Annotated in this window: 54 protein-coding genes and 7 tRNA genes (1 of these 61 running past the window's edge); 15 read left to right on the forward strand and 46 right to left on the reverse strand. The window is 73.7% G+C overall.

What is annotated here, in order from left to right:
* Positions 1-19: 19 nt before the first annotated feature.
* A complete protein-coding gene (locus A949_RS0131320; protein WP_026005224.1) occupies positions 20-1,657 on the forward strand; it encodes a hypothetical protein in 1,638 nt (545 codons plus the stop codon).
* 110 nt (positions 1,658-1,767) lie between these two features.
* On the opposite strand, the gene A949_RS0131325 is transcribed toward A949_RS0131320, so the two are convergent.
* From A949_RS0131325 to A949_RS0131355, 7 genes are all read right to left on the reverse strand, one after another.
* Entirely contained in the window at positions 1,768-2,307 is a 540-nt protein-coding gene (locus A949_RS0131325) for an HIT family protein (protein WP_026005225.1), read from the reverse strand.
* A 98-nt stretch (positions 2,308-2,405) separates the two neighbouring features.
* Entirely contained in the window at positions 2,406-4,388 is a 1,983-nt protein-coding gene (gene thrS, locus A949_RS0131330) for a threonine--tRNA ligase (RefSeq protein WP_026005226.1), read from the reverse strand.
* A gap of 226 nt (positions 4,389-4,614) precedes the next feature.
* On the reverse strand, positions 4,615-5,559 hold the full coding sequence (locus A949_RS35215; RefSeq protein ID WP_019360021.1) for a hypothetical protein: 945 nt from the start codon (positions 5,557-5,559) through the stop codon (positions 4,615-4,617).
* Between the two features lie 157 nt (positions 5,560-5,716).
* A tRNA-Val gene (locus A949_RS0131340) sits at positions 5,717-5,788 on the reverse strand.
* A 51-nt stretch (positions 5,789-5,839) separates the two neighbouring features.
* Positions 5,840-6,298: an SRPBCC family protein gene (locus tag A949_RS0131345; protein WP_019360022.1), complete on the reverse strand. Its 459-nt coding sequence runs from the start codon at positions 6,296-6,298 to the stop codon at positions 5,840-5,842.
* Positions 6,299-6,375: 77 nt separating this feature from the next.
* Positions 6,376-6,447 (reverse strand) — tRNA-Val (locus A949_RS0131350).
* A 46-nt stretch (positions 6,448-6,493) separates the two neighbouring features.
* Positions 6,494-6,850 (reverse strand): TIGR02611 family protein, encoded by a 357-nt coding sequence (locus A949_RS0131355; RefSeq protein WP_078534389.1) that lies wholly within the window; start codon positions 6,848-6,850, stop codon positions 6,494-6,496.
* Positions 6,851-7,050: 200 nt separating this feature from the next.
* Here A949_RS0131355 and A949_RS0131360 point away from each other — a divergent pair, with 200 nt between their 5' ends.
* Together A949_RS0131360 and A949_RS0131365 are read left to right on the forward strand one after the other, a co-directional pair.
* A complete protein-coding gene (locus A949_RS0131360; protein WP_026005227.1) occupies positions 7,051-7,464 on the forward strand; it encodes an SsgA family sporulation/cell division regulator in 414 nt (137 codons plus the stop codon).
* 245 nt (positions 7,465-7,709) lie between these two features.
* Positions 7,710-8,282 carry a CGNR zinc finger domain-containing protein gene (locus A949_RS0131365; protein ID WP_019360025.1) on the forward strand — a complete coding sequence of 191 codons (573 nt, stop codon included), beginning with the start codon at positions 7,710-7,712 and terminating at the stop codon, positions 8,280-8,282.
* Positions 8,283-8,333: 51 nt separating this feature from the next.
* Here A949_RS0131365 and A949_RS38655 read toward each other — a convergent pair whose 3' ends face one another.
* Both A949_RS38655 and A949_RS0131375 read right to left on the reverse strand, forming a co-directional pair.
* A complete protein-coding gene (locus A949_RS38655) occupies positions 8,334-8,495 on the reverse strand; it encodes a hypothetical protein (RefSeq protein WP_019360026.1) in 162 nt (53 codons plus the stop codon).
* A gap of 161 nt (positions 8,496-8,656) precedes the next feature.
* Positions 8,657-9,139 carry a hypothetical protein gene (locus A949_RS0131375; RefSeq protein WP_019360027.1) on the reverse strand — a complete coding sequence of 161 codons (483 nt, stop codon included), beginning with the start codon at positions 9,137-9,139 and terminating at the stop codon, positions 8,657-8,659.
* A gap of 103 nt (positions 9,140-9,242) precedes the next feature.
* Between A949_RS0131375 and A949_RS0131380 the strand changes: the two genes are divergently transcribed.
* Positions 9,243-9,770 carry a DsbA family protein gene (locus A949_RS0131380; RefSeq protein ID WP_019360028.1) on the forward strand — a complete coding sequence of 176 codons (528 nt, stop codon included), beginning with the start codon at positions 9,243-9,245 and terminating at the stop codon, positions 9,768-9,770.
* A gap of 30 nt (positions 9,771-9,800) precedes the next feature.
* On the opposite strand, the gene A949_RS0131385 is transcribed toward A949_RS0131380, so the two are convergent.
* The 3 genes from A949_RS0131385 to A949_RS0131395 all read right to left on the reverse strand — a co-directional run bounded on the left by A949_RS0131385 (position 9,801) and on the right by A949_RS0131395 (position 12,799).
* Positions 9,801-10,688, reverse strand: a complete 888-nt coding sequence (locus A949_RS0131385; RefSeq protein ID WP_019360029.1) for a GNAT family N-acetyltransferase — start codon at positions 10,686-10,688, stop codon at positions 9,801-9,803.
* Positions 10,689-10,784: 96 nt separating this feature from the next.
* On the reverse strand, positions 10,785-11,606 hold the full coding sequence (locus A949_RS0131390) for an aminotransferase class IV (RefSeq protein WP_019360030.1): 822 nt from the start codon (positions 11,604-11,606) through the stop codon (positions 10,785-10,787).
* Positions 11,603-12,799 carry a chorismate-binding protein gene (locus A949_RS0131395; protein WP_019360031.1) on the reverse strand — a complete coding sequence of 399 codons (1,197 nt, stop codon included), beginning with the start codon at positions 12,797-12,799 and terminating at the stop codon, positions 11,603-11,605. The genes A949_RS0131390 and A949_RS0131395 overlap by 4 nt, the downstream gene beginning before the upstream one ends.
* Before the next feature lie 145 nt (positions 12,800-12,944).
* Between A949_RS0131395 and A949_RS0131400 the strand changes: the two genes are divergently transcribed.
* The 5 genes from A949_RS0131400 (at position 12,945) to A949_RS0131420 (ending at position 13,367) form a co-directional block, all read left to right on the forward strand.
* A tRNA-Gly gene (locus A949_RS0131400) sits at positions 12,945-13,017 on the forward strand.
* Between the two features lie 31 nt (positions 13,018-13,048).
* Positions 13,049-13,122, forward strand: a tRNA-Cys gene (locus tag A949_RS0131405).
* A 1-nt stretch (position 13,123) separates the two neighbouring features.
* Positions 13,124-13,195, forward strand: a tRNA-Val gene (locus tag A949_RS0131410).
* Between the two features lie 27 nt (positions 13,196-13,222).
* A tRNA-Val gene (locus A949_RS0131415) sits at positions 13,223-13,294 on the forward strand.
* Position 13,295: 1 nt separating this feature from the next.
* Positions 13,296-13,367: transfer RNA gene (locus A949_RS0131420), tRNA-Val, on the forward strand.
* Between the two features lie 110 nt (positions 13,368-13,477).
* Here A949_RS0131420 and A949_RS0131425 read toward each other — a convergent pair.
* The 3 genes from A949_RS0131425 to A949_RS0131435 all read right to left on the reverse strand — a co-directional run bounded on the left by A949_RS0131425 (position 13,478) and on the right by A949_RS0131435 (position 15,310).
* Positions 13,478-13,786 (reverse strand): TFIIB-type zinc ribbon-containing protein, encoded by a 309-nt coding sequence (locus tag A949_RS0131425; RefSeq protein WP_026005229.1) that lies wholly within the window; start codon positions 13,784-13,786, stop codon positions 13,478-13,480.
* A 43-nt stretch (positions 13,787-13,829) separates the two neighbouring features.
* Entirely contained in the window at positions 13,830-14,891 is a 1,062-nt protein-coding gene (locus A949_RS0131430; protein ID WP_019360033.1) for an aminoglycoside phosphotransferase family protein, read from the reverse strand.
* A 209-nt stretch (positions 14,892-15,100) separates the two neighbouring features.
* A complete protein-coding gene (locus A949_RS0131435) occupies positions 15,101-15,310 on the reverse strand; it encodes a hypothetical protein (RefSeq protein WP_019360034.1) in 210 nt (69 codons plus the stop codon).
* Positions 15,311-15,947: 637 nt separating this feature from the next.
* Here A949_RS0131435 and A949_RS0131440 point away from each other — a divergent pair.
* Positions 15,948-17,330 carry a serine/threonine-protein kinase gene (locus tag A949_RS0131440; RefSeq protein WP_019360035.1) on the forward strand — a complete coding sequence of 461 codons (1,383 nt, stop codon included), beginning with the start codon at positions 15,948-15,950 and terminating at the stop codon, positions 17,328-17,330.
* Positions 17,331-17,485: 155 nt separating this feature from the next.
* Here A949_RS0131440 and A949_RS0131445 read toward each other — a convergent pair whose 3' ends face one another.
* From A949_RS0131445 to A949_RS0131485, 8 genes are all read right to left on the reverse strand, one after another.
* Complete coding sequence (locus A949_RS0131445; RefSeq protein ID WP_019360036.1) at positions 17,486-18,340, reverse strand: TrmH family RNA methyltransferase; 855 nt, start codon at positions 18,338-18,340, stop codon at positions 17,486-17,488.
* Between the two features lie 83 nt (positions 18,341-18,423).
* Positions 18,424-19,671: a uroporphyrinogen-III C-methyltransferase gene (gene cobA / locus A949_RS0131450; protein WP_019360037.1), complete on the reverse strand. Its 1,248-nt coding sequence runs from the start codon at positions 19,669-19,671 to the stop codon at positions 18,424-18,426.
* A 247-nt stretch (positions 19,672-19,918) separates the two neighbouring features.
* Complete coding sequence (cobT, locus tag A949_RS0131460) at positions 19,919-24,385, reverse strand: nicotinate-nucleotide--dimethylbenzimidazole phosphoribosyltransferase (RefSeq protein WP_019360039.1); 4,467 nt, start codon at positions 24,383-24,385, stop codon at positions 19,919-19,921.
* A gap of 255 nt (positions 24,386-24,640) precedes the next feature.
* The gene (gene cbiE, locus A949_RS0131465) at positions 24,641-25,882 is read right to left on the reverse strand and encodes a precorrin-6y C5,15-methyltransferase (decarboxylating) subunit CbiE (RefSeq protein ID WP_019360040.1); all 1,242 of its coding nucleotides are present in this window, start codon (positions 25,880-25,882) and stop codon (positions 24,641-24,643) included.
* A 133-nt stretch (positions 25,883-26,015) separates the two neighbouring features.
* Positions 26,016-26,690 (reverse strand): GNAT family N-acetyltransferase, encoded by a 675-nt coding sequence (locus tag A949_RS0131470; RefSeq protein WP_019360041.1) that lies wholly within the window; start codon positions 26,688-26,690, stop codon positions 26,016-26,018.
* A gap of 140 nt (positions 26,691-26,830) precedes the next feature.
* The gene (locus tag A949_RS39825) at positions 26,831-28,360 is read right to left on the reverse strand and encodes a MetQ/NlpA family ABC transporter substrate-binding protein (protein ID WP_019360042.1); all 1,530 of its coding nucleotides are present in this window, start codon (positions 28,358-28,360) and stop codon (positions 26,831-26,833) included.
* Positions 28,357-29,478: a methionine ABC transporter ATP-binding protein gene (locus A949_RS0131480; protein WP_019360043.1), complete on the reverse strand. Its 1,122-nt coding sequence runs from the start codon at positions 29,476-29,478 to the stop codon at positions 28,357-28,359. Before A949_RS0131480 ends, A949_RS39825 begins: the two co-directional genes overlap by 4 nt.
* A gap of 458 nt (positions 29,479-29,936) precedes the next feature.
* Positions 29,937-30,590 (reverse strand): HAD-IA family hydrolase, encoded by a 654-nt coding sequence (locus A949_RS0131485; protein WP_019360044.1) that lies wholly within the window; start codon positions 30,588-30,590, stop codon positions 29,937-29,939.
* A gap of 70 nt (positions 30,591-30,660) precedes the next feature.
* Here A949_RS0131485 and A949_RS0131490 point away from each other — a divergent pair, with 70 nt between their 5' ends.
* Together A949_RS0131490 and A949_RS0131495 are read left to right on the forward strand one after the other, a co-directional pair.
* The gene (locus A949_RS0131490) at positions 30,661-31,032 is read left to right on the forward strand and encodes a hypothetical protein (RefSeq protein ID WP_019360045.1); all 372 of its coding nucleotides are present in this window, start codon (positions 30,661-30,663) and stop codon (positions 31,030-31,032) included.
* A complete protein-coding gene (locus tag A949_RS0131495) occupies positions 31,025-31,501 on the forward strand; it encodes a hypothetical protein (RefSeq protein ID WP_019360046.1) in 477 nt (158 codons plus the stop codon). The genes A949_RS0131490 and A949_RS0131495 overlap by 8 nt, the downstream gene beginning before the upstream one ends.
* On the opposite strand, the gene A949_RS0131500 is transcribed toward A949_RS0131495, so the two are convergent.
* The 3 genes from A949_RS0131500 to A949_RS0131510 all read right to left on the reverse strand — a co-directional run bounded on the left by A949_RS0131500 (position 31,498) and on the right by A949_RS0131510 (position 33,971).
* Positions 31,498-31,992, reverse strand: coding sequence for a GNAT family N-acetyltransferase (locus A949_RS0131500; protein ID WP_019360047.1), 495 nt, complete (start codon positions 31,990-31,992; stop codon positions 31,498-31,500). The two genes, A949_RS0131495 and A949_RS0131500, sit on opposite strands and share 4 nt — an antisense overlap.
* Positions 31,983-32,663, reverse strand: coding sequence for an RNA polymerase sigma factor (locus A949_RS35220; RefSeq protein ID WP_019360048.1), 681 nt, complete (start codon positions 32,661-32,663; stop codon positions 31,983-31,985). Before A949_RS35220 ends, A949_RS0131500 begins: the two co-directional genes overlap by 10 nt.
* 138 nt (positions 32,664-32,801) lie before the next feature.
* The gene (locus A949_RS0131510) at positions 32,802-33,971 is read right to left on the reverse strand and encodes a glycerophosphodiester phosphodiesterase (RefSeq protein ID WP_019360049.1); all 1,170 of its coding nucleotides are present in this window, start codon (positions 33,969-33,971) and stop codon (positions 32,802-32,804) included.
* A 286-nt stretch (positions 33,972-34,257) separates the two neighbouring features.
* Between A949_RS0131510 and A949_RS0131515 the strand changes: the two genes are divergently transcribed.
* Positions 34,258-34,935: a lysophospholipid acyltransferase family protein gene (locus A949_RS0131515; protein ID WP_026005231.1), complete on the forward strand. Its 678-nt coding sequence runs from the start codon at positions 34,258-34,260 to the stop codon at positions 34,933-34,935.
* A 115-nt stretch (positions 34,936-35,050) separates the two neighbouring features.
* Here A949_RS0131515 and A949_RS0131520 read toward each other — a convergent pair whose 3' ends face one another.
* The 13 genes from A949_RS0131520 to A949_RS0131580 form a co-directional block, all read right to left on the reverse strand.
* On the reverse strand, positions 35,051-36,595 hold the full coding sequence (locus tag A949_RS0131520) for an MFS transporter (protein WP_019360051.1): 1,545 nt from the start codon (positions 36,593-36,595) through the stop codon (positions 35,051-35,053).
* A complete protein-coding gene (locus A949_RS0131525) occupies positions 36,592-37,143 on the reverse strand; it encodes a TetR/AcrR family transcriptional regulator (protein WP_019360052.1) in 552 nt (183 codons plus the stop codon). Before A949_RS0131525 ends, A949_RS0131520 begins: the two co-directional genes overlap by 4 nt.
* 138 nt (positions 37,144-37,281) lie before the next feature.
* A complete protein-coding gene (locus A949_RS0131530) occupies positions 37,282-38,367 on the reverse strand; it encodes an alpha/beta fold hydrolase (RefSeq protein WP_019360053.1) in 1,086 nt (361 codons plus the stop codon).
* Between the two features lie 112 nt (positions 38,368-38,479).
* Positions 38,480-39,448: an aldo/keto reductase gene (locus A949_RS0131535; protein ID WP_019360054.1), complete on the reverse strand. Its 969-nt coding sequence runs from the start codon at positions 39,446-39,448 to the stop codon at positions 38,480-38,482.
* 197 nt (positions 39,449-39,645) lie between these two features.
* Entirely contained in the window at positions 39,646-41,091 is a 1,446-nt protein-coding gene (gene argH, locus A949_RS0131540; RefSeq protein ID WP_019360055.1) for an argininosuccinate lyase, read from the reverse strand.
* A gap of 86 nt (positions 41,092-41,177) precedes the next feature.
* The gene (locus A949_RS0131545; RefSeq protein ID WP_019360056.1) at positions 41,178-42,374 is read right to left on the reverse strand and encodes an argininosuccinate synthase; all 1,197 of its coding nucleotides are present in this window, start codon (positions 42,372-42,374) and stop codon (positions 41,178-41,180) included.
* Positions 42,375-42,580: 206 nt separating this feature from the next.
* On the reverse strand, positions 42,581-42,775 hold the full coding sequence (locus A949_RS0131550) for a hypothetical protein (protein WP_019360057.1): 195 nt from the start codon (positions 42,773-42,775) through the stop codon (positions 42,581-42,583).
* Positions 42,772-43,167, reverse strand: a complete 396-nt coding sequence (locus A949_RS0131555; protein WP_019360058.1) for a hypothetical protein — start codon at positions 43,165-43,167, stop codon at positions 42,772-42,774. Before A949_RS0131555 ends, A949_RS0131550 begins: the two co-directional genes overlap by 4 nt.
* Complete coding sequence (locus tag A949_RS38375) at positions 43,160-43,327, reverse strand: hypothetical protein (protein ID WP_019360059.1); 168 nt, start codon at positions 43,325-43,327, stop codon at positions 43,160-43,162. The genes A949_RS0131555 and A949_RS38375 overlap by 8 nt, the downstream gene beginning before the upstream one ends.
* Positions 43,328-43,468: 141 nt before the next feature.
* Positions 43,469-43,747 carry a hypothetical protein gene (locus A949_RS0131565; protein WP_237735961.1) on the reverse strand — a complete coding sequence of 93 codons (279 nt, stop codon included), beginning with the start codon at positions 43,745-43,747 and terminating at the stop codon, positions 43,469-43,471.
* Between the two features lie 263 nt (positions 43,748-44,010).
* Positions 44,011-45,192, reverse strand: coding sequence for a helix-turn-helix transcriptional regulator (locus A949_RS0131570; RefSeq protein WP_019360061.1), 1,182 nt, complete (start codon positions 45,190-45,192; stop codon positions 44,011-44,013).
* Positions 45,193-45,244: 52 nt separating this feature from the next.
* A complete protein-coding gene (locus A949_RS0131575) occupies positions 45,245-45,913 on the reverse strand; it encodes an HAD family hydrolase (protein WP_037708409.1) in 669 nt (222 codons plus the stop codon).
* A gap of 145 nt (positions 45,914-46,058) precedes the next feature.
* On the reverse strand, positions 46,059-46,439 hold the full coding sequence (locus tag A949_RS0131580) for a DUF488 domain-containing protein (RefSeq protein ID WP_019360063.1): 381 nt from the start codon (positions 46,437-46,439) through the stop codon (positions 46,059-46,061).
* A 376-nt stretch (positions 46,440-46,815) separates the two neighbouring features.
* Here A949_RS0131580 and A949_RS35225 point away from each other — a divergent pair, with 376 nt between their 5' ends.
* A complete protein-coding gene (locus tag A949_RS35225) occupies positions 46,816-47,958 on the forward strand; it encodes a bile acid:sodium symporter (RefSeq protein ID WP_037708412.1) in 1,143 nt (380 codons plus the stop codon).
* Positions 47,959-47,991: 33 nt separating this feature from the next.
* Here the strand turns inward: A949_RS35225 and A949_RS0131595 are convergent, their stop codons facing one another.
* The 7 genes from A949_RS0131595 to A949_RS0131630 form a co-directional block, all read right to left on the reverse strand.
* A complete protein-coding gene (locus A949_RS0131595; protein WP_019360065.1) occupies positions 47,992-48,519 on the reverse strand; it encodes an arginine repressor in 528 nt (175 codons plus the stop codon).
* Between the two features lie 35 nt (positions 48,520-48,554).
* A complete protein-coding gene (locus tag A949_RS0131600) occupies positions 48,555-49,763 on the reverse strand; it encodes an acetylornithine transaminase (protein WP_019360066.1) in 1,209 nt (402 codons plus the stop codon).
* Complete coding sequence (gene argB / locus A949_RS0131605; protein ID WP_019360067.1) at positions 49,760-50,731, reverse strand: acetylglutamate kinase; 972 nt, start codon at positions 50,729-50,731, stop codon at positions 49,760-49,762. Before argB ends, A949_RS0131600 begins: the two co-directional genes overlap by 4 nt.
* Positions 50,728-51,900, reverse strand: coding sequence for a bifunctional glutamate N-acetyltransferase/amino-acid acetyltransferase ArgJ (gene argJ, locus A949_RS0131610; protein WP_019360068.1), 1,173 nt, complete (start codon positions 51,898-51,900; stop codon positions 50,728-50,730). The genes argB and argJ overlap by 4 nt, the downstream gene beginning before the upstream one ends.
* Entirely contained in the window at positions 51,897-52,925 is a 1,029-nt protein-coding gene (gene argC, locus A949_RS0131615; RefSeq protein WP_019360069.1) for an N-acetyl-gamma-glutamyl-phosphate reductase, read from the reverse strand. The genes argJ and argC overlap by 4 nt, the downstream gene beginning before the upstream one ends.
* Positions 52,926-53,608: 683 nt before the next feature.
* The gene (locus A949_RS0131625) at positions 53,609-54,343 is read right to left on the reverse strand and encodes a hypothetical protein (protein WP_019360071.1); all 735 of its coding nucleotides are present in this window, start codon (positions 54,341-54,343) and stop codon (positions 53,609-53,611) included.
* Positions 54,344-54,524: 181 nt separating this feature from the next.
* Positions 54,525-55,217: a TetR/AcrR family transcriptional regulator gene (locus A949_RS0131630; protein WP_037708392.1), complete on the reverse strand. Its 693-nt coding sequence runs from the start codon at positions 55,215-55,217 to the stop codon at positions 54,525-54,527.
* A 53-nt stretch (positions 55,218-55,270) separates the two neighbouring features.
* Between A949_RS0131630 and A949_RS0131635 the strand changes: the two genes are divergently transcribed.
* A protein-coding gene (locus tag A949_RS0131635) for an FAD-dependent oxidoreductase (protein ID WP_037708395.1) crosses the window boundary here: on the forward strand, positions 55,271-55,466 show its 5' end (the start). 923 nt of this gene lie beyond the right edge of the window; the window shows 196 of its 1,119 coding nt (coding positions 1-196); the start codon lies at positions 55,271-55,273; its stop codon lies beyond the right edge, outside the window.

Below are 55,466 nucleotides of genomic sequence, written 5' to 3' on the forward strand. Positions count from 1 at the left end.
TCTCAGCAGCCAGCCCGACGTGGCAGCGGAGTTCACCCCGGGTGCCCAGGTGCCCATCTCCGGGTCGGGCGGGCAGACGGCGGCGTCCCAGGCGCTGGCGTCGGCCGCCTACCGCGACGACGAGGTCGAGAAGCTGGTCGCGGCCAACCCCGACGCCGGTTTCAAGAAGCCGCGGCTCTCCCTGTTCGAGCCCAACCTCGGTGAGGCGTACTCCCGGGCGGTGCAGACCCGGCTGCTCGGCGGCGCCCGCGCCCCGCTCATCCAGTCCTTCGGCATCGAACCGCAGACCATCGTGGAGCACTGCCTGGCCGCCACCCGGGTGCGCAAGCAGCGCGACGCGCGGCTGACCGGCGTGATGGTGCTCTTCGGGCTGCTGTTCCTGCCCGGGGTGCTGCTGTGGCTGCTGGCCTTCCAGTTGCGCCGCATGATCGCCGGGTCCAAGGACAAGCGCGCCGGGGCCGTCGGCATGGTGGTGCTGGTCGCCGTCGGGGCGCTGGCGGTGCTCTTCGCGATCAAGCTCCCGGTCAGCGGCCTCTGGGGGATCTATCTGCGGGCGATGCTGATCGCGCCGGTGGTCGGCGGGATGTGGGCCAAGCAGATCTGCGAGCGGTACGCCAAGGATCTGCGTGCCCGGTGGCAGAGTCTGCTGGGCGGCACCGGAGTCGGCGCCAAGATTCCCGAAGCGGTGCCCCAGGACCCGGGCGACGCGGGCGCCGAGCGCATCCGGCTGGGCCTGGCCAAGGTCGCCGCCGAGCAGGCCGGCAACCTGATCTACTACGCGGGTCCCAAGGGGATACTGGGCATGGGGACCCGGTGGGGCAGCTGGCAGCTGGCCGAGGAGCTGACGCCCGCGCGGGAGGGGGAGGAGATCAACCCGTTCCGCAGCTGGGACGTCATCCGCGCCATCCACGACCAGCTCCGCCTCCTGGAGCGCGGCCCGCTGCACACCGGCGGCTTCCCCACCCCCTCGATACGGCACTGGGTGGTCTCCCCCATCGCCGAGGGCGCCAAGGCGGTCAAGCACCCCGAGGGTCAGGAGGTCGAGGGGTACCGCATCAAGGACTTCGAGATACAGCGCATCTGCAACGAGCAGCAGTTCGGCGCCGGCAACCGGCACTATCTGGGCGTCCAGTTCGTGCTGTGGGACGGCCAGTTGGTGATCTCGCTGCTGATCAGCGTCACGGTGCTGCACCACACCCTGCGCATCGAGGTCACCGGCCACGCCCTGGGGCCCGTCGACGGGCTGTTCACCAGCCCTCCGCAGGCCAAGACCAAGGAGGTCGCCAAGAGCGTCAAGTTCTGGGAGACCCGCACGGTCAACCTGCCCCTGGTGGAGACCAAGGAGGTGGTGCGGCTCGCCGCGCGGGCCCCGCTGACCTGGTTCCCGCCGGTGCTGGACTTCCTCGGCGGCAAGCTCTCGCTGCCCGAACCGTTCGGTCTGCGGCACGCCTGGGCGAAGAAGCCGTGGCGGCACCGCTTCATGGCCGACGACGCGATGCGCGCCGCGACACCGGTGCTGCGGGTCGTGCACACAGCCGCCATCAAGGTACTGGAGGAGAACGGCTGCAACGTCGAGCGGTTCGGCTCCCGTTCGCTCAACCTGAGCGCCGCCGTGCAGGACGCCAAGCCGTTCAAGGCCGACGTCTACGACGCCTGAAGCCGAAACCGGCGTCTGCGACACCCGGGGCCGAAGCCGACACCGCGGTGCACGGCCCCGGAAGGCGGACGCGGCCGAGGTCTACGGCGCCTGGCGGGACGCCCGCGGGATCACCAGGCCTCGGCCAGCATCGCGCGGGTGTCCGCCAGGAGCTGCGGCAGGACCCGGGTGTGGCCGACGACCGGCATGAAGTTGGTGTCGCCGCCCCAGCGCGGCACCACATGCTGGTGCAGATGGGCGGCGATACCGGCGCCCGCCACCGCACCCTGGTTCATGCCGATGTTGAAGCCGTGCGCTCCGGAGACCCGCCGCAGGACGGTCATCGCGCGCTTGGTGAACTCCGCCAGCTCCAGGGTCTCGGCCTCGTCCAGTTCGGTGTAGTCCGCCAGGTGCCGGAACGGCACGGTCATCAGATGGCCACCGTTGTACGGGTAGAGGTTGAGCACCGCGTAGACCTTCTCGCCGCGGGCGATGATCAGACCGTCCGCGTCGGATTTCTCCGGGATGGTGCAGAAGGGGCAGCCGTCCTCGGCGCCGGGGCCGCTCGGCTTGTTCTCCCCCTGGATGTAGGCCATCCGGTGAGGTGTCCACAGGCGCTGGAACTGGTCCGGTGCCCCCACTCCGATCTGCTGCTCCGGCTCACTCGTCATGCCCGCCAGCTTATGCGCCGGTCGGCGCGGGACACGAGGAGGGGGCGGACCCGCCGCACGGCCGCCCTCTCCCCGCGTCACAGCTGATTCACCAGGGGTCACACCTGGATACGCCGCTGCACGGCGTCGAGGATCTCCGCGATCGCCTCGTCCTGGGGGATGCCGTTCTGCTGCGAGCCGTCGCGGTAGCGGAAGGACACCGCGCCGTTGGCGACGTCCTCGTCACCGGCGATCACCATGAACGGCACCTTGGACTTCTGGGCGTTGCGGATCTTCTTCTGCATCCGGTCGGAGGAGGAGTCCACCTCCATCCGCAGGCCCTTGGCCTTGGCTGCGGCGGCGAACTCCGCCAGGTACGGCACATGGTCGTCGCCGATCGGGATGCCGACCGCCTGCACCGGCGCGAGCCACGCCGGGAAGGCGCCCGCGTAGTGCTCCAGGAGCACGGCGAAGAACCGCTCGATGGAGCCGAACAGCGCACGGTGGATCATCACCGGCTGCCGGCGGGAACCGTCGGCGGCGGTGTACTCGAGGCCGAACCTGGCGGGCTGCTGGAAGTCGACCTGGATGGTGGACATCTGCCAGGTGCGGCCGATGGCGTCCCGGGCCTGGACGGAGATCTTGGGCCCGTAGAAGGCGGCGCCGCCCGGGTCCATGACCAGGTCGAGGCCCTGCTTGCCCGCGGCCTGCCGCAGCGCCTCGGTGGCCTCCTCCCACTCCTCGTCGGTGCCCATGAACTTGTCCGACTCGGGGTCGCGGGTGGACAGTTCCAGGTAGAAGTCGCTGAGGCCGTAGTCGCGCAGCAGGTTCAGGACGAAGGTGAGCAGGTTGTCCAGCTCGTCCGGCATCTGCTCCTTGGTGCAGTAGATGTGCGAGTCGTCCTGGGTGAAGCCGCGGGCGCGGGTGAGCCCGTGGACGACGCCGGACTTCTCGTACCGGTAGACGGTGCCGAACTCGAACAGCCGCAGCGGCAATTCCCGGTAGGACCGGCCGCGGGCGCGGAAGATGAGGTTGTGCATCGGGCAGTTCATCGCCTTGAGGCGGTAGTTCTGCTCGTCGAACTCCAGCGGCGGGAACATGCCGTCCGCGTAGTGCGGCAGATGCCCGGAGATCTCGAAGAGCCGCTCCTTGGTGATGTGCGGCGTGTTGACGAAGTCGTAGCCGGACTCCTCGTGCCGCCGGCGCGAGTAGTCCTCCATCACCTTGCGGACGACGCCGCCCTTGGGGTGGAAGACGGCGAGCCCGGAGCCGAGCTCCTCGGGGATGGAGAAGAGGTCCAGTTCGGTGCCGAGCTTGCGGTGGTCGCGCTTCTCGGCCTCGGCGAGGAACTCCAGGTACTGCTTGAGCTCGTCCTTGGTGGGCCACGCGGTGCCGTAGATCCGCTGGAGCTGCGGGTTCTTCTCGCTGCCGCGCCAGTAGGCGGCCGCGGACCGCATCAGCTTGAAGGCGGGGATCTGCCGGGTGGAGGGCAGGTGCGGGCCCCGGCACAGGTCCTTCCAGCACAGCTCGCCGCTCTTGGCGTCGAGGTTGTCGTAGATGGTCAGCTCGCCGGACCCGACCTCGGCCGAGGCACCCTCGGCGGCGTCGGCCGCGTTGCCCTTGAGGCCGATCAGCTCCAGCTTGTACGGCTCGTCCGCCAGCTCCTCGCGGGCGTCCTCGTCGGTGGTGACGCGGCGGGAGAAGCGCTGGCCCTGCTTCTGGATCTGCTGCATCTTCTTCTCGATGCGCTTGAGATCGTCGGGGGTGAAGGGCTCGGCCACGTCGAAGTCGTAGTAGAAGCCGTCCTTGACGGGCGGACCGATGCCGAGCTTGGCGTCCGGGAACAGTTCCTGGACGGCCTGGGCCAGCACGTGCGCGGTGGAGTGGCGGAGCACGGCCAGACCGTCGTCGCCGGTGATCTCGACGGGCTCCACCTCGTCGCCGTCGGCCAGCGGACGGGCGAGGTCCCGCAGCTCGCCGCCGATGCGCGCGGCGACGACGGAACGCTCCTCCTCGAAGAGCGCGGCGGCCGTAGTGCCCGTGGTCACCACGCGCTCTTCCCGCTCGGAATCGCGTTGGATGGTCACACGGACATCAGACACCGGTCTCTCCTGACTCTCACCTGGGATACGCGGCCCGCGCCGCGCCGTCGAATCGTACCGAGCGATGGCACCGGACCGCGAAACGGTCACGGACCGCGACGGGAACCGGCCGCGAAGCCCGCCGCGGCGGCAGCGGACCCGGCGGACGCCGCCACGCCCCCCCCGGCCGCGGCACCCGGCGGGCGGGTGCGACTGCCGGTCGGCCCCCCGTGCGGGCGCGGGACGGTCAGCCGCCCACGCCGCGCTCGAAGTCGTCGAGCGCCGCGCGCAGCCGCTTCAGCAGCCGCTCCCGGGGCTCCTCGGGTACCGGGACGGGGGCGACGTCGTGCGCGCCGCTCAACCGCCGGAAGCCGCCCCGGCTCTCCAGCAGCCCGGCGATCCGCAGCGGCAGCCCCGCCAGGTGGGAGTGGACGGCGCGGAGGTAGCCCTCGTCGTCCAGCCGGGCCCGCACCTGGGTCACCTCGGCGCCGGCCAGCACGTCGAGGCGCACCGAACCGGGCTCACCGGGCCGGGCGCGGCGCAGTCGTACGACGGTTCCCGTGACCCGCACCGGTACCGGGGGCTCGACGCGCACGTAGTGCCGCCCGGCGAGTTCGAGTGCGGGCAGGTCGGCCGGGGTGAAGACGAGGGCGGGGGGCCGTCGCGGGCAGTCCCGGGGCGCTCCGGCCGTGCGCGACCAGGCGAGGGTGATCCGCACCTCTTCGGTGCCGCGTACCAACTGGCACAGCGCGTCGGTGAGTTCCGCGCAGCAGCCGTCGGCGACGGCGGCGTCGAAGTGCTCGGTGGCGCCGGTGGCGCGGTAGCGGCACACGGCCCGGGCGGTCGCCCGCAGCGCGCGGCACAGCACCGCCAGCTCCCGGCCGCCGCCGTCGGGTGGCCCGGGCGGGGCCGAGGCGGTCAGCGTCCGTCCCGCCGCGCTCTCCTCGGGGGCCTCCGCGTACCGCGCCCGCCGGGTGAAGGCGTCCGCCCGGCGGTCGCCGCGGGCGCCGTGGAATCCGGCGCTCCGCTGTGTCGCCAGGGCACCGGCGCGGAGCATCGCACGGGCTGCGGTGCCCAGCTTCTGGCGCGCCCGCCAGGCGGCTGCCGTGTTGCCCGCGGGCAGTTCGCGTCTCCAGTGGATCTCGTCGTCGTCGGCGGCGCCTCGCATCACGCTCTCCGTGTCCCCGGCCACTCCCCTCCTTCTCCTGACCGCGGGGCGGGGCCGCAAAACGGAGCGGACAGCGGCGGATCGGGAGCGCGGGACGGACATGCGAAAACGGGACGGACGCACGAAAGGCCGCAGCGTCTGCTGACGCTGCGGCCTCGGATGCTGCCGTACGGATGCCGGGTGGGCGATACTGGGTTCGAACCAGTGACCTCTTCGGTGTGAACGAAGCGCTCTCCCACTGAGCTAATCGCCCCGGGTGTTCCGCCGTTGGCCCGGCGGCACGTGCAGAACAATACAGGGCGTCTCACTCTTCATCCAAACCCCTTTCCAGCAGGTTCCGCAGACCGTGCAGACCGCCGCGCATCATCAGCCGGTGGTTGGCGACGAAGAGGGGCCGGGCGGGGACGGCCAGCATGCGCAGCAGGCGCCTTTCGACCTCCACGTCCTGGACGAAGAGCGCGACGCTGCCGCCGTCGGCGGCGCGTACCCTCCAGCGGGCCCAGCCGTCCAGGTCGCCGCTCATGCCGACCTCCAGGATCCCGGCCGACGGGTCGCGGCGCCGCGCGTGGAGCACGACCGACAGCCGGTAGGGCAGTGCGGCCCGGATGTGCAGGAGACCGCTGTCCTCGCCGGTCCGGGCGAACCCGCGCACCTGGGGCCACCACGCGGGGTACGCGTCGAGCCGCTCCAGCGCGGCGTAGACCCGGCTCGGCGGGGCCGCGACCGGCCAGACGGCGCGGAAGCGGTAGTGGTTCGGATCCACGGGCCGGCCCTCCCGGGAACGGGGACTCTACGACGCAGGGCCCGGAAGCTGGTCGCTTCCGGGCCCTGCGTATGGCGTGGGCGATACTGGGTTCGAACCAGTGACCTCTTCGGTGTGAACGAAGCGCTCTCCCACTGAGCTAATCGCCCGCCGGCGGGCACAACATTACCGCATGTCAGCGGGTGGTCATGACCATCAGGAGGACTGCCGGGCCGCCTGCCGGGCCGCTTTGCGTTCCTTACGGGCCGCGCGGCGGTCCTTGAGCCACCGGGTGCCCTCCCGGTACTTGCGCTTGGTCCACCGCAGCACGTGCTGTGCCCAGACGAACTCGGTCGCCCAGACCGCCATCCCGCCGAAGATCACGAGCCAGCCGGGACCGGGCAGCGGAAGCATGATCACGCCGCCGGTCACGATCGCCAGACCGACGACGAAGACCACCACGCGCCAGCTCAGGTGCAGCGGCCTGGACGCCTGGACGAACCTCGGCGCGCGAGAGCCGAGGGGTTTCTCCTCCCGGACCTCCGGCGGCATCGCGTCACTCTCCGCAGTCATGACAGACAAGGTACCTGACTCGTTTCGGCCAGAGCCGGTTCACTGGAATGGCGGCACCTCCCAAACCTACAAGAGCCGTACGAAGGAATCGATTCCGTACAAAACAGTCAGAGGGGTTTACAACCGGCGCGTAGGTGGCATGTCGATTGCGCCGACGTGCGAATCCCCGAGCGCACACTGAGCGAAAGGCCCTGGCGCTTATGAACACAACGGTGAGCTGTGAGCTGCACCTGCGCCTCGTTGTTTCGAGCGAGTCCTCACTGCCTGTACCAGCGGGCCTGCGGTACGACACGGCGGACCCCTACGCCGTGCACGCCACCTTCCACACCGGTGCCGAGGAGACCGTGGAGTGGGTCTTCGCCCGCGACCTCCTCGCCGAAGGGCTGCACAGGCCCACCGGCACCGGGGACGTCCGAGTCTGGCCGTCCCGCAGTCACGGACAGTCCGTGGCCTGCATCGCCCTCAGTTCCCCGGAGGGCGAGGCCCTGCTCGAGGCCCCGGCGCGGGCACTGGAATCCTTCCTCAAGCGGACCGACGCGGCCGTACCGCCCGGTACCGAGCACCGCCACTTCGACCTGGACACCGAGCTCTCGCACATCCTCGCGGAGAGCTGAGACCGCCGGTCACCGCGGCCGTCCGACTCGGGGCGACGGCCGACGGTCCGGCAGCCGTGTGCCACGGCACCGCTTCGTGTAACGGCACACTGCGACGCCGCCGCCGCGTACTCGTACGCGGCGGCGGCGTCGCTGCGTACGGCCACGGCGCGGCCGCCGTCCGGAAACACCCGCCCTCGGGCCGGAGCCCAGCGACTAGGCTTCCCCCAGGCCGGAGGATTTCCCGGACACGGCAGGAGCGGCCCGTGCAGATCAACCACGACACCCGGTGCGCGCTCGACCAGGCGGTCGAGCTGCTGAACACCATGGCGGACGGCGAGAACCCCGACACGCTGGTGTCCGTGGCAGACCTGCGCTCCTACGCGGAGCGCACCAACGTCAGCGGGGTCGGCGCGCTGTCCGAGGACGACGTGCGCGCCGTCCGCGCGGTGCGCGAGCGCTTCGCGCAGGTGTTCGCCACCGAGGACACCCGCACCGCGGCCGGGCTGCTCAACGCGCTGGTCGCCGAGGCGGGCACGACGCCCCAGCTCACCGACCACGACGACTACGACTGGCACGTGCACTACTTCGCGCCCGGCGCCTCCGTCGCCCAGCACCTGGCGGCCGACTGCGGCATGGCGCTGGCGTTCGTCCTCGTCGCGGGCGAGCGCGACCGGCTGCGGCGCTGCTCGGCACCCGACTGCCGCCGGGTCTTCGTGGACCTGTCCCGCAACCGCTCCCGCCGCTACTGCGACAGCCGCACCTGCGGCAACCGCCTCCACGTAGCCGCCTACCGGGCACGGCGGCGGGAGTCGTCCGGGGGCGGCGTCCCGCGCTGAGCGCGCGGCACCACCCGCGACGCCCGCCGCTGCCCGGCTCCGGCCGGCCCGTCAGAGCAGCAGCAGGTCGTGCGCCCCGGCGGCACCGATCAGCACCGCGATCACGGCGAGGAACAGCATCAGCGGCGGTTGGGAGAGTGCGTACAGGCATCCCTTGGGCTCGGAGGGCGGCAGCTCGTCGAGCTCGATCGCGGAGTTCGGCGTCGTGTCCATCTCGCCGCGATCATGGCGCAGCCCCGGCCGCACCGGACGACTGCTCCACCCCATTCCCGGTGGTTTCCGCCGGAAAGCCCGCAGTGCCGCGGGCTCGCGTGCTAAGGCCGTCCGGCACATGGGGACGGCGGGGGCCGGTCCGGACGGGCCGGGCGGAGGGGCTAGATGCCGTGCTTCTTGAGGATGGCCTCGATGTCGGAGAAGTCCTCGCCCGGCTCGGCACCCTTGGCCTTGCCTGCCGAGGGCCTGCCGGGCGCGGGCTGCTGCCGGGTGGCCGGCGGTCCGGACGCGCCGAGCGCCGGGGCTCCCGCGGCGGGCTCCGCGGCCCGGGTCTCCCGGCGGGACGCCGCCGACCCGCTGCGGGCGGCGGCCGCGCGGCCGATGATCCACAGCACGACGGCGCAGGCCAGCACGGCGAATCCGGCCCAGACGGTGGGCTTGAGCACCAGATCGGCCGCCCAGCCGCCGACCGCCTTGCCGATCTTGCCGCCGAGCCCGACCAGGCCCGACATCGCCAGCCCGACCGGCACCAGCGCGACGGCGGCCAGTCGCGTGGCGGCGGCGAAGCGACGCCGCCACGCCGTGAGGAAGGCGATGGCCAGGCCGGCCGCGGAGAGCGCGGCGCAGACGGTGGTGGTGAGCATGTCTCCATGGTCGCACCGGCCGGGCGGTGGCGGCCATGGCCGGGGCCGCGGTTCAGGGAGATCTCCGGGTAGGCCCCCTCCTGGGGGCTGAGAGACTGTCGGCATGGACAACCCCAGCGACTCCGGCACCACCCTCCCGCAGCCCCGCGCCACCCTGGAGGTGTGGTGCGAGCTGCAGTGCCCGGACTGCCACCGTGCCCAGACCGATCTGCGGGCGCTGCGGGAGCGGTACGGCGACGCGCTGGAGATCCGGCTGCGGCACTTCCCGCTGGAGAAGCACAAGCACGCCTATGCGGCCGCCCAGGCGTTCGAGGAGGCGTACGGGCAGGGAAAGGGCGAGGAGTACGCCGCGGCGGTGCTGGCGCGCACCGGGGAGCTGGCCGAGCGCGGCGAGGCGCTGCTGGTCGAGGTGGCCCGCGACCTGGCCCTGGACGCGGAGGAGTTCGAGACGGCCCTGATCGACGGGCGGCATCTGCTGGCGGTCGACGCCGACCAGGCCGAGGGCAGGGCGATCGGGGTGACGGGCACCCCGACCTACGTCGTCGACGGGCAGCGGCTGGACGGCGGCAAGAGCCAGGAGGGGCTGCGCGAGCGCGTCGAGGAGATCACCGACCGGCTGCTGGGGCGCTGAGCGGCGGTGGTCGCGGCGGCGTCCTGAGCGTCACAGCAGCGGCTTGAGGAAGTGACGCTCCACCGTCCGGTAGCCCAGCGAGTCGTAGAGCCGCCGGGCCGGTGTGTTGCCGGCGAAGACGTTGAGTCCGAGACGGTCGGCCCCGGCGTCCAGGCAGACGGTTTCCGCGGCCAGCATCAGGGCGCGTCCGTGGCCCTCGCCCCGCCTTCCGGGCCGCACGCGGACGTCGTAGACCCAGGCGTGGACATCGTCGCGGGGCAGTCCGGTGAAGCCCAGCCAGAACGTGCCGACGACGGTGCCCTCGCTGCTGAGGACGCGCAGCGCGGCCCCCGCCGTGGCGGCTCCTTCCGGCAGGTGCGTGCGCCGCCCGGCCGCGGACGAAGCGAGGGCCTGCTCCCGGGAGTGGCCGTTCTCGATCAGCCCGGCGACGAAGGTCGCGGCCTGCTCCTCCCACCAGGCGTCGAACTCGGCCTCGGTGAGCGGGCGCAGCGCGCGGCCCGGGGGCGGCGCGGGGCGGGTGTGCGGCGACGGCAGCGACTTGATCAGATGGCTGCTGCTCTCCGCGTAGCCGAGCGCGGCCAGCAGGCGCACGCCGTCGGGAGTCCGCTCACGGCCCTCGTCGGGGTCGGCGGACGACTCGGCGTCCGCGGTCAGCGGGACACTCGCCTCGACACGGGTGCAGCCCCAGCCGCGCAGCACCTCCTCGGCGGCGAGTGCCGCCACGGCGCCCCGGCCCCGCCGCCGCTCCCCCGGCTCGACGTGGAGCCGCAGCCGCCCGGGCGCCGGGCCGTCCTCCGGCCCGCTGCTGAGGTGCACGGTGCCCACGGGGCGGGAGTTGACCCGGATCTCGTAGGCGCGCGCGCGTCCGCCCTCGGGCGGGCGGATCTCCGGACCGGTGGGGCGCAGTGTGGTCGTCACGGTGCCGTTCTACCCCGGCGGCCGCCCGGTGCCCACCTGCTGCGCCCCGGATCGCGCGGACCGGCAGGCGGCGCCGCGCGGCGGCCCGCGGCGCCGCTACGGGTCGATGTCGGCCGCCGAACGCTCCTCGAAGATCCGCATGGCCTTGGCCGTGACCGGGCCCGGCGCGCCGGACAGGGCACGTCCGTCCAGCCGTGCCACGGCCTGTACGTCGCGCAGGCTGGAGGTCACGAAGATCTCCTCGGCCCGCTCCAGCGCCGCCATCGGCAGATCCGTCTCGTGCCCGCCCGCCCACTCCAGGACCAGGGCCCGGGTGATTCCCGCCAGGCAGCCCGAGGCGAGCGGCGGTGTGTGCAGCTCGCCGTCTAGGACGACGAAGACGTTGGAGCCGGTGCCCTCGCACAGCCGGCCGTGGGTGTTGGCGAACAGGGCCTCGGTGGACGCCTGTTGCCGGGCGCGGGCGAGCGCGACGACGTTCTCCGCGTACGAGGTGGTCTTCAGTCCGGTGACCGCGCCCCGCTCGTTCCGGGTCCAGGGGACGGTGACGACCGAGGTGGTGTCCGGGCGGCGGCTCGCCTCGCCGAGAGCGACGACCAGGGTGGGGCCCGCCTCGCCGCGGTCCGACCCGAGCGGCGAGACGCCCCCGGTGTAGGTGATCCGCAGCCGGCCGTAAGGCATCGGGTTGGCGGCGGTGACCGCGTCGCAGGCCCGCCGCACCTCGTCCGCGTCCGGCTCGGGCAGGCCGAGGCCGTGCGCCGAGGAGGCGAGCCGCCGCAGATGCCGGGTGAGCGCGAACGGGGTGCCCTCCACGGTCCTGAGCGTCTCGAAGACCCCGTCCCCGACTGTCAGTCCGTGATCGAACACGGAGACGTTCGCGCTGTGTGCGTCCTGGAGTCCGCCGTCGAGCCAGATCTTCACTGCTGTTCACCTCGGGGAGCCGCTGGGGGCCGCTGTGTCACCGGACGGGCACCGGGCATGGCCGACCCGCGCGCTGCGGTGGCCGCGGCGTTCCCGGCGTTCCCGGCGTTCTTGGAGTTCTTGGAGTTCGCGTCGTACTCCCCCGACGCTACCGCGAGCAGCCGGGAAGCCTTCAGTTCCGTCTCCCGCCATTCCTGCTCCGGATCGGAGTCCCAGATGATCCCCGCCCCCGTGCCGAAGCGCAGCAGCGGGCGCGGGTGGTCGCGCTCGATCCAGAACGTGCGTATCCCGACGGCCAGCGCGCCCGTTCCCCGGTCGGCGTCGACCCAGCCGATGCCGCCGGTGTAGGGGCCGCGCGGCGCCGTCTCCAGCGCGTCGATCAGCCGCAGCGCGGAGGACTTGGGGGCCCCGGTGATCGAGCCGGGCGGGAAGGTGCCCGCCAGCAGCCGCGCCCATTCGCCGGCTCCGCGGGCGGCGGGCCCGGCGGGCTCCGGCAGCTCGCCGCGGACGGTGGAGACCAGGTGGACCAGGTTCCGGTAGGGCTCGGGCGCGCACAGCGCGGGGACGGTGATGGAGCCGGGCACGCACACCCGGCCGAGGTCGTTGCGGACCAGATCGGTGATCATCACGTTCTCGGCCCGCTCCTTCTCCCCCAGATCCGCCGCGGAGCGGCCGGTGCCCTTGATGGGGCCGGACTCGACGGTGCGGTCCGCGCGCCGCAGATACAGCTCCGGGGAGGCCGTGGCGATCTCCACGCCGTGGGCCGGCAGGCGCACGGTGCCCGCATAGGCGGCCGGGGTGCCGACGGCGAGCCGGGCGGTGAGCTGATCGATGTCGGCGGCCTCGGGGGCGGGATTTGGCAGCGGCGCGGACAGCACGCGGCAGAGGTTGACCTGGTAGACGTCTCCGGTGCCGATGGCGGTGCGGATCCGCCGCACGCCCTCGGTGTAGGCGGCGCGGTCCAGCGAGCTGACCCAGTCGCCGGGTGCCGGGCCCCGCCAGCGGCCGGGCGCCGGTGCGGGGAGCGGCGCCGGGCGTACGTCGCCGAAGCGGGCGCAGCACAGCCCGCCCTCGTAGTCGGCGACGACGGCCCACCACCCCGAGGAGTCGAGCGCCTCGGGGTCGCTGGTCACGTCGCGGAGGTCGGTGGCGAGGTGGCCGCCCAAGCGGGCGAGCGGGGTCAGATCGGACACGGTTTCGAGTCTATGAGGACGCCGGGGGCGGCCACGCTGCGCAAACGGAATTTGAGCTGGCACGGGAATCCGCTAAAGTTCAACACGTCGCCGAGGTGCACGCGCCCCGGGGACGGCCTCCCGGGTGCGTCCCGGAAAAGGCACTGCGGACGTGGCTCAGTTGGTAGAGCATCACCTTGCCAAGGTGAGGGTCGCGAGTTCGAATCTCGTCGTCCGCTCGATGTGGGGACCTCCCGGGCCCCCGCACATGGTGGAGTGGCCGAGAGGCGAGGCAACGGCCTGCAAAGCCGTCTACACGGGTTCAAATCCCGTCTCCACCTCCAAGGACGATTAGCTCAGCGGGAGAGCGCTTCCCTGACACGGAAGAGGTCACTGGTTCAATCCCAGTATCGTCCACCGGGTCCGGTCACCACCGGACCTTCCGCGCGGTTAGCTCAGCGGGAGAGCGCTTCCCTGACACGGAAGAGGTCACTGGTTCAATCCCAGTACCGCGCACGGACGATTAGCTCAGCGGGAGAGCGCTTCCCTGACACGGAAGAGGTCACTGGTTCAATCCCAGTATCGTCCACACCCGATCGAGGGCCCCGGCGGATTCGCCGGGGCCCTCGTCCGTGTTCCGGGCTCCCGTACCGCGAGCTCACCCGTCGCGGACTCCCGGGCCGCGAGGCGGATCCGCGCTCAGGAGGAGAAGAGCATCCGCCCGAAGCCGCGGCGCCCGTGCTGGCCGTGGTACCCATGGTGACCGTGCTGGCCGTGGCCGTACGAGCCGTGCTGCGGCGCGCCCCAGGCCGGGCCGGCCGGGCCGGCCGGGTAGCCCTGCGGTCCGGGCGGCGGAGGCGCCGACTGCCCCCACTGCGCCTCCATCCTGGTGAGAGCCTCCAGCTCGCCGTAGTCGAGGAAGATTCCCCGGCAGCTGCCGCACTGCTCGATCTGCACACCGCTGCGGTTGTACGTGTGCATCGGCGCACCGCACTTGGGACACTGCATCATTCGTCGGATTCCTCTCCCTACCGGTTGCCCACCGGATCCCTCACCGGTGACCGGACACCCCCGGTCCCGGTCGGCACTGCTCCAGCCTACGGCCTCCGGGCCGCGGGGAGTTCGGGACCTGCGAAAGAGCCGCGATCCGGGCGCACGCGGCCACGCACGCCTCCTCCGCCTCGTCCAGGGAACGCCCCTCGGTGCCGGCCTTGGCGACGCCGAGTGCCGCGCTCTGCACCGTCAACGCCCGGGCCGGCGCATCGAGATACGGCCACGGGTCGGGACCGGCCAGCGCGTGCGGGAGGCGCTCGGCGCGGGCGGCACCGGCCCCCGCCGCGACGCCGACGGTCCGGGCGTAGGCGCCGAGGAAGCACTCCCACACCGCAGCCGGAAGGAGCCCGGCCGCGAACCAGGCGGCGGGCCGCGCCAGATCCCAGGCCGGATCACCCAGCCCGAGGTCGTCGATGTCGATGAGCTGCCAGGGCCCGTCGGGCCGCGGATGGCGGACGAGCTGGCCGAGGTGGAAGTCGCCGTGGCACAGGGTGCGGGAGGCCGGGCCCGGCTCCTCGTCCCGGCACCAGGGCGGCAGCCCGGCCCATGCCCGCTCGACGACATCCGCCGAGGCACCGTGCGGGCCCCTGGGCGCGCGCCGCATCCGCTCCAGGGCCCGGGCCGCCTTGACCGGGCCGCGCATCGGGGGCAGCGGACCCGGGAGCCGTGCGGGCCCCGGGAGCGGCGCCGTGTGCAGCCGGGCCAGCAGCACGCCCGCCGCTCCCCAGGGCGCTGCCGCCGCGTCGTCCGGGTCGACCGGGGCACCGAGGGGCCAGACGCTGCCGCGCCGACCGCCGGGCAGCGGCGATGTGGGGGCGCCGGAGGCGGGGGGCAGCAGCACGCCGCGGTACTCCGGGGCCGCCGCGACCCGGATCCGCACCTCCAGCGCGGACACGTCCGCGTCGGCCGCGTGCGCCTTGGCGACCCGGTCGCCGACCCGCACGACGGCGGCGTCGGGACGATCGGCGAGCACATCGCCCTGCCCCCGGGGTGCACCGGCGAGCGCGGCGAGGGATTGGTGCAGCGCGGGGCTGCCGCCGGGGCTCTGAGGATCGGCCACGAGTACTCCACGGGTTCGACGAGGGCACCGCAGGGCGCGCCGCTGTTCCGGGGCGGGCGTCCGGAGCGTCGGACCGGCCGCCGGATACGCGAGAGCCCGGGCAGCTCCCCAGCTGCCCGGGCCTCGTGCCGTCCGCCGCACCCCCGTCCCCACGGGGCTGTAGAGCCGGAAGTCCCCGACCCGGTCCGCTCCACCGGGCCCGGGGCCGCTCAGGACCCCAGCATTCCGACCACGGACGACGCCTGTGTCAGCACCATCCGGCCCCAGCCCGAGACGAGGCCGAGGAGGAGGGCGAGTGGCAGCACCATGGCGGCGGCCACCAGCGGATGACGACGGCCGCCGGGGCGGACGCCGAGATCCGCGAGTGCCGCGCGCCGCCCCTTCCCCGCGGGCGCCGTGCGCCCGGCCGTGTACGCCATGATCCGCTCCTGATCGTTGTCTGGAGCGGCGGACGTCCGACCTCGGGGGACGAGTGCTGCGCCCGCCGCTCGACAACCACATTAGGCAGGGCCGCCCGGGGCGGCGTCATGCGCGCGTACCGACTCGGGGCCTCCCGCAGGATGACGTGCGACGGGGCCGCCTACTCCCCAGGGTGGAGGGCGTCCCCGGCCCTCCCAGGGTCTTCCCCCAGGGGGTACCGCCGCCCGGTCCCCCATGCGGCACTAGGGGGTGAGTTCTCTCACTCCCGCGCCGCCTCCCGGCCCTGGCCGAGCCGGTTCCTCCGGCCCGGCGGGGCGGACCGCGCAGGTCTCCCGCGGCGCGGTCGGCCGCGGCGTCCACCGGATCCGTCGCCGCGTCAAACGCCCTGCCGCGGGGCCCGTTTGACGGTGCAAAACCGGGGGCGCGGAGGCGTGCGGAACCGGCGCGTCCGGTGGAGTCCCCTTCGGCGGCCGGGCTCTGACATCCCGTCTGGCGCCGCGTGCGCGGCCTATCGTCGGCTCGCCGCGGCAGTCCGTAAGCTGTGGTCGTCAGACGGACCGGACACCGGCGGGCTGCTCCCCCGCCGGATGCCGGAGGTGGGCCACCGCCCACCGGACACCGGAGGTAGGAACGGACATGGCGATGATGCGGCTCCGGCGCGAGGACCCGCGAGTCGTCGGCTCGTTCAGGCTCCACCGGCGCCTGGGAGCCGGCGGTATGGGCGTGGTCTACCTGGGTTCCGACCGGCGCGGCCAGCGGGTCGCGCTGAAGGTGATCCGGCCGGACCTGGCCGAGGACCAGGAGTTCCGCTCCCGCTTCGCCCGCGAGGTGTCCGCCGCACGGCGGATCCGCGGCGGATGTACCGCCCGGCTGGTGGCCGCGGACCTGGAGGCCGACCGCCCCTGGTTCGCCACCCAGTACGTGCCGGGGCCCTCGCTGCACGACAAGGTGAACGAGAGCGGCCCGCTGCCCGCCGCGCAGGTCGCCTCGATCGGCGCCGCACTCGCCGAGGGCCTGGTGGCGGTGCACGAGGCGGGCGTCGTGCACCGCGATCTGAAACCCTCGAACATCCTGCTGTCCCCCAAGGGCCCGCGGATCATCGATTTCGGTATCGCCTGGGCGACCGGCGCGAGCACGCTGACGCACGTGGGCACGGCGGTCGGCTCCCCCGGGTTCCTGGCGCCCGAGCAGGTGCGGGGCGCGGCGGTCACCCCGGCGACGGACGTGTTCGCGCTGGGCGCCACGCTGGCGTACGCGGCCACGGCGGACTCCCCGTTCGGGCAGGGCAGTTCCGAGGTGATGCTCTACCGCGTGGTGCACGAGGAGCCGCTGCTGGACACCGTGCACGCGGCGCTGGCCCCGCTCGTCCACGCCTGCCTCGTCAAGTCGCCGGAGGACCGGCCCAGCACGCTGCAGCTCTCGCTGCGGCTCAAGGAGATCGCCGCGCGGGAGGCCCGCGGCCTGTCCGACGGCGGGGATCCCGCGCCGGGCGCCCGGGCGGCGTGGCACGGTGAGCGGCCGGGGACGGGGCGGTCCGCGTCCGGCGCGCGGCCCGCCGGGGAGCGCCGCCCCCGGGACCCGATGCAGCAGCGGACCCAGCGGGACACCGTCGGCTGGGAGCGCGAGCGGGCGGCGAGCGCCCCCCGGGCCTCGACTCCCCGCTCGGCGCGTTCGACCACGTCCGGCACTCCGCGGGCCGCGCGAGCCGCACGGGACACCGCGCATCCGACCGGCAACGGCTCGCGCAGGGACGCGCGTCCGCCCCGCCGCCCGACGGCGCCGCCGGCTCAGCGGGGCGGCGAGCGGCCGGCGAACGGCAGGCCGACCGGTCCGCGGCCCGCCGCCCGGCGCGGGCGCCCCGGCGGGCTCGGTCCGGCGGCCCGCAAGAGGAGGCTGCTGCGGCAGCGGCTCATCGTCTTCGTGACGGTGACCTTGCTGGTCGCGCTGGGCATCGCGGTGGCACAGGGCTGCGAGGGCCCCGCGCGCGGGCTCGGCAGCAGCTCCGTGCAGGTGCCGTGACCGGGAAACGGCACCTGCCGTGACCGGAGGCCGCGGGTGCCGCGGCCCCGGGGGCCGGCCGCGGGCGCGCGGGGCCGGCGGACCGGCGGCGTGTCCCGGCCGGGACACCGCGGCGGCGGGCTGCGTGCGGGCCGCGCCGACGCACCCGGTCCGTCTCAGCCGGCCTGCCGCGCGAGCGCGTAGAAGCCGACGGCGGCGGCGGCACCCACGTTGAGCGAGTCGACCCCGTGCGCCATGGGGATGCGGACCCACTCGTCGGCGGCGCGCAGCGCGCGGGGGGACAGTCCGCTGCCCTCGGCGCCCAGCAGCAGGGCCGCGCGGTCCCCGCAGCGCCGGGTGGCGGTGTCGATGGGGACGGCCTTCTCGTCCGGCGTGAGGGCGAGCAGCGGGAACCCGGCCTCGCGCACCGTCTCCAGGCCCTGCGGCCAGCTCTCCAGCCGGGCGTAGGGCACGGCGAACACGGCGCCCATGGAGACCTTGACCGAGCGGCGGTAGAGCGGGTCGGCGCAGTCGGGGGAGAGCAGTACGGCGTCCATGCCCAGCGCGGCGGCGCTGCGGAAGATGGCGCCGATGTTGGTGTGGTCGTTGACCGACTCCATGATCACGATGCGGCGCGCGGTGGCCAGCAGGTCCGCCGGCTTCGGCAGCGGCTTGCGCTGCATGGAGGCCAGGGCGCCGCGGTGCACGTGGTAGCCGGTGACGCGCTCGGCCAGCTCCGGGCTGACGGCGTAGACGGGCGCGGGCACCTCGTCGATGACGTCGCGCATGACGTCGATCCACTTCGCGGACAGCAGCATCGAGCGCATCGCGTACCCCGCCTGCCGGGCCCGGCGGATCACCTTCTCGCCCTCGGCGATGAACAGCCCCTCGGCGGGCTCGCGCCTGCGCCGCAGTTCGACGTCGGTCAGTCCCGTGTAGTCGCCCAGCCGGGGATCGTCGGGCTCGTCGACGGTGACGAGCCCGCCGGCCAGCCGGTCGCCGTGGGTGCCGGGGGAGGATGAGGTAGCCACAGGCCGATACTGCCCTGTCCCGCTCGAAGTGCCAATGTGTCGATGCCGCGTACGGGGTGGTCGTCCGGGGCGTGCACGGCGGATCACGGTGCGGTCGGGCCCACCGCCACCACGTCGCCGATCACGATGACGGCGGGCGGCCGTATGTCCTGCGCCGCGGCGCGGTCGGCCGCCGTCGCCAGGGTGGCGTCGACCCGCCGCTCGGTGGCCATGGTGCCCTCCTGGACGATGGCGACCGGGGTGTCGTCGGGGCGGCCGTGCGCGCGGAGCGCGGCGGCGATGGCGCCGAGGTTCTCCACCGCCATCAGCAGCACGAGGGTGCCCCGCAGCCGGGCGAGCGCGGTCCAGTCGACGAGCGAACGCGGGTCGTCGGGCGCGACATGGCCGCTGACGACGGTGAACTCGTGGGCCACACCCCGGTGGGTGACAGGGATGCCGACCGCGCCGGGCACACTGATCGCGCTGGAGATGCCCGGGACGACGGTCACCTGCACCCCTTCGGCGGCGAGTTGCTCGGCCTCCTCCATGCCGCGGCCGAAGACGAACGGGTCGCCGCCCTTGAGCCGCACCACGGACCGCCCGGCCTTGGCGTGCTCGACCAGGACCGCGTTGATGGCCTCCTGCGCCATCGCGCGGCCGTAGGGGATCTTGGCCGCGTCGATCACCTCGACGTGCGGCGGGAGTTCGTCCAGCAGGTCGCGGGGGCCCAGCCGGTCGGCGACGACCACGTCCGCCTGGGCAAGAAGCCGACGGCCCCGCACGGTGATCAGATCCGGGTCGCCGGGTCCGCCGCCGACGAGGGCGACGCCGGGGGTGCGGGGCCCGCGCTGTTCCGCGCCGAGCGTGCCGTCCCCGAGCCGGGCCACGACGGCGTCCCGGATGGCGGCCGCACGGCGCGGGTCGCGTCCGGCCGGGCCGTGCTCCCCGCTGGTGAGGACGGCGACGGTGATGCCGTCGCTGCGGCCGGTCGCCGGGGTCCAGGCGGTGCCCCGGTCCGCGTCGTCCGCACGGACGCACCACACCCGGCGGGCCTCGGCCTCCGCGACGACGGCGGCGTTGACGGCGGCGTCGTCGGTGGCCGCCAGCGCGTACCAGGCGTCCGTGAGGTCGCCGTCCCGCCAGGCCCGGCGCTCCCAGGCGATCTCCCCGGCGGTCGCCATCGCCTCGACGGAGGGCGTGGCCTCGGGTGCGACGAGGGTGACCCGCGCACCCGCCGCCAGCAGCGCCGGGAGGCGGCGCTGCGCCACGGTGCCGCCACCGACCAGTACGACGCGGCGGCCGTCCAGACGGAGTCCTACGGGGTAGGCGGGCGTGGCGGAGGTTTCCGACATCTGGGACGGCATCCTTCTCGAGAGGGCGGGCCGGCTCGTCCACCGGGCCGAGTACGACGCCGCTGCGGCGGTGGAGCGGCGGGGACGGTGAGGAACAGCCTATGCGGGACCACCGGGCGGCGCTGTCTCGCAGGTCACGGGGCAGGTCGGCACCCCCGCGCTCCCGGCGGGGTGCCGACTCGTGCCGGACGGGCCGCGCCGCGGGCCGCTCCGGTGGACGCCGGGGCGGCCCGCGGCGCGGGACCGGTCAGCTCTTCTCGGTGACGCCGGCCGCGTCGAACGTGGCGACCTCGTGCATCGCGCGGGCCGCGCTCTGCACCATGGGCAGGGCCAGCAGCGCGCCCGTTCCCTCGCCGAGCCGCAGGTCGAGGTCGAGCAGCGGGCGCAGCCCCAGCTTGGTGAGCGCGGCGACATGGCCGGGCTCGGCGCTGCGGTGCCCGGCGATGCACGCGGCGAGCGCCTCGGGGGCCACTGCTCGCGCCACCAGCGCGGCGGCCCCCGCGCTGACACCGTCGAGGATGACCGGGGTGCGCAGCGAGGCTCCGCCGAGGATCAGCCCGACCATCGCGGCGTGCTCCAGTCCGCCGAACGCCGAGAGCATGCCGAGGGGGTCGGCCGGGTCGGGCTGGTGCAGTTCCAGCGCACGGCGCACGACCTCGACCTTGCGGGCGTGCGTCTCGTCGTTGATGCCCGTACCGCGCCCGGTGACCTCGGCGGGGTCCGCGCCGGTGCAGGCGGCGATCAGCGCCGCGGAGGCGGTGGTGTTGGCGATGCCCATCTCGCCGGTGAGCAGCGCCTTGTTGCCGGCCGCGACCAGATCGCGGGCGGTCTCGATGCCCACCTCCAGGGCCCGCTCGACCTCCTCCTGGGTCAGCGCGGGGCCGGCGGTCATGTCCGCCGTACCGGCCCGTACCTTGCGCGGCAGCAGGCCGGGGGTGGTGGGCAGTTCGGCGGCGACACCGACGTCCACGACGCACACCTCGGCGCCCACCTGGTTGGCGAACGCGTTGCAGACGGCGCCGCCGCCCAGGAAGTTGGCCACCATCTGCGCGGTGACCTCCTGGGGCCAGGGGGTCACGCCCTGCTGGTGCACCCCGTGGTCCCCGGCGAAGACCGCGACGGCGGCCGGTTCGGGCACCGGAGGCGGGCACTTGCGGGAGAGGCCGCACAGCTGGGCCGAGATGATCTCCAGCATGCCGAGCGCCCCGGACGGCTTCGTCATCCGCTTCTGCCGCTCCCACGCCTCGCCGAGTGCCTTGGCGTCCAGCGGGCGGATGGTACTGAGCGTCTCGGCCAGCATGCCGGTGGGCTCGGCGCCGGGCAGCGCGCGGCGTCCGTAGGACTCCTCGTGGACCACCCACGAGAGCGGGCGCCGCTTGGACCAGCCGGCCTGCATCAGCTCCGGCTCGCCCGGGAACTCGTCGACGTAGCCCACGCACAGGTAGGCGACGACCTCCAGGTGTTCGGGCAGTTCCAGCGCGCGGACCATCTCGCGCTCGTCGAAGAAGCTGACCCAGCCCACGCCCAGGCCCTCGGCCCGCGCGGCGAGCCAGAGGTTCTCCACGGCCAGCGCCGAGGAGTAGGGGGCCATCTGCGGCTGGGTGTGCCGCCCCAGCGTGTGCCGCCCGCCGCGCGTCGGGTCCGCGGTGACGACGATGTTGACGGGGGTGTCGAGGATCGCCTCGATCTTCATCTGCTTGAACTGCTTCGCCCGGGCCTTGGGCAGCGACTTGGCGTACGCGTGGCGCTGCCGCTCGGCCAGCTCGTGCATGGCGCGCCGGGTCTCCTCGGAGCGGATGACCACGAAGTCCCAGGGCTGGGAGTGGCCCACGCTGGGCGCGGTGTGCGCCGCCTCCAGGACGCGGAGCAGCACCTCGTGCGGGATCGGGTCGGGCCGGAAGCCGTTGCGGATGTCGCGCCGCTCGCGCATCAGCCGGTGCACTGCTTCCCGCTCGGCCTCGGCGAACCCGGGCGCCGGCTCGCCCACGGGGACGGCGGCCGCGGGCTGGTCCTGCGCGGTCCCGCTCTCGGGGTCCTGCCCGTCGGGGGCCTCGCTCCCGGGAGCCCGGTCGCCGGGAGTCCCGCTCCCGGGGCCTTCGTTGCCGGAGTCCTCGTTCTCGGGGCCTTCGTTCCCGGCAGACGGGTCGACCGTGGGTTCACCGTCGGCGGCCGGGTCGCCGGTGGCGGCGTCGGGGGCCGGTCGCCCGGCGGGCTCCGGCGCGCCGTCGGGCTCGGGGACGGTGCCCTCGTCCGCGGCGAGTGCCTCGTCCGGCGTCCCGGCGGGCGCCTCGGGCCGGGCTTCGGGGGCGGCTGCGGCCTCGGGCGCGGGTCCGGCGGCGGCCTCGGGGACCGGGCCCGCCGCATCCGCGGCCCCGGCGACGGCTTCCTCGGACGGCACGGGGCCGGACGCGGCACCGGATTCCGCGGCCTCGGCGGACGGCCCCTCGGCGGCCTGCGCCGCGGCGGCCGAGCCGTCGGCGGGCACGGCGGCGCTGTCGTCGGGGGCCGGGGGCTCGGTACCGGGCCCGGTCGGCGAGCTGCCGGGGGCGTGCTGCCCGGCGGCGGCCGGGTCGGCCGCCGGGGTGCCGTCCGCGGGCACCGGCTCCGCGGCGGGCTCGCCGCCGGAGGGATTGGCGTCCCCGGCGGGCGGCTCGGGTACGGCGGACGGAACGGGCTCCGCGGCGGGCTCCGCGGCGGGCTCCGCGGCAGCGGCGGAGTCGTCCGCCGCTGCGTCCGGGACCTCGGCGGTGGGCCCGGCCGGGCTCTGCGGCGCCTCTCCCCCGGCTGCGGCCTCCGGCGCCGCCGCGTCCGGTACCGCGCCCGCGTCGTGCGCTGCGGCCTCGGCAGCCGGTGCGGGGACGGCGGCTTCCGAGGCCGCGGTGGCGTTCTCGGCGGGGCCCGGGTGCGCGTCCGCCGGCGTCTCGGGAGCAGCGGCTTCGGGGACTGGCATGGGCTCGGGCTCCTTGTCGGGCTGCGCCTCGGACGCGGTGGTGCCCGGGGAGTCTGGTGCTGTTGCCTGCTCGGGGATCACGGGGCTGTCCGGCCGGGGGCCGGCGGGCTGCTCCGGGTCCTGGTTTATCGGAGGAGCGGTCGAGGGCGGTACGGCCGCCTCCTGCTGCGGCAGCGGGTCGCCGCCCTGCGCGGGAACGGTGGGCACCTCGCCGGGCTGCACCTCGCGGCGCGGTCCGGGCACGGTGTCGTTGACGGGGCCGCCCTGTCCGGGGGCCGCTCCTTCCGGTTCCGGGGCGACAGCGGCAGCGGGGGCCGGATCGCTCTCGGCGGGCGCTGCGTGGGGCTGGGCGGCAGGCTGCCCCGCGTCGGTCGGCTGGCCTTCCGGCGGTGCGGGAGCCGCAGCGGCGTCGGCCGGGCCCGGCGCCGCGGGGGCGCCGGCGGCGGCCTCGTCGGCGGGGACGTCGGCCTCGGCGGGGACGGGCTGCGGGGTCCGGCCGTCCTGTTGGGGCGGGAGCTGGCCCAACTGCGGTCCCGGCAGCGGCTCCTCGGCGGAGGGTGCCGGCTGGTCGGGCTGGTCGGGCTGCGGCGCCGGGTCCTGCGCGGCGGCGGCCGGGGCGGTCTGCGCTTCGCTCTCCGGTACGGGCTGCTCGGCGGCGGGCTGCTGAGGCTCCGGGGAAGCCTGCGCTCCGGAGTGCTCGGCGGCGGGTGCGGGCGGGCCGGGCTGCGGGGCGGCGGACTGGTCGGGCGCCTCCGGAGCGGCGCTCTGCGGGTCCATGACAGCAGGTGCTGTCCCCGGGAGGCCGCCGGCCGGCTGCCCGGCCGGAGCGGCACCCGCCACCTCCACGGGCTGCGACTCCTCCGCGGTGGCGGGAACGGAGTCCTGCTGAGGGGGCATCCCGGGCTGCGTCTCGGCCGCGGGCCGGCTCTCCCCGGCGGCGGACGGCTGCGGCGCGCCCTGCACCGGCGCGGCCTGCGGGGCCGAGGCGGCGGGCTGCGCGGCGGCGCGTTCGGAGAGCGGGCGCACGGTGCCGGACTGCTCCGGCACCGGCGGCCCGAGGTGCAGCGGGCGGCGCGGTCCGGGGCCGGAAGTGCCCTGCGGTGCGGGGGACGCGGGCTGCGGCTGCTGGGGGGCACGGACCGCGCTCATGTCGTACCCGCCGGAGTCCCGGCCGTCGGCCTCGTGCGCTCCCTGGGCCGGGCCCGCCGCCTCGGCCTGTTCCGCGGCCGGGACGGACCGGGCAGCGGCCTGGGCCTCCTGCTGGTACGTGGCGTCCTGCTGGTACGTGGCGTCCTGCTGCCCGTAGCCGTGCTGCGCGTACGCGTCGGCGCCGGTCGCGTCGTGCGGTGCCGGGGCGCCGTCCGGTCCGTACTCAGCGCCGGAGGGGAACCCGCCGTCCTGCGGCAGGGGGCCGGCGTCCTGTTGCGGCTGCCCGTACGGGTCGTACCCGTAGCCGTAGCCGCCCTCCTGCTGGGCCTGGACTGCCGGCTGCCCGGGAGCGGGCAGCGGCTGTTCGTTCCAGGCGCCCTGCGCGGAGGGCATCAGAAGCAGGTCCTCTTCCTCGTGGGTCTCGTGGTTCGCATGAGGTTCGTGGTGAACGTGCGCGGCGTGAGCGGAGTGCGCCTGGGCCGCGTCCTGGACGTCGCCGCTGCCGTCGGCGAAGGAGTAGCCGCCGGAGCCCGGGATGTCCGGCTGTCCCTCCGGCTGCTGCCCGCCTGCGTTCTCCGGCAGCCCCTCGCCCGGGATCTGACCGGTGTCAGTCATGCGTTCCCCTCGCCCATCGCTAGTGCTCCTTCCAACCGGCGGACGGACCGCCGCGCCCCGCAGATGAAGAACGAGCACGCACTCTGTGCGGCACGTGCCTCCGGCTACACCATTCGGACAACGGCGGACGAAGCGTCAACCCCGAACGGTGGCACAACAGTCCATCAGCCTACCCGGCACGACGGACCCCGCCCGCCAGGGGTGGGAGAGAAAGCGCACTTCGTCGCGGTTCGTCACGCACCACGTCACAGCGGTTCAGTTCCGGATCGCGGACAGCAGGAAGACGACGGAGCGTTCGGTCTCCGTCCACCCTGCGGTCTCCAGCCGCACCGACTGGAGAAGGGCGCACTCGACGGCGTAACCCCGCTCCCCGAGCGCCCGTCCGGCCGCCTCGGCCTCGTCCCGGGTGGTGGCGTGCGTGACGATGCGGGCGGGGCGGCGGTCCGCGACGGCGGTGACGGTGGCCGTGCCCCCGGCGCCGATCCGCACCACGTCGGGCTCGGGCAAGTCCTCCAGGATGTGCGGCGCGACGCCGTGCACGATCTCCAACTGGACGCCGAACCGCCGCGCGGCCGCGTAGCCGCGACCGCAGGCGTCGGCGTCGCTGTCGACGGCGATGACCGCGGCCCCGAACCGCGCGGCCTCCACGGCGAACGCGCCGCTGCCCGCGCCGATGTCCCAGACGAGGTCCCCCGTGCGGGGCCCCAGCCAGGCCAGTTGGGCGGCGCGCAACTGCGCCGACTCGCCCGCCGGGCCGCCGCCGCTCCCCTCCGCCGGCTCTCCGGCGTACTCGGCCGTCGGCAGAGCCCAGCCGCGGATCGCGGGCGGGTAGCCGACCTCGTGCCCCGCGAGCCATCCGGTGCCCTGGGTGGTGCCGCTGTCGGCGCCCGCCCCGCTGCCGCCGACGACGATCACCACGTTCGGGTCGCGCCAGGTGTGGTCGGCGACCTTGTCCGAGGTGAGGACGGTGACCTGCTCGCGCTCGGTGCCCAGAGCCTCGCAGATGACGAAGGTGCGGTGCACCCCGTTCAGCAGCAGGGCGAGTTCGGCGGGCCCGGCGCCGGGCGAGGTGAGCACGGCGACCTTGTTGTGCGCGCGGCAGACGTTGACCGCGCGGCGCAGCGTACGGCTGGTGGCGACCACGAGCTGGGCGTCGTCCCAGGGCATCCCGGCACGGGCGAAGGCCGCGGCGACCGAGGAGACGGCAGGCACGACCTCGACCTCCAGGCCGTGCTCGGGGGCGCGCAGGGTGCGCACGACACCGAAGAAGCCGGGGTCGCCGTCGGCCAGGACCACGGCCGTGCCGCGGTGGCGTGCGATGCGCCGCGCCGCGAGGGAGGTGCTGCCGAGCCGGATGCGCTCGGCGCGCGGCGGGACCTCGGGCAGGGCGAGGTGGTGCGCCGCTCCGGCGACGAGGGTGGCCGCCGCGAGTGCCGAGCGGGCGGCGTCGGTCAGCGGCGAACCGTCCCACCCGATCACGGTGACGCGGTCGGCCATGGTGGGTTTCTCCTGGCTGGTCTGGGCACATCGCAGGTCGGGCCCACAGAGCGTACCCCCTGCCGCGGGAGGGCAGCGCCCGCACACCCCGCCGCGTCCGGCGGTCCGCGCCCCGCGCCCGACGGGCGGTGTGTCAGTGCCGCCGGGGCCAGCCGGGGTGGGGCGCGTAGCCGCCGGTTCCGGCGAACTGGTCGAAGCTGCCGTCCAGGTCCTCGGGCAGCAGGCTCCAGACGATGAGGTCGGTGCGGATCTCCGCCCAGCCGCCCTGGGCCCCGGTGTGCGAGGCCCCGAAGTTCTCCGTGCGGGTGCGGGCTATCCAGGCGTTGCGCAGCACCCCTTCGCTGATGCAGCCCAGCTTCTGGGCCACCTGCTGGGCGGCGGTGTTGTCGGCGGCCGTGCGCAGTTCCAGGCGTTCGAACTTCTGGTCCTGGAAGAGCCAGTGGGCGACGGCGGCCAGCGACTCGGAGGCGTACCCCTCGCCGCGTGCCCAGGAGGCGGTGGCGTAGAGCGCGTGGGCGGAGAGCACGCGCCAGTCCGCGCCGTGCAACTCGACCAGGCCCACGAGCCGCTGGGTGAGCAGTTCGGTCACGGCGAAGACGATGCCGTCGCCGGAGGTGCGCCGGGCGGGGGCGCCGCGGGTGACGAAGTCCCGGGCCCGGTCCTCGTCGTAGGGCACGGGTGACGCCAGCCAGGCGGTGATCTGGTCGTCGGCCATCATCGCGGTCAGCGCGGGGACGTCCGCTTCCTCGAACGGGCGCAGCACGAGCCGGTCCGTGCTGATCGAGATGTCCGGGAAGGTCGAGGTCATGCGCCGCTCCTACACGTCGGGGTGCACAGCATGCAGCATCGGCACCGGGATGCGCAGCGCCGGGCCCGCCCCGACAGGCGGACCCGGCGCTGATCAGAGACTTGTCGACACGGGGACTTTCCCCGGTTCAGGCCGTGGGGTCACGATCCCACAGGCCCGAAGACCGGTTCGATCGCCCCCTGGTACTTGTCCTCGATGAACTTCTTCACCTGGGGGGAGTTCAGCAGCTCGGCGAGCTTCCGGATCCGCGGGTCGTCCTGCTTCCCGTCCTTGACCGCGAGGAAGTTGGCGTACGGGTTGCCCTCGGCCTTCTCCGCCACCAGCGCGTCCGAGGCCGGGTTGAGCCCGGCGTCGACGGCGTAGTTGCCGTTGACGACGGCGGCGTCCACGTCGTCGAGAGCGCGGGGAACCGCCGCGGCCTCCAGTTCCTTGAACTTCAGGCCCCTGGCGTCGGCGATGTCGCCGAGGGTGGCCTCCGGCCCCGCGCCGGGCTTCAGCCCGATGAGCCCGTGCTCGTCCAGCAGGTGCAGGGCGCGGCCCTCGTTGGTGCTGTCGTTGGGGACCGCAACGGTGTCGCCGGATCCGATGCCCCCGAGGCTCTCCTCCTTCCTGGAGTAGAGGCCCAGCGGCTCCAGCTCGACGTTGACGACCGGCCTGATGTGGGTGTGCTGCTTCTCGTTGAAGTCGTCGAGGTAGGGCTTGTGCTGGAAGAAGTTGGCGTCGACCTCGCCGCTCTCGGTGGCGGTGTTGGGCACCACGTAGTCGTTGAACCTGCGGATGTCGAGCTTCAGCCCCTCCTTCTCGGCGAGGTGCTTCTCGACGTACTCCAGGATCTCGGCGTGCGGGGTGGGCGAGGCGGCGATCCTGAGGGTCTGCTCGTCCTCACCGCCCCGGCCGAGGCCGTAGCCGATCAGGGCCAGCGGGACGACGACGGCCGCAGCCACCGCTGCGGTACGGCCGCGCCCCAGCCTGGCGAGCCGCCGCCCGGCACCCCCGTCGGCGCCGCCTCCGCCGCCGCGGGCCGTCAGCAGCCGGACGACGGCGTCACCGACGAGCTGCACGGCGGTGACGACGACGATCAGCGCGACGACCGTGGCGACCATGACGCCGGTCTCGAAGCGCTGGTACCCGTACTGCACGGCCACCGAGCCGAGCCCGCCGCCGCCGACGGTGCCCGCCATCGCCGAGTACCCGATCAGCACGATCACGGTGGTGGTCAGTCCGGCCACCAGGGACGGCAGCGCCTGCGGGAGCAGCGCCTTGAAGACGACGGTGGGGGTGCCGCCGCCCATCGCCTGCACCGCCTCGACCAGGCCCCGGTCGACCTCCCGGACGGCGGTCTCCACCAGCCGCGCGAAGAACGGGATCGCGCCGATGGCGAGCGGCACCACGGCGGCCGTGGAGCCGACCGACTGGCCCACGACGAAGCGGGTGAAGGGGATCAGCGCGATCAGCAGGATGATGAACGGCAGCGATCTGCCCACGTTCACCAGCGCGCCGAGCACGCGGTTCGCGGGCGTGTTCCGCAACATGCCGCCCTTGTCGGTGAGGACGAGCAGCAGCCCCAGGGGCAGGCCGCCGACCAGGGCGACGAGTGCGGAGCAGCCGACCATGTAGAGCGTGTCCCAGAAGCCCTGGAACAGCAGCGGCTGCATCTGCGACCAGCTCATTCGGCACCTCCCTCGGTGCGTGCGGCGGACTGCCCGGCCGGGGCCGCCACCACTTCCGTGCGCGCGTCGCCGGACGGGCCGCCGGCGCTGTCCGCGGCGCCGCCGGCGACCGCGGCGACGTCGACGGTCAGGCCCTGCTCGCGCAGGAATCCGATCGGCACCACGTTCTCCTCGAATCCGCCGAGCAGCTCGATCCGCATCCGGCCCACCTGCTTGCCGGCGACGGTGTCCATCGCGGCGCCCAGGATGGAGATGTCGACGTTGTAGGTCCGCGACAGCTTGGAGATCACCGGCTCGGTCGCCCTCTCGCCGTGGAAGGTGACGTCGACGACCGTGCGGCCGGGCGCCGAGGGCTCCCCGCCGACCGGGAAGAGTTCGCCGGCCAGTTCGGAGCCGGGCGTGGCCAGCAACTCGGCGACGGTGCCGGACTCGGTGACACGCCCGTTCCGCATCAGCGCGGCCGAGTCGCAGACCGCCTTGACGACGTCCATCTCGTGCGTGATCAGCAGCACCGTGAGGCCGAGCTGCTCCTTCAGGTCGCGCAGCAGCCGGAGGACGGAGCGGGTGGTCTCCGGGTCGAGCGCGGAGGTCGCCTCGTCGGAGAGCAGCACCTTGGGGTCGCCCGCGAGGGCGCGCGCGATGCCGACCCGCTGCTTCTGGCCGCCGGAGAGCTGGCCGGGGTAGGACCCGGCCCGGTCGGCGAGCCCCACCAGGTCGAGCAGCTCGTGCGCCTTGCGGGTGCGCTGCTGTCCGGAGTGGCCGAGGATCTCCAGCGGCAGTTCGACGTTGCCGAGCACGGTGCGCGAGGACAGCAGGTTGAAGTGCTGGAAGACCATGCCGATCCGGGCGCGGGCCGCGCGGAGCTCCTTGCCCGCGCGGTTGCCGCTGCCGGAACGGGCGGCCAGGGCCGTGAGGTCCTGGCCGTCGACGGTGACGGTGCCGGAGGTGGGGCGTTCGAGCAGGTTGACGCAGCGGATGAGCGAGGACTTCCCGGCGCCGCTGCGGCCGACGACGCCGAACACCTCGCCTTCTTCGACGTGGAGGTCGACGCCGTCCAGCGCGGTGACCTCGCGGTCCCGTGTGCGGTAGACCTTTGTGAGGTCCGTTGTGGTGATCACAGAGAATCGTCCGTGGTGTCGGTGGGATGAGCGCTTGCGGTGCCGTCCGGGCAGGCGTGCGGCGGCGGTACGGGCAGAGCGGATCCACGGCTGCGTCGCGCAGGGCGCGTGGGGGGTGCTCCCCGGCCTCCGGCCCGGCGGGCGGGGACGGCGGGAGCGGCTCTGCCCGCGGTGCTCGGCACGCGGGCTCGTGACTCGCTTCGGGGCGCGAGTCGCCTCGGTCAGCTCAGGCGGGGGCCCTCAGCGGGCACACATTCGCCCGGTGGGCGACGGCCAGGCGCGCACAGGCATACAACGAGCACCGGGCGCCATCGTCGCCTCGGTCGCCAGGGTGCGGCAGCTCGTCGTGTTCATGGGGCAAAGTAAATCAGACCGGGCCGGCCGCACGGCGCACTCTGTCCGCATCGCGGACGGCCGGATGGACAGCGCTGGACACCGCGCCGCCGTCCCGGCCGCGCTCAGTCCTCCGCGACGACCGTCACACCCGAGGCTGTGACCTGCGCCGTCACCGAACCGAGGTGGTCGACGACGACGTCGGCGCGCAACTCGCTGCGGGGGTGCGTTGTGGCCAACCCCACGGTGCCCATGCCCGCCCTGCGGCCCGCCTCCAGTCCGGCGGGCGCGTCCTCGAAGACCACGCACCGCGCGGGGTCGGCGCCCAGCTTCCGCGCCGCCAGCAGGTAGGGCTCCGGGTCGGGCTTGCCGCGGGTGATGTCGTCGGCGGCCACGAGAAGCGGCGCCTCGACACCCACCGCACGCAGCCGGGCCTCCGCCAGTTCCCGGGTGGCCGAGGTGACCACGGCCCAGCTCCCTTCCGGCAGCGCGGCCAGCAGTTCGGCCGTGCCCGGCAGTGCGACGGCACCGCCCCGCGCGACGTCCTCGATCTCCATCCGGCCGATCCGGGCCACGGCCTCGGGGACCCGCTCGGCGGGCAGCAGATCGCCCACGATGTCCGCGGCCGGGCGCCCGTGCAGCTCGACGGCGGCGAAGTCCTCCGGGCTGATCCCGTACTCCCCCGCCCAGGCCGTCCAGCAGCGGAGCACCGAGTCCATCGAGGAGAGCAGGGTGCCGTCGTTGTCGAACAGCAGGGTCACGGGGGCTTCGAACTTCATGCCGGGCAGCGTACGCGGGCGTCCGGGGGCGCACGTCGGCGGGCCCGGGCGCCCTTCTAGACTCCTCGGCATGCTCACCCCGCTCACCGTCACGCTCGCCGTGGCCGCGCTCGTGCTGGCCGCGTGGTGCGGCTGGGCGGCGTACCGCGACCAGCCCACCAAGGACTGGCACTTCATCGGCATGGCCGTGGTGACCCTGCTCGCACTGGCCCAGCTCGTGGTCGGCATCGTGCAGGCCGCGCGCGGCCACACGGCCGCCGACGGCTCGGTGATCTTCTTCTCCTACCTGGTCGGCGTGGTCGCCTGCGTGCCGGTGGTGGGGCTGCTCTCACTGACGGAGCGCACCAAGTGGGGCTCGCTGACGGTGGTCGCGGGCGCCGTCGTGCTGGCGGTGCTCCAGGTGCGGCTGTACGACATCTGGGGAGGCGGTACCGGTGGCTGAGGACACGAGGGACGAGGCGGCCCGCACCCCGGCGGACGGTGCGGCGGAGGCCGCGACCGGGCGCGCGGGGATCAGCAGCGGGCCGGGCAAGCTCCTGGTCACGCTGTACGGGATCTTCACGGTGGGCGCGGCCTCGCGCTCGGCGGTGCAGCTCTCCACCCGCTTCCACGAGGCGCCGCTGGCCTATCTGCTCTCGGCGGCCGCCGCGCTGGTGTACGCGTTCATCACGCTGTCCCTGGTGCGCGGCGGCGAGGGGGCCAGGAGGGCCGCGCTCGCCTGCTGCGCGCTGGAGCTGTTCGGCGTGCTGGCGGTGGGCACCTGGACCCTGGTGGAACCGTCCGCGTTCCCGGACGCCACGGTGTGGTCGGACTACGGCATGGGATACCTGTTCATCCCGGTGCTGCTGCCGGTGACGGGGCTGTGGTGGCTGCGGCGCGGCCACCACAGCCCGGCGGCTGCCGGAGGCTAGGCGCTGGCGGCGTATTCGGCGGCGTCCTTGGCGAGCGCCACCAGCGTCACCCGGCGGTCGCGCTCGGTGCCGACCGGGGTGTAGCCCAGCCGCCGGTACAGGCGCAGATTGCCCTCGCTGCGGCTGCCGGTCACCAGGTGGTAGCGCTTGGGCCCGAACGCGTCGGCCAGGTGGGACTCGACGGCGGCGAGCAGCCGCCCGCCCAGGCCGTGCCCCTGGAGGCGGGGGTGCACGCACAGCCTGCCGATCCGCGCCGTGCCCTCGGCGTCGACCCTGCCGCGTACGGTGCCCACGACCTCCTCGCCCAGCCGGGCCACCAGCACGCAGCCCGCGGCGAGCTCGGCCCGCAGTTCCTCCAGCGTCTGGACCAGCGGCTCGATGCGGTAGTCGCCGTAGAGCTCCGCCTCGCTCTGGAAGCAGAGGTACTGGAGCTTCAGTATCTGTTCGGCGTCGTGTTCGTCCGCCGCAGAGATGGTCACGCTCATGCCCATGTGCGCATGCCTCCCCAAGTTGTGTGCGCACGGGCACGGGAGAGTGAGGGTGCCGTGTCCGCGCTGTCTGCCCTGGTGACGCCGGTTGCCTCTCGCACCCTTCCCCTGAGTCCAGGTGGTGGAACCTGTGCCGCGAGCATTCTGCGCAGGCATTCCAGGCAGCGGGAACGCAGCGGCCCCAGCGCGCCCTGTGACATTCCCAACTCGCGGGCGATTTGGGGGTATGTGGGGTCTTCCCGGGACAGCAGGGCACCCAGCACGGCGGGGCAGCGCCCCGGCAGCCGGGCGACGGCCGCGGCCAGTTCGCGGCGGCGCTCGGCGGCCAGCAGCGGCGCCTCGGTGTCGCTGGCCGGATCGGCGGTGCCGTCGGCCGCGGTGATCCGCTGCGGCCAGGCGGCGCGGGGCGGCGGTCCGGCGGCCCCGGGCAGCCCGTGCGGCCCGCGGGAGCTCTCGCGGGCCTCGGCGTGCACCGCGGCGGCCAGCCAGGCGGCGGGGTCGGCGGGCGGGCCGGACGCACGCAGCCGCTCCAGCCAGCGCAGCCGGACGCCCTGGAACAGGTCCTCGGCATCGGTGCCGGGCAGTGCCGCGGCCTCGGCGGCGCACTCGGCCCACAGCAGTGCGCGCGGCTCCGGCTCCCGCGAGGAGGGCCCCGGCTCGTGGGGTTCGCTCATATGCGGCTGCACGCGCGCCGCCCGTCCGCGGTTGCGGAACGGACGGCGCATCACTCGTGCGGGTGAGATCGGACCGGTCGGCGGCCGGGACCCGGAGGTGCGGACCGGCGGGCAGCGCGACGGGCGGCCCGGAGCGGGTCAGCGGCGGTCGCGGAAGTCCGCGGCGGCCAGCAGCGCGGTGTCGCAGTTGTCCGAGAAGATGCCGTCGATGCCCGTCTCGAACCAGCGCTTGAAGGCGCCGAACGCGTCGCCGTAGGCGTTCGGGTCGTCCCCCTTGCGGAAGTCGGCGGGCAGGAAGGTGTTCTCGTTGCGCATCGTGTACGGGTGCAGCACCAGCTTCCGGGCGTGCGCGTCGCGCACCAGGGTCGTCTCCTCGCCGAGCGAGCCGTCCTCCTCGCGGGGGATGATCAGGTCGAGGGTGGGGCCGATGCCCTGCGCGAAGCCGGCGATCCACGCCAGCCCTTCGGGCTTCACCAGGTCGGCGACGGTGCGCGGGTCGCCGGACTCCACAAAGTCCCAGGGGCGCGAGGCGGGTCCGGAGAGCAGCACGACGCGGGGACAGTCCACCAGCTCGTCCAGCCGCTGGATGCTGCTCGGCTCGAAGGACTGCAGGAAGTTGGGCGCGTGCGCCTTGTGCCGCCCGTACCGCCGCAGCAGGGTGACCAGCCGCTTCTCCAGGCCGAGGCCCAGCTTGCGGAAGTAGGTGGGGTGCTTGGTCTCGATGTGCAGCCACACCGGTCGTCCGCGCCGCCTGCCCTGCTTCTCGGCCCACTCCAGGACCTCGGCGAAGCTGGGCACCTCCCAGCGGCCGTCGTAGAGGGTGTTGCGCTGCCGCTGCTGCGGGATCCGCTCCTTGGCGCGCAGCGTCTTCAGCTCGCGGAGGGTGAAGTCCTCGGTGAACCAGCCGGTGAGCTGCTTCCCGTCGATCGTCTTGGTGGTGCGGCGGGAGGCGAACTCGGGGTGGTCGGAGACGTCGGTGGTGGCGGTGATGTCGTTCTCGTGCCGGCAGACCAGGTGGCCGTCCTTGGTGGGGACGAGGTCCTGCTCGATGACGTCGGCGCCCATGTCGAGGGCGAGTTGGTAGGAGCCGAAGGTGTGCTCGGGGCGGTAGCCGCTGGTGCCCCGGTGCCCGATGACGGCCGGGGTCGGCAGCCGCCCGTGGCCGTGCCCGTGCCCGTCGGTGCTGGGCGCGGCGTCCGCGGCCTGCGCGGTGCCACCGCCGAGCGCGACCGCGCCCGTGCCCGCCGCGCCCAGCACCGCCGCGGCGCCGAGCACTGTTCTGCGGCCCGGCTGCTGCTCCTGTCCCATGCGCTCTCCTCAGTCCCGGTGGCACCGATGTCCGGCCCTGCCACATGTCGGGCTGATCGTAGGACCGGCCGGGCGGCGACGGGGAGACGTCCGTGCGAACACGGCCGAAACACCGGACGGGCGGCGCACCGGCAGCTGAGCAATACGGACGCAATGCACGTCAATTCCTCGTAACGGTGCAAGAAACCCGGTGTGCCGGGTACCCGGAGCGGCGAGTATCGTCCTCATCTGCGCTTCCGTGCGCATCGACCACGCGCACGGCCATACCGACTGGGCGGAGGGTCCGTTGTCCCGTTTCCGGCTGATCAAGGCAGTGCTCGGCCCGCTCCTGCGCGTGCTGTTCCGGCCGCGGGTCGAAGGGGCCGACCGCATCCCCGGATCGGGTCCGGTGATCCTGGCCGGCAACCACCTCACGTTCATCGACTCGATGATCCTCCCCCTGGTGACCTCGCGGCAGGTCTTCTTCATCGGCAAGGACGAGTACGTCACCGGCAGGAGCCTCAAGGGCCGGCTGATGGCGTGGTTCTTCACCGGTGTCGGCATGATCCCCGTCGACCGGGACGGCGGACGCGGCGGCGTGGCCGCGCTGATGACCGGCCGCCGGGTGCTGGAGGAGGGGAATGTCTTCGCCATCTACCCCGAGGGCACCCGCTCCCCCGACGGCCGGCTCTACCGCGGCCGTACGGGCATCGCCCGGCTGGCCCTGATGACCGGCGCGCCGGTGGTGCCGTTCGCCATGATCGGCACGGACGAGGTGCAACCGGGCGGCAACGGCCTCCCCCGGATCGGCGGCGGCCGGATCACCGTGCGGTTCGGCGAGCCGCTGGACTTCTCCCGGTACGAGGGCATGGACCGGGACCGCTATGTGCTCCGCGCGGTGACCGACGAGGTGATGAGCGACGTGATGGACCTGTCGGGCCAGGAGTACGTGGACGTCTACGCCACGAAGGCGAAGGCGGCCTGAGGAAGCGCCCGGGTCGCGGCGCGTCGTCCGCGGCCCGCGGGGTCCGTCGGCACCCGTCGGAGCCGGTGCCGGCTCCGGCAGCCGGACCGCGCGGCGGGTGTGCGGCGGCCGGCGCTCAGCTCTCCTCCAGCCGCTGTCCGCGCAGCAGCCGCCAGGCCAGGAACGCGGCGGCGAGCAGGACGACGGCACCGGCACCGGCCCCGTAGCGCAGTCCTTCGGTGAAGCTGTCGCGGGCCGCGTCCAGCAGTCCGGTCCCCGCGGCGGCGGGCAGCGCGTCCGCGGTCCGCACCGCCTCCCCCAGCGACTGCCGGGCGTGCTCCGCCGCGTCCGGGGAGACACCCGGCGGGGTGCCGAAGGAGCGGTAGACGCCGGTCACCACCGAGCCCAGCAGGGCGATGCCGAGCGCGGCGCCCAGTTCGTAGGCGGTCTCCGAGACGGCCGAGGCCGCCCCCGCCTGCTCCTTGGGAACGGTCGAGAGGATGACGTCCGCGGTCACGGTGAACGCCAGTCCCGCGCCCACCCCCACCACCAGCAGCACACCGCCCAGCAGCGGGTAGCCGGTCGTCGGCTGGAGCCACAGGCAGCCGCCGAGGGCGGCGCCCACCGCGGCCAGCCCGCCGGAGACGGCGCCCCGCACGGACGTACGGCGGGCGACCCGGCCCGCGAACAGACCCGCGACGACGGAGCCGATGGCGGCGGGCAGTTCGGCCAGACCGGCCTGGAGCGGGGAGCGGCCCTGCACCGTCTGGAGGAACTGGGAGAGGAAGAAGACCAGCCCCGACAGCCCGAGGATGGTCAGCAGATCGGCGAGGACGGCGCCGCTGAAGCCGCGGTGGGCGAACAGCCGCATGTCCAGCAGCGGCGCGGGCAGCCGCAACTGGCGCCGCACGAACGCGTACAGCGCGCCCGCGCCGACCACCGCGGCGCCTGCGGCGTCCCAGCGGAAGCCGTGGGCGGCGGTCTCCTTGACGGCGTAGACGAGCGCGATGAGGCCCACCATCGACAGTCCGACGCCGGGCAGGTCCCAGGGGCCCGGGGCCGGGTTCCTGGACTCCGGCAGCAGTTTGGCGCCGACCAGCACCAGTACCGCCATCACCGGCAGGTTGATCAGGAAGACCGAGCCCCACCAGTAGTGCTCCAGCAGGAAGCCGCCGACGACGGGGCCGACCGCGGTGCCCGCGGCGGTCATCGCGCCCCAGATGCCCACGGCCAGGCTGCGCTCCCGCGGGTCGGGGAAGATGTTGCGGATCAGCGCGAGGGTGGCGGGCATCAGGGTGGCGCCCGCCACTCCCATCAGCGCGCGCCACAGGATCATCGCCTCGGGGCTGTGCGCGTAGGCGGTCAGCACCGACAGCGCGCCGAACGCCACCGATCCGGTCAGCAGCAGCTTCTTGCGGCCGATCCGGTCGCCGAGGCTGCCCATGGAGACCAGCATTCCGGCGATGACGAAGGAGTAGACGTCGCCGATCCACAGCAGTTGGGTGCTGGAGGGCCGCAGGTCCTCGCTGAGGAAGGGCGCCGCCAGGCCGAGCACGGTGACGTCGATGCCGACCAGCAGCACGGCGAGGACCAGCACGGCCAGCGCCAGCCACCGCAGCCGGGTGGGGCCGGTGTCCGCCGGGGTGCCGCCGGGGCCGGTGGCAGTGGTGCTGCTGCTCATTCCGCCACGCTCCGCCGTACGCCGCCGAGCAGCAGCTCCGCGGTCATCCGTACCGAGTCGCGGGCCGCGACCCGGCCGTCCTGGACCGCCCAGGCCGAGGCGGTGATCAGCGCGTAGAGCGCTTCGGTCAGCCAGGCCGGGGACAGGTCGATCCGGAAGGCCCCCTGGCGCTGTCCGCGCTGGAAGAGGGCGCTGATGCGCTCGTCGATCCTGGTCCAGCCCGCGTGCTGCTCGCCGGGTTCGAAGAGCTGGTTCTCGGTGACGAGGAACCCGAGGAAGCCGGCCAGCGGCTCGGCCTCGGCGATGACCCGCCGCACCGCGTCGGCCGCGTCCCCCTCGTCCGTCCGGGCGGCGTCCAGCGCCGCGTCGAGGCGGCGGAGGCCGAGTTGTTCGAGCGCGCGGATGAGCGCTGCCCGCCCGGCGAAGTGCCGGTGCAGCGTCGCGCGGCTGATCCGGGCCGCCTTGGCGATGTCGTCCATGGAGGAGGTCGGCCGCCGGGTCAGGAGGTCGGCGGCGGTGCCCAGCAGCTCTTCCCGATCCACACTCATGCGACAACAGTACTCCAGGTGAGACATGGATGTCGCATATGAGGCACGCAAAGCGCCCCGCCGCGGAAGTGCGGCGGGGCGTGGGCCGGGCCCGCGCGGGCCCGGCCGACGCGCGGCCGGCGCACGGTCAGCGCGCGGTCAGCGCCAGGCGCAGCTCCCCAGGGTGGCGCCCTTCTTCAGAGCTCGCTCGGCGGCCTTCTCCGGCAGCACCCGGGTCTTGCCGCGGCTCCCCTTGCCGGTGCACACCGCGGTGCGGTCCGCGTAGCCGGCGAGGTCCAGCAGGATCTGGTCCCAGTGGCGGTACTGCACGTCGTGGCCGCTGTCGTCGTAGCGGCGGGTGACCGGCTCGGCGGGCAGCGCGTCGGCCCAGCGGGCCTGCGTCGCGGGCGGGACGGTGGTGTCCTTGGCGCCCGTGTAGACGAAGGCCGGCGCCCGGAGTGCGGACAGGTCGGGGCCGGGGCGCTCGCAGTACAGCCGCTGCTCGTGGACCTGCGCCTCGGGGTCGCCCAGCTGGCCGCGCAGATAGTAGGAACGGGCGCCGTCCTCCTCGGCCCGGTCGGTGAACCCGGGGATCTTCCGCACCGGGCTGTCCTCGGGGAAGGCCCACCACGCGCGCGGATCGCGGATCTGCTCGCGGACGGCCGCCGCCAGCTCCGCGTCGCTCTTGCCGCAGTACCCGGGCTTCTCGCCGTAGGGCGGGAGCGCCGCCGCAAGGTGCAGGGAGGAGACGCGCCCGGGCGCGGCCGCGGCGAAGTGCGCCGCGTAGGGGCCGCCCCCGGAGATCGCGACCACGGGCGCCTTGCGGATGCCGAGCTTGTCGAGGACGGCGCGCACGTCGGAGGTGTAGTCCGCGAAGCCCAGCTTCGGGTCGAACTCCGTGTCGCCGAGACCGTTCCGCTCCACGGAGATCATCCGCAGGCCCAGCTTCTGCCGGGTGGTGCGCAGGAACTCCGTCATGCCCGAGGCGCGGGCCGTGGTGCCGGTACCGCCCATGAAGAGCACGGGGGTGCCGTCGCTCTCGCCGGTGTCCGCGTAGTGCACGGTGCGGCCCTCGTGGCGCAGCTGGTGCATCGGCGGGCCGAGCGGGTCGAACCGGTCCTGGACCACGGGCTTGGGCTTCCTGGAGGCTTCGGCCTGCGAGGCTCCGGCGGTGAAGCCGATTCCGCCGGCCACCGCGGCCACGGAGAGGGTGAGCGCCAGCGCGGCTCTCGATGCCTTTTTCATTTCTCGGTCTCCCAGTGTCTCAATGTGCGGAAGACCACCTGCCCCGGAGTCGGTTTAACATGCAACGAAATCCGCAGCTCTGCCGCTCCGCCCCCCGGGGTGACCTGCGACGTCACTCCCAGGGCAGCTCGGCGCGGCGCCGCCAGTAGACCTCCGGCTCCTCCACGAGATCGCCCGGCAGGGCGAGTTGGGTCTCGTCCAGGTCGACCGCGGTGGCCAGCAGGTTGGCGTGCAGCGCGCCCACGGTGGCGGCGCCGGAGAGCACGACCCCGGCCCACGGCTGCCGCAGGACGGCGGCCAGCGCGACGGCATCCGGAGTGGCGTCAGCGGCCTCTGCCGCCAGGTGCAGGTCGCGGGGCTCCTGACCCCCTGCCAGCCGACCGTTGGCCAAGGCCTCCTTGACCAGTACCGTCAGCCCCGCCTCGTGTGCCTCGGCCAGCGCGTCGGCGGCGGAGGTCTCCAGCAGGTTGTAGGTGCTCTGGACGGTACGGAAGAGCGGCTCGCCGTCCACCGTGACCGCCAGTGCCGCGCGGATGGCGTCGGCCTGCGCGGGACCGCTGGTGCTGAAGCCGACCGTGACGCCCTCGGCGGCCAGTTCGGCAAGCCGCTGATGCAGCGCGGTGTCCGTCAGCGCGGGGCTGTCCGGGGTCACCGAGTGGATCTGGTAGAGGTCGAGCCGGTCCCCCAGCAGTTCCCGGGTCTCCGCGAGCTGCCGTTCGAACGCCGCCAGGGAGTGGTCCTTGACCTCGTGCACCTCGGCGTCCGTACGCCACTCGCCCACATAGGTGTAGCCCCACTTGCTGCCGACGACGACGTCGGCCTCCGGGTGCTCGCGCAGCCAGTCCGCCAGGAACTCCTCGGCACGCCCGTAGGAACGGGCCACGTCGAGGTAGCGCACGCCCTGCGCGTAGGCGGCGTCCAGGAGTTCGTACGTCCGGGCCCGCATCGCCTCGGGGGTGCGCTCCGCGGGCAGGTCCGCCTCCCGGCCGAGCGTGAGGTAGGCGGGACGGCCGACGGCGGCCAGCCCGAGGCCGAGATGGGCCGTCGGTGTGGTGGCAGAGGCGAGACGGGCGAAGGACATCGGCTGCTCCCGGCCGGACGGTGTCGAAGGTGGCGGCTCCGGACGTTCCACGGTACCCGGCATACGCCTCCGGACCCCGCACCCGGTGCGGGGGCCCGGAAGTGTCGCCGAGCGCGCTCCGGCACCGGGCGGACGCGCACACCCGCACGCCGCCCGCGGACCGGGATCCGGAGGGGCGGCGAGCGGCGGTCGGCCGGTCAGCGCTTGGCGTCCGCCCAGGCGCGCTGCCCGTCCAGGTCGGCGCGGAAGTCGGCGAGCTGCGCGGCCACCGCGGAGGGCGCGGTGCCGCCCTTGCCGTCCCGTGCCGCCAGCGCGCCCGGCACGTTCAGCACCTCGCGCACCTGGGGGGTGAGGTGCGGCGAGAGCGCGGCGAACTGCGCGTCGGTCAGCTCGTCCAGCTCGATGCCCGTACGCTCGCACTCCTGCACGCAGGCGCCTGCCACCTCGTGCGCCACCCGGAACGGGACACCCCGCTTGACCAGCCACTCGGCGATGTCCGTGGCCAGCGAGAACCCGGCGGGGGCCAGCTCGGCCATCCGGTCGCCGTGCACCGTCAGGGTCCCCATCATGCCGGTGAACGCGGGCAGCAGCAGCTCCAGTTGGTCGATGGAGTCGAAGACCGGCTCCTTGTCCTCCTGCAGGTCCCGGTTGTAGGCCAGCGGCAGCGCCTTGAGCGTCGCCATCAGCCCGGTCAGATTCCCGATCAGCCGGCCGGACTTGCCGCGCGCCAGCTCGGCGATGTCCGGGTTCTTCTTCTGCGGCATGATCGAGGAACCGGTCGAGAAGGCGTCGTGCAGGGTCACGAAGGAGAACTCCTTCGTGTTCCAGAGGATGACCTCCTCGGCGATCTTGGAGACGTCGACGCCGATCATCGCGGTGACGAACGCGAACTCCGCGACGAAGTCGCGGGAGGCCGTACCGTCGATCGAGTTCGCCGCGCTGCCGCCCTCGAAGCCCAGATCCGCGGCGACGGCCTCCGGGTCGAGGCCGAGCGACGACCCCGCCAGCGCGCCCGAGCCGTAGGGAGAGACCGCGGTGCGGGCGTCCCACTGCCGCAGCCGCTCCGCGTCCCGGGCGAGCGCCTGGGCGTGCGCCAGGACGTGGTGCGCGAAGAGAACGGGCTGGGCGTGCTGGAGGTGGGTGCGGCCCGGCATCGCCACCTCCGGGTGCGCCTCGGCGAGGCCGACGAGCGCACCCTGCAGATCGGCCAGCAGGCCGCCGAGGACCCGGGCGTGGTCCCGCAGGTACATCCGGAAGAGGGTGGCGACCTGGTCGTTGCGGGACCGGCCCGCGCGCAGCTTGCCGCCGAGGTCCTTGCCCAGCCGCTCCAGGAGGCCGCGCTCCAGGGCCGTGTGCACGTCCTCGTCGGCGATCGTGCCCTGGAAGTCGCCGGAGGCGACATCCCGTTCGAGCGCGTCCAGGCCGTCGAGCATCCGGCTCAGCTCGTCGCCGGTGAGCAGCCCGGCCGTGTGCAGGACGCGGGCGTGGGCGCGGGAGCCCGCGATGTCGTACGGCGCCAGGCGCCAGTCGAAATGGACCGATGCGGAGAGCTTTTCGAGGGCCTCCGCCGGGCCGTCCGCGAAGCGCCCGCCCCAGAGGCGGACGTCCCCGTTGTCGGCGCTGTCGCTGTTCTCGCTGCTCACTGGTGGGTGCCTGTCCGTGTGGTGGTGGAGAGTGACCCTGCCCCGCCCTTCCGGACGAACGGAAAGGCGGGGCAGGGCCGACGAGCTTACGCCTGCTGGTCGCGCTTGGCGGCCATCTTGCTGCTGAGGCCGAAGATCTCGATGAACCCCTTCGACATCGACTGGTCGAAGGTGTCCCCGGTGTCGTAGGTGGCCAGGTTGAAGTCGTACAGCGACTGGTCGGACCGGCGGCCGGTCACCACCGCGCGCCCGCCGTGCAGCGTCATCCGGATGTCGCCCGAGACGTGCTGGTTGGCCTCGTCGATGAAGCCGTCCAGGGCCCGCTTGAGCGGGGAGAACCACATGCCGTCGTAGACCAGCTCGGTCCACCGCTGCTCGACCTGCCGCTTGTAGCGGGCCAGCTCGCGCTCGACGGTGACGTTCTCCAGCTCCTGGTGGGCGGTGATCAGCGCGATGCCGCCCGGGGACTCGTAGACCTCGCGGGACTTGATGCCCACCAGCCGGTCCTCGACCATGTCGATCCGGCCGATGCCCTGGGCCCCGGCCCGCTCGTTGAGCTGCTGGACGGCCTGCAGGACGGTGACGGGCTTGCCGTCCAGGGCGACGGGCACGCCCTTCTCGAAGGTGATGACGACCTCGTCGGCCTCCCGCGGGGTGGCGGGGTTGGAGGTGTACTCGTACACGTCCTCGATCGGGGCGTTCCAGATGTCCTCGAGGAAGCCGGTCTCCACCGCGCGGCCGAAGACGTTCTGGTCGATGGAGTAGGGCGACTTCTTGGACGTCGCGATGGGCAGGCCCTTCTCCTCGCAGAAGGCGATGGCCTTGTCCCGGGTCATGGCGTAGTCGCGGACCGGCGCGATGCACTTCAGCTCGGGGGCGAGGGAGGAGATGCCGGCCTCGAACCGCACCTGGTCGTTGCCCTTGCCGGTGCAGCCGTGCGCGACCGTGCCGGCGCCGTGCTTCCGGGCGGCGCTCACCAGGTGCTTGACGATGGTGGGCCGCGAGAGGGCGGAGACCAGCGGGTAGCGGTCCATGTAGAGCGCGTTGGCCTTGATCGCCGGCAGGCAGTAGTCCTCGGCGAACTCGTCCTTGGCGTCGGCGACCTCGGCCTCGACGGCACCGCAGGCCAGCGCGCGCTTGCGGATGACGTCCAGGTCCTCGCCGCCCTGGCCGACATCGACGGCGACGGCGACGACCTCGGCACCGGTCTCCTCGGCGATCCAGCCGATGCAGACTGAGGTGTCCAGGCCGCCTGAGTAGGCGAGTACGACGCGCTCGGTCACTGGCTTCTCCTTACGTGCATGCACTGACTGGTATAAGTATGCACTCCACCGTATGTTTCGTCAACGCGTGCCTGACCTGCGACAACGCGCACCTGACGGAGCACGCAGCCGCCCGGCACCGCCGGACCGGCCGCTCTGCCGCCGGAGGCGCCGGAGGGGAGGTCGAATCCGGGACCCCCTGTGCACGACGGTCCACCTGGGTGGGGTCAGGTGGCGTGCAGCAGCCGCGCTCCGGCGTGCTTCTCCTCCCGGTGGAGGTGCAGCACCTCGTGGAGGACGGCCTCCAGCTTCGGCTCCTCCTGGTGCTGGGCGCGGGTGATCTGGGCCCGGTACTGGTCGCAGTAGACACACGGCAGGTGCGCGCGGTCCGCAGCCTCGGGGTCGAGGTTGGTCACGGTCATGGCGTGTCGTGCGGTTCGGCGATCTCGACGGGCAGTGCGGAGCGGCGGTCGGGGCAGGCGGCGAGGAGTACGAGGGCGGCTTCCATCTGCTGGCCGCTGTCCTCGGGCATGCTGTTCAGCGGCACGGTGAACGTGGCGAGGTCGCGGTGGGGTCGGGCTGCTTGTTGCAGGTCGGCTGCGTAGCGGGTTCCGCTGCTGGTCGGCCAGGTCAGTTCCTGGTGCCGGGCGTGCCAGGCGAGGCGCCGCAGGCAGTCGGCGCGGGGGCCGGGCCCGGCGAGGTTCCACAAGGCGTGGAGGAAGGGGGAGCCGAGGCTGCGGCGGCCGTGCCGGTGCAGGTGCTCGCGCAACTGGCGGCGCAGGGACTGGAGGGGGCTGTCGGGGTTGTCAGGCACGGGGGGTGTCCTTCGGGGAGTCGCACTCGCGGCAGCGGATGCTGACGACGCGGCCGTGGCCGTCGGTGTCGGACGCGGGGCTGAGCGGCTTCTTGCAGCGCGGGCAGGTGCCGTACCAGGTGCCGCGGCGGGCCGTGGACGTTGCGGGTTCAGTCGGCATGGCGGGCGTCCCCTGGTCGGCAGCGCGGACATGCGCAGGGCGGCCACGTCGAGCTGACGGGGGTGCGTCCGCCGCCGCGGAGTGTGCGCCGTGGGGTCCAGGTGCGGCCGCCGTCGCGGGAGACGCGCAGGCGCAGCCGGCTCACCGCCGGGCTCCCACGCGGTGGGGGACCGCGGCGTCGTAGGCGGCCCGCTGGGATGCCTCGGCCTCGGTCAGGTTCTCGACCCGGGCCGTCCACTCCGCGCCGTGCGGGGTGACGAGCCGGACCTGCCCGGCGTCCAGGACGGTCTGCACCCGGCCCACCCACGCGGGCTCCGGCGGCATCCTCTGCCGGGTGGCCTCGTCCACCACGTAGTCGCCCCGCCCATAGCGGGCGGCACCCGCGGTCATCGCACGGCCAGGGATTGGCTTTTGCCGCATACGGCCACTGGCCAACTTCGGGTCCGGACGCCGTAGGTCATCTGCATCGCGCCTGCGGGCGACAGTTCACCGTGCACGACCCCGCGCACTATGCACGCCTCGCCATGGAGACGGGCGGTATTGATCGCCAGTTGGGCAACGCCCTTCAGTGACCTGTTCTGGAGCATTCCACAGCCCATCTGCGTGCGGGTTTGGGACACTCAGATGGTGCAGTGGAAGAGTGGCGACAACTGCTACATGGTGTGGCAGCTCCGCTCACTAGGTCATACCGCGCGACACCAGAGCGCGTAGTTGGAGATATCCTCACGATCGGCACGCTTCAACCGGCGCAGTGTGGCGATGTCCTCACGAACCCACCTGTGATCACGCACATGCTGAGGGGCGATCCGCCGCGCCAGCTTCAACGACTCGAACGCGTCATCCACCAGACCAGCCCACAGCTGAGCACGGGCAACCTCGATGTGGAAACCCGAGCGGCGTTCGGCAGGGAGGTCGCGCGCAGGGGCCCATCTGTGCGCGATATCCAGCGCCCGCTGAAGGTGCTGACCCCCCAGGCTCACGGCCAGAGACACCTCGTGCACGCGAACCGAGGAAGGACCGAATGCGGTGCCGTAATAGAGCCCTTCGGATACCGCATCAGCACATCGGCGAGCCGCGCCGATGTGCAGCATGGCCGCGTCTTCACGCCTTGCGCGACCCGCGATGACTGCTGCCCGCATATGGAGCGCCCCGCGAGTCGCCGTCACCGTGTCTTTCCTCGTCCGAGGTGCGGTATCCAAGGCGTTCTCCAGCGCACGTAATCCTGGGCCGTGAGCCTGAGCAGCGAAGAACGTCTCGCAGCGCACGTAGGCGACAGTCACATCGAGCAGCGGATCCTCTGCCGTCGGCGCAGCCCACCTCATGAGTTCCACCAACCGCGCCGACAGATCCTGGTAGCCGAACTTGTAGGCCACCGCGTCTGCTGTGCGATACGCCGCGACCAGAAGCCGGGCGACCTCCGGTCGGTCAGCGCCACTCGCTCCGTCCAGCGCCCTTGCAAGCTCTTCCAGAAGCCCCGGCAGATTGCGGGCGATGCGCAGGTACTGGGCCCCGACCCGCCAGTCGACCGCCTCTGACACCGCCGCGCGCAGCTCATCGAGGGAGCGCACTGGCCCGTCCTCCGGCAGGTCATACGTTGCGATCACCCGGGACAGCGCAGGGATCTCGTCGTGCACGCGGGAATCAGTGTGCCCACGGTGCCCCAGCAGGCGCGCCGGATCCACGCTCAAGGCCGCGGCCAGCGCATCGAGGACATCGTCCCCCGGCATCCGCGCACCTCGCTCGATCGCGCGCACCGTGCTGTAGGAGACGCCCGCCGCATCGGCCAGTCCCTTCTGCGTCAAGCGGACGAGTCGACGGGCAGCAGCGATGCGCTTCCCCATCTCGTAGCGCGGGTCCACGGGCATGCTGGTACTCCGTTCCGTGCAGCCACAGAGAACGGTAGCGGTTGGCGCCCCTTCAGATGGAGCCTTCGGTGGGACACCACGTCTCATAAGAGGCCAATGTCTCGGGCAAGTCGAGAATGCTGCCGACGCGGAAGTCCGGTGCCGGGTTGTCCACGTCCGCCCACAAGTGGCCCCAGGGGCCGCGGCGAAGCAGGCAGGTGCGCAGTCCCGCGTGTGCGGCCGGCGCCACATCGTTCGCCGGATGGTCGCCCACGTACAGAGTGGCGGCCGGTTCGCTTCCCGCCGTCGCCAGAACGCGCTCGAAGAAGGCCGCGGCAGGCTTCGCGCACCCCCACTCACCGGACGTGGAGATCGTGTCGGCCGGAAGGTCGAGGCTCCGCAACAGCCGGCCGGCACGGGCTGTCTGATTCCCGGCGATGTGCACCCGGTAGCCGGCAGAGCGGAGGGCTGCCAGGCCCGGCCGCACGTCGCTGTACAGATCTGAATCGTCGAGGATCTCGCCTAGACCAGCAGCCTCCATCGCTGCCCGCTCCGAGGCCAGATCCATGCCAGGGCGGAGCAATCGGATGGCGTCAGCGTTGTCCCGCCCCTGGGCGACAACTGCCCCGACGAGGGCTGAGAGCGTATGCCGCGGGACGTCGAGCCAGTCGGCCCAGCGCCCCCAGTGGCGGTCGTCGCGGGTGAGGGTCTCGCCGACATCGAAGACGATGCTGGTAATCATCAGCGTCAGCCTACGGGTGCCCTGCCTTGCGGTGGGGTGCACCCGGGACCGCAAGGACCGGGCGCTGCGGCGCGCGGCGGTGTCCCGCGGGCCCACCCTCGGGCGGATGCACGATGACCGGTGCCCGTTGGGACACGCCCCTCGCTCAGCCTCGCCCGCCCAGCACCTCCTCCAGTACCCGGGTGTGGGCGAGCGAGAGGTCCTTGGATGCCGTCAGCAGGGTGAGCACCCGGGCGCCGGAGGCCGCCCGGAGGAGTTCGTCGAGGCCCTCGGCGCCCGCATCCGTGGCCAGCTCGGCGCGGTAGCGCTCGGCGAACCCCGCGAAGCGCTCCGGGGTGTGTCCGTACCACTTGCGCAGCTCGGCGCTGGGGGCGACCTGTTTGCACCAGGCGTCCAGTGCGGCCTCCTCCTTGCGCAGCCCGCGCGGCCAGAGGCGGTCCACGAGGACGCGGGCGCCGTCCGCGGCGGGCTCGGGCGCCTCGTAGACGCGGCGGACCCGGATCTTCGGCTTCTTCTCGGCAGCCATGGGGCCAGGGTGCGGCCGATCACCCGGCCCCCGCATGTTGACAACGTTCACATTGTTGATTCCGGGTTCCCGCCCTGACCGCCGGGCCGGACCGTGGGCGAGGCGGGCTGCGCACGGGCGCGGGAGCTGAACCGGCCCGTCCTCTCGGCGTGATCGCCTCCGGACTGCTGCCCACACAGTCCACGCAGTCCACGCTGGGCATCCTCACCGTCCGCGCGCCCGGGCCGCGGTGAACCGGGCCGGGTGAGCGTGTCCCGGGCACCGCTCCCCCGGTCGCCTCCCCGGCGGCGGCGTCCGGAGCGCGCCGGAATGCCCCGGCGTTCGCGATCACATCGCGAGACAGCTCTTGCCAACCGGCCCCACCAGGGCGTTCTCTCTGCGGGTGCGAACCGGACAGCAGAACACCCCGCCCGACTCCGACGACTCCCCCGAGACGGCCGCCGAGCAACGCGGAGCGCGCCGTGCGGTGACGCTCTTCCCGCTCCTGGTCCTGCTCGCGGGCGCGCTCGGCCTGCTCAGTCCCGGCAGCTTCACGGGCGGCGCCGAGGCGGTGCCCTACCTGCTCGGGGTCGTGATGTTCTGCATGGGGCTCACGATGACCGTGCCGGACTTCCGGAGCGTCGTCCGCCGTCCCTGGGCGGTCGCGCTGGGGCTGGCGGCCCAGTACCTCGTGATGCCGGGGCTGGGCTGGCTGGTCGCGCAGGGCCTGGGCCTGTCCCCGCAGCTCGCCGCCGGGCTGATCCTGGTCGGCTGCTCACCGGGCGGGACGGCGTCGAACGTCGTGACCTATCTGGCGCGCGGCGACGTGGCGCTCTCGGTCTCGGTCACCTCGGTCTCCACGTTCGTCGCGCCGCTGCTGACTCCGCCGCTCACGCTGTTCCTCGCGGGCGAGTTCCTGCCCGTGGACACCGGCTCGATGGTCGGCGACATCGTCAAGACGGTGCTGCTGCCGGTCCTCGGCGGGCTGCTGGTCCGGCTGCTCGCCGGGCGCGCCGTCGAACGGGCGCTGCCCGCGCTGCCCTGGCTGTCCACGGCGACCATCGCCGTCATCGTCACCATCGTGGTGGCGGGCAGCGCGGGCACCATCAAGTCGGCGGCGGCGCTGGTGTTCCTGGCGGTGGTGCTGCACAACGGGCTGGGGCTGGCGCTCGGTTACACCGTGGGGCGGCTGTCCCGGCTCGGCGAACCGGCCGGGCGCGCGCTGGCCTTCGAGGTCGGCATGCAGAACTCGGGGTTGGCCGCCTCGCTGGCGGCGGCGCACTTCAGTCCGCTCGCGGCGCTGCCGGCCGCTGTCTTCTCCGTGTGGCACAACGTCTCGGGCGCGCTGGCCGCCGCCTGGTTCGCACACCGCGACCGGAGCGCCGCGGCGCGGACGCGCACCGGCGCGGGCCGCCCGGCGGACTCCGGAGCGGCGGACCCTGCCGGCTCCGCGGACTCCGTCCCGGCCGATTCCGGCCCGGCGGCAGCGGGCGGAGCCGACAACGCGGAGCCGGCCGCCGGACCGCACTCCGCGGGGTGAGCGTGCCGTCCCGGCCCGCTCGGCGGTCGGCGCTCAGCGCTCCTTCTGCGCCAGCGCCAGCAGATGGTCGGCCAGCGCCTGGCCGCCCTCGGCGTCGCGGCTGATCAGCAGCAGGGTGTCGTCACCGGCGATGGTGCCGATGATCTCGTGCACGCCGGCCTGGTCGATGGCGGAGGCGAGGAACTGCGCGGCGCCGGGCGGGGTGCGCAGGACGACGAGGTTGGCGGACGCCTCGGCGGAGATGAGGAGTTCGCCGGCCAGCCGGGCCATCCGGGCCTCGGTGGCCGACTCGCCCAGCGGAGCACGCGGGGTGGGGTCCCCGCCCTCGGCGGGGACCGCGTAGATCAGCTCGCCCCCGGTGTTGCGGATCTTGACGGCGCCCAGCTCGTCGAGGTCCCGGGAGAGGGTGGCCTGGGTGACCGTGAGCCCGTCGTCGGCCAGGAGCTTGGCGAGCTGGCTCTGCGAGCGGACCGGCTGCCTGCTGAGAATGTCGACGATGCGGCGGTGCCGGGCCGTCCGGGTCTGCGGGACGGCCTGTCCCCCGTGCTGCTCCTCGGTCATCGTGCGCGTACCCCTCTGGTTCGTCTGCCTTCGGATCATCCTCTGCCGGCCGCGGCGCCGGACGCTGCCGCGTCGAGGACGGCGGGCAGCGCGCTGACGAACGCGTCCGCCTCCTCCTCGCCGACGATCAGCGGCGGAGCGAGCCGGAGGACGTCCGGAGCGACCGCGTTCACCAGGAAGCCCGCGTCCTGCGCCGCCTGCTGCGCGTGCGGCGCGACCGGCTCGGTGAGCACGATACCCAGCAGCAGCCCCGCACCGCGGACCTGCGCGACCATGGGATGGCCCAGCCCGGCGACGCCGTCGCGCAGCCGGGCGCCGACCCGCTTGACGTGGTCGAGCAGTCCCTCGGCGGCGATGGTCTCCAGCACCGCGAGCCCGGCGGCGCAGGCGATGGGGTTGCCGCCGAAGGTGGAGCCGTGCTGGCCGGGCTCCAGCAGTTCGGCCGCGGCCCCGAAGGCCAGCACGGCGCCGAGCGGCAGCCCGCCGCCCAGCCCCTTGGCGAGGGTGACCACGTCCGGCTCGACGCCCTCGGCCTGGCAGGCCAGCCAGTGCCCCGTCCGGCCGATGCCGGTCTGGATCTCGTCCAGTACCAGCAGCGTCCCGGTGGCGGCGGTGATCTCGCGCGCTGCGGTCAGATAGCCCTCGGGCGGGACGACGACGCCGTTCTCGCCCTGGACCGGCTCGATGATCACGAAGGCCGTGTCCTCGGTGACCGCCGCGCGCAGCGCCTCCGCGTCGCCGTAGGGGACGTGGGTGACCTCGCCGGGCAGCGGGCGGAAGGGGTCCTGCTTGCCGGGCTGGCCGGTCAGCGCGAGGGCCCCCATGGTGCGGCCGTGGAAGCCGCCGTGGGTGGCGACCATGCCGGTGCGGCCGGTGCGCCGTCCGATCTTGAAGGCGGCTTCGACGGCCTCGGCCCCGGAGTTGGCGAAGTAGACCCGCCCCGGCCGGCCCGCGATCTCCAGCAGCTTCTCGGCGAGCAGCACCGGCGGCTCGGCGATGAAGAGGTTGGAGACGTGGCCGAGGGTGGCGACCTGGTCGGAGACGGCCCGCACGACCGCCGGGTGCGCGGTGCCGAGCACGTTGACGGCGATGCCGCCGACGAAGTCGAGGTACTGCCTGCCCTCGGCGTCCCACAGCCTGCTGCCCTCGCCGTGGGTGAGGGGGATGCGCGGCGTGCCGTAGTTGTTCATCAGGGCGCCCTGCCACCGGCCGGTGAGGGCGGAGTTGTCGTGCGTGATGGTCATGCGGGGCCCTCCGCGTCGTCGTCCACGGTCAGCGGCGCGCCGGGCGGGGTGTGCCGCGGCGCGGGAACGGCGTCGGGCACGACCATCGTGCCGATGCCCTCGTCGGTGAAGATCTCCAGCAGGATGGAGTGCGGCACCCGGCCGTCCAGCACCCGGGCGGTGTGCACTCCGTTGCGTACGGCGTGCAGGCAGCCCTCCATCTTGGGCACCATCCCGCTCGCCAGGTCGGGCAGCAGCTTCTCCAGCTCCGCGGCGGTCAACTCGCTGATCACGTCGTCGCTGTTCGGCCAGTCCGCGTACAGGCCCTCCACGTCGGTGAGCACCATCAGCGTCTCGGCACCCAGTGCCGCGGCGAGCGCGGCGGCGGCGGTGTCGGCGTTGACGTTGTAGACGTGGTCGTCGTCCGCGCTGCGGGCGATGGAGGAGATCACCGGGATCCGGCCGTCCGCCAGCAGTGCCTCGATCGCCCCCGTCTGCACGGAGCTGATGCGGCCCACCCGGCCGAGGTCGACGGGCTCGCCGTCGACCTCGGCCAGATGCTTGGTCGCCGCCATGATGTGGGCGTCCTCGCCGGTCATCCCGACGGCCAGCGGGCCGTGCTGGTTGAGCAGGTTGACCAGTTCGCGCTGGACCTGGCCCGCCAGCACCATCCGTACGACGTCCATGGTCTCGGGCGTGGTCACCCGCAGCCCGGCACGGAACTGCGACTCCAGTCCGAGCCGGTCGAGCTGCCTGCTGATCTGCGGGCCCCCGCCGTGCACGACCACGGGGCGCAGCCCGGCGTGCCGCAGGAAGACGACGTCCTGTGCGAAGGCCGCCTTCAGCTCCTCGTCCACCATCGCGTTCCCGCCGAACTTGATGACGACGGTCTTTCCGTGGTGCCGGGTCAGCCAGGGCAGCGCCTCGACGAGGGTCTGGGCCTTGGGCAGCGCGGTGTGCCTGCGAGTGCTCGGCTTCCGGGTGCTCATGACGAGTACGCGCTGTTCTCGTGGACGTAGTCGGCCGTCAGGTCGTTGGTCCAGATGACGGCGGACGCGGCTCCGGCGTGCAGGTCGGCGGTGATGCGGACCTCGCGGAAGCGCATGTCGACCTTGTTCCGGTCCTCGCCGACGGAGCCGCCGCGGCAGACCTGCACCCCGTTGATGGCCACGTCCAGCGCGTCGGGGTCGAAGGCCGCGTCGGTGGTGCCGATGGCGGCCAGCACCCGGCCCCAGTTGGGGTCCTCGCCGTGCACGGCGCACTTGAGGAGGTTGTTGCGCGCGATGGTGCGGCCCACCGTGACGGCCTCGTCCTCGTCGGCCGCGCCGACCACCTCGATCCGGATGTCCTTGGAGGCGCCCTCGGCGTCCCGGACGAGCTGCTGCCCCAGGTCGGCGCAGACCGCGCGGACCGCCTCGGCGAACCCGGCCGCCTCCGGCCGCACGCCGCTCGCGCCGGAGGCGAGCAGCAGCACCGTGTCGTTGGTGGACATGGCGCCGTCGGAGTCGATCCGGTCGAAAGTGGTGCGGGTGGCGGCGCGCAGCGCGGCGTCCAGCTCCTCGGCCGGCAGGTCGGCGTCGGTGGTCAGCACGACGAGCATGGTGGCCAGGCCCGGCGCGAGCATGCCCGCGCCCTTGGCCATCCCGCCCACCGTCCAGCCCGCGGGGTCGGAGACGACCGCGGTCTTGTGCACGGTGTCGGTCGTCTTGATGGCGAGGGCGGCTTTCTCGCCACCGTGCGCGGAGAGCGCGGCGGTGGCTGCCTCGACTCCGGGCAGCAGCGCGTCCATCGGCAGCCGCTCCCCGATCAGCCCGGTGGAGGCGACGGCGATCTCGGCGGCGCTGTGCTCGGTGCCGGTGGCGGAGGTCAGCGCCGCGGCGGTGCGCTCCGCGGTGGCGTGGGTGTCCTGGAAGCCGGGTGCGCCCGTGCAGGCGTTGGCGCCGCCGGAGTTGAGGAGGACGGCGGAGACCCGGCCGCCCTTGAGCACCTGCTCGGACCAGAGCACCGGCGCCGCTTTGACGCGGTTGGCGGTGAAGACTCCGGCCGCGGCCTGGCGCGGCCCGGTGTTGACGACGAGCGCGAGGTCGGGGGACCCGCTCTGCTTGATTCCGGCGGCGATGCCCGCGGCCGTGAATCCGCCGGCCGCTGTGACGCTCATGGTGCGACTCCGATCGTGGAAAGTCCCAGTCCCTCGTCCAGGCCGAGGGCGATGTTCATGCTCTGCACGGCACCGCCCGCGGTGCCCTTGGTGAGGTTGTCGACCGCGCTGACGACGACGATCCGGTCCGCCTCCGGGTCCCGGGTGACCTGGAGGTGCACCGAGTTGGACCCCTGCACGGCGGCGGTGGCGGGCCACTGCCCCTCCGGGAGCAGGGTGACGAAGGGCTCGTCCTGGTACGCCTTCTCGTAGGCGGCCCGCACCTGCTCCGCGGTGGTGCCGGGGGCGGTCTTGGCGGAGCAGGTGGCGAGGATGCCGCGCGGCATCGGGGCGAGCGTCGGGGTGAAGGAGACGGTGACCCGGCGTCCGGCGGCCGCCGAGAGGTTCTGGACCATCTCGGGGGTGTGCCGGTGGGTGCCGCCGACCCCGTACGGACTCATCGAGCCCATGACCTCGCTGCCGAGCAGGTGCGGCTTGAGGGCCTTGCCGGCGCCGGAGGTGCCGGTCGCCGCGACGACCACGGCCTCGGGTTCGGCGAGGCCGGCCGCGTAGGCGGGCGCGAGCGCGAGGGAGACGGCGGTGGGGTAGCAGCCGGGGACGGCGATCCGCCGGGTGCCGCGCAGCGCCGCACGGGCGCCGGGGAGTTCCGGCAGGCCGTAGGGCCAGGTGCCGGCGTGCGGGGTGCCGTAGAAACGCTCCCAGGCGGCGGCGTCGGCCAGCCGGAAGTCCGCGCCGCAGTCGACGATCAGCGTCTCGTCGCCGAGCTGCTCGGCGACGGCCGCCGACTGCCCGTGCGGGAGGGCGAGGAAGACCACGTCGTGGCCGCGCAGCAGCTCCGCGGTGGTCTCCTCCAGTATCCGGTCCGCGTACGGGACCAGGTGCGGCTGGAGGGTGCCGAACCGCTGTCCGGCGTTGCTGTTCCCGGTCAGCGCCCCGACCTCGACCTGCGGATGCCCGGCGAGCAGGCGCAGCACCTCACCACCCGCGTACCCGCTCGCTCCCGCCACTGCCGTGCGCACTGCCATGAGACCTCCTCCTCGAAGGCATGACTATACGCAGGGCAGCAGTTTTATGCAATGAATCGTGTGATCAACCGCCCGAGGCCGACGCCCGCATGCCCGGCCGGGCCCACCATGCCGCCCGCGGCGTCCTGGAACACGTCCCGGCCCGGCACGGCCTCGCCTTCGGGCAGCAGGTGACCCTGCGCACCCTCGTCGCCGCCCGTACTCCGCTGACGGCGGACGACGCCGTCGCCCGGGTCCGGGGCTCCCTCAAGGCCGCTCCGAGTCGACATCCGCGCCACTCTCGACGCACTGGCAGCCAGGCAGTCGGTCCTCGCGGACGACGCGCTCCTTCGCCCCGCGGACGCGGGGCGCGAGCTGCTCGCCGCAGTCGGAGCGGAGACCGCGCCCCTCGCCGCCCGCATCTGGGGCGGGACACCGGACGAGGACCCGGCGGGCGCCGGCCGCGTCCTCGCGCCGGCCACCGAGCGGGCCGACGCGCAGCTCGCGGAGCTGACCGCCTGACCGCCTGACCGGCTGACCGCCGACGGCCGGGACGCCGCGCCGGTGGCCCGGAGTGTTCCAGCCGGCGTGTGCACGCCGGCCGGAACACTCCGGCACAGGGCAGCGGCGCGACCCCCGTCGGCCGCCGGTACCCGCGCAGCGCCCGGCCCGCTACCGCTGCCGGGTGGCCGGCCGCCGCTGCCTCACCCCAGGTGGCGGGTGAAGAACCGGGCCGCGGCCTCCCCGGCGAACTGCGGGACGCCCGTGTGACCGCCCATGTTGGCGTGCAGGGACTTCTCCTCGGAGCCGAAGGCGTCGAACAGGTCCAGGGCCGCCTGCCGGTCGTTGCCCTCGTCGTCCCACTGCAACAGGACGTGCAGCGGAACGGTGACCCGGCGGGCCTCCTCGAACATGACGCGCGGTATGAGGCTCCCGGCGAAGAGGACGGCGGCCGCGATGCGCGGCTCGACGACCGCGAGCCGGATGCCGACGGAGATCACTCCCCCCGAATACCCGACCGGGCCGCCGATCCCGGGCAGCGCCAACAGGGCGTCCAAGGCGGCCCGCCATTCCGGGACGGCCTCCTCGACGAGCGGGAGGACCAGGGCGTCGATGATCTCCTCGTCGACCGGACGACCGGCCTCCTTGGCCCGGCGCAGGTCGGCGCGGGCCTGTTCGAGCACGGGCAGGCGGGGCCGGTCGCCGCTGCCGGGGAGTTCGACGGTGGCCGTGGCGAACCCGTCCGCCGCGGCGTGCCGGGCCCGCGCCGCCAGCCGCGGGTACATCCTGCGCAGTCCGAGCGTGGGGTGGCCCAGCAGGATCAGCGGGACCGGTGCGGAGGCGGCGGTGGGTGTCCACAGGATGCCGGGGATCCCGTCGAGGGTGAATTCGCGTTCGAGGACGCCGCCGTCCAGGGGCTGTTCGGAGGTGAAACGCATGGTCGTGCCTTTCGGGAGTGCGCGTGATCGGCGCTCCCGGACGACCTATCGCCCGACCGTGACCCCGGAGGGGAGCACCCATGTCGAAACGTTCACGGGTACCACCTCCTCGCTCCTCGCACGGCCGACGGAAACATAGCAACGGCCGCGACGGGGCCGCCAAGGGTTTTCCGTGCCGGTGTCACGCGGGCGGCTGCGGGAGCTTGGCGGCCACGGCGTCGAGGACCCATTCCAGGCCGTTCGCGAAAGACGTCCCGGCGTCCACCTCCGTGCCGTCGTGCACGGCCTTGGCGAGTGCCGGGAAGCGGCCGGTGGCGAGCATCTTCGTCACATGCGGACCGTGGGCGCGCTGCCAGTCGCGGTCGGACAGGCCGGTGGCGCGCTCGGCCCGCAGGTTCGCGACCTCGCGCCTGATCGCGCCGGTGGTGTAGTCGCCGACGGTCTCCACGGCCCGCATGACGGTGTCGAGGCCGGCGAGGCCGTCGAGCGCCGACAGCCTGGCCTCGGTCACGGCGAGGCCGTTCGGACCGAGGGACGGACGACCGCCGAGCAGGTCGGCGAGCCATTCGTGGCGGAGCGCTGCCCGCCTGGTGCGGTGGGCGAGGACGCGCAGCGCCTCGCGCCAGTCGCCGGGCTGCTCGTCGGGGAGGATCTCGCCCTGCACCTCGTCCACCATGAGGTCGAACAGCTCCTCCTTGGTGGAGATGTAGCGGTACAGCCGCATCGGTCCGGCGTCCAGCCGGGCGGCGACCTTGCGCAACGACACCGCTTCCAGCCCGCCCTCGTCGGCCAGCGCGACGGCGGCGGCGACGATCCGCTCGCGGTCTAGCGGCACGGGGCGAGTCGGCGGTTCCGGCCGGTCCCACACAGTCATGGGGACACTCTACTGTTGCGATACGCCGTAGCGGCGCAATACAGTGTATCGACATGAGCTATCGTATCGCAGTGGCCGGAGGCGGCCCTGCCGGTCTGACCTTCGCCCGCGTCCTGCACCGCCACGGCCACCCCGTCACCGTCCTCGAACGCGACCCCTCCCCCGACGCGCGTCCCCCGGGCGGCACGCTGGACCTGCACGAAGGACTGGGCCAGCGCGCACTGGAGAAGGCGGGGCTGCTGGCCGAGT

Source organism: Streptomyces sp. AA1529 (assembly GCF_000280905.1).
Classification (GTDB): Bacteria; Actinomycetota; Actinomycetes; order Streptomycetales; family Streptomycetaceae; genus Streptomyces.

Coding starts and splice junctions, on each gene's coding strand:
- A949_RS0131520 (WP_019360051.1), bottom strand. CDS start 36,595: ATGAGCAGCAGCACCACTGCCACCGGCCCCGGCGGCACCCCGGCGGAC.
- A949_RS0131595 (WP_019360065.1), bottom strand. CDS start 48,519: ATGACCGAGGAGCAGCACGGGGGACAGGCCGTCCCGCAGACCCGGACG.
- cbiE (WP_019360040.1), bottom strand. CDS start 25,882: ATGGCCGACCGCGTCACCGTGATCGGGTGGGACGGTTCGCCGCTGACC.
- A949_RS39825 (WP_019360042.1), bottom strand. CDS start 28,360: ATGAGCTGGTCGCAGATGCAGCCGCTGCTGTTCCAGGGCTTCTGGGAC.
- A949_RS0131470 (WP_019360041.1), bottom strand. CDS start 26,690: ATGACCTCGACCTTCCCGGACATCTCGATCAGCACGGACCGGCTCGTG.
- A949_RS0131355 (WP_078534389.1), bottom strand. CDS start 6,850: ATGACTGCGGAGAGTGACGCGATGCCGCCGGAGGTCCGGGAGGAGAAA.
- A949_RS0131525 (WP_019360052.1), bottom strand. CDS start 37,143: ATGAGTGTGGATCGGGAAGAGCTGCTGGGCACCGCCGCCGACCTCCTG.
- A949_RS0131510 (WP_019360049.1), bottom strand. CDS start 33,971: ATGGGACAGGAGCAGCAGCCGGGCCGCAGAACAGTGCTCGGCGCCGCG.
- A949_RS0131570 (WP_019360061.1), bottom strand. CDS start 45,192: ATGCCCGTGGACCCGCGCTACGAGATGGGGAAGCGCATCGCTGCTGCC.
- A949_RS0131440 (WP_019360035.1), top strand. CDS start 15,948: ATGGCGATGATGCGGCTCCGGCGCGAGGACCCGCGAGTCGTCGGCTCG.
- A949_RS0131325 (WP_026005225.1), bottom strand. CDS start 2,307: ATGACGAGTGAGCCGGAGCAGCAGATCGGAGTGGGGGCACCGGACCAG.
- A949_RS0131485 (WP_019360044.1), bottom strand. CDS start 30,590: ATGAAGTTCGAAGCCCCCGTGACCCTGCTGTTCGACAACGACGGCACC.
- argJ (WP_019360068.1), bottom strand. CDS start 51,900: ATGAGCGTCACAGCGGCCGGCGGATTCACGGCCGCGGGCATCGCCGCC.
- A949_RS0131490 (WP_019360045.1), top strand. CDS start 30,661: ATGCTCACCCCGCTCACCGTCACGCTCGCCGTGGCCGCGCTCGTGCTG.
- cobA (WP_019360037.1), bottom strand. CDS start 19,671: ATGTCGGAAACCTCCGCCACGCCCGCCTACCCCGTAGGACTCCGTCTG.
- A949_RS0131550 (WP_019360057.1), bottom strand. CDS start 42,775: ATGACCGTGACCAACCTCGACCCCGAGGCTGCGGACCGCGCGCACCTG.
- A949_RS0131500 (WP_019360047.1), bottom strand. CDS start 31,992: ATGGGCATGAGCGTGACCATCTCTGCGGCGGACGAACACGACGCCGAA.
- A949_RS0131380 (WP_019360028.1), top strand. CDS start 9,243: ATGGACAACCCCAGCGACTCCGGCACCACCCTCCCGCAGCCCCGCGCC.
- A949_RS35220 (WP_019360048.1), bottom strand. CDS start 32,663: ATGAGCGAACCCCACGAGCCGGGGCCCTCCTCGCGGGAGCCGGAGCCG.
- A949_RS0131630 (WP_037708392.1), bottom strand. CDS start 55,217: ATGACTGTGTGGGACCGGCCGGAACCGCCGACTCGCCCCGTGCCGCTA.
- A949_RS0131600 (WP_019360066.1), bottom strand. CDS start 49,763: ATGACCATCACGCACGACAACTCCGCCCTCACCGGCCGGTGGCAGGGC.
- A949_RS0131375 (WP_019360027.1), bottom strand. CDS start 9,139: ATGCTCACCACCACCGTCTGCGCCGCGCTCTCCGCGGCCGGCCTGGCC.
- A949_RS0131625 (WP_019360071.1), bottom strand. CDS start 54,343: ATGCGTTTCACCTCCGAACAGCCCCTGGACGGCGGCGTCCTCGAACGC.
- argB (WP_019360067.1), bottom strand. CDS start 50,731: ATGAGCACCCGGAAGCCGAGCACTCGCAGGCACACCGCGCTGCCCAAG.
- A949_RS0131360 (WP_026005227.1), top strand. CDS start 7,051: ATGAACACAACGGTGAGCTGTGAGCTGCACCTGCGCCTCGTTGTTTCG.
- argC (WP_019360069.1), bottom strand. CDS start 52,925: ATGGCAGTGCGCACGGCAGTGGCGGGAGCGAGCGGGTACGCGGGTGGT.
- A949_RS0131575 (WP_037708409.1), bottom strand. CDS start 45,913: ATGATTACCAGCATCGTCTTCGATGTCGGCGAGACCCTCACCCGCGAC.
- A949_RS0131530 (WP_019360053.1), bottom strand. CDS start 38,367: ATGAAAAAGGCATCGAGAGCCGCGCTGGCGCTCACCCTCTCCGTGGCC.
- cobT (WP_019360039.1), bottom strand. CDS start 24,385: ATGACTGACACCGGTCAGATCCCGGGCGAGGGGCTGCCGGAGAACGCA.
- A949_RS0131580 (WP_019360063.1), bottom strand. CDS start 46,439: ATGGCTGCCGAGAAGAAGCCGAAGATCCGGGTCCGCCGCGTCTACGAG.
- A949_RS0131435 (WP_019360034.1), bottom strand. CDS start 15,310: ATGGCGTACACGGCCGGGCGCACGGCGCCCGCGGGGAAGGGGCGGCGC.
- A949_RS0131535 (WP_019360054.1), bottom strand. CDS start 39,448: ATGTCCTTCGCCCGTCTCGCCTCTGCCACCACACCGACGGCCCATCTC.
- A949_RS0131425 (WP_026005229.1), bottom strand. CDS start 13,786: ATGCAGTGTCCCAAGTGCGGTGCGCCGATGCACACGTACAACCGCAGC.
- A949_RS38375 (WP_019360059.1), bottom strand. CDS start 43,327: ATGCCGACTGAACCCGCAACGTCCACGGCCCGCCGCGGCACCTGGTAC.
- A949_RS38655 (WP_019360026.1), bottom strand. CDS start 8,495: ATGGACACGACGCCGAACTCCGCGATCGAGCTCGACGAGCTGCCGCCC.
- A949_RS0131565 (WP_237735961.1), bottom strand. CDS start 43,747: ATGCGGCAAAAGCCAATCCCTGGCCGTGCGATGACCGCGGGTGCCGCC.